This is a genomic window from Streptomyces piniterrae (genome assembly GCF_005048155.1).
In the GTDB taxonomy this organism is placed as follows: domain Bacteria; phylum Actinomycetota; class Actinomycetes; order Streptomycetales; family Streptomycetaceae; genus Streptomyces; species Streptomyces piniterrae.
The window spans coordinates 284792-341663 of sequence record NZ_SUMB01000011.1 but is presented as its reverse complement, the minus strand read 5'-3'; the positions used below and the strand labels follow the sequence as shown (position 1 = coordinate 341663).

General features: G+C 70.6%; 52 protein-coding genes (1 of these 52 only partly in view). 25 read left to right on the top strand and 27 right to left on the bottom strand.

Annotated features, from left to right (window positions below):
* Window positions 1-381: 381 nt before the first annotated feature.
* Genes FCH28_RS29160 through FCH28_RS29150 form a run of 3 tightly spaced genes read right to left on the bottom strand, consistent with a single transcriptional unit; the run spans window position 382 to window position 1993 of the window.
* On the bottom strand, window positions 382-1236 hold the full coding sequence (locus tag FCH28_RS29160; RefSeq protein ID WP_136743140.1) for a helix-turn-helix domain-containing protein: 855 nt from the start codon (window positions 1234-1236) through the stop codon (window positions 382-384).
* A gap of 24 nt (window positions 1237-1260) precedes the next feature.
* The gene (locus FCH28_RS29155) at window positions 1261-1788 is read right to left on the bottom strand and encodes a DUF6879 family protein (protein ID WP_136743139.1); all 528 of its coding nucleotides are present in this window, start codon (window positions 1786-1788) and stop codon (window positions 1261-1263) included.
* Window positions 1766-1993, bottom strand: coding sequence for a hypothetical protein (locus FCH28_RS29150; RefSeq protein ID WP_136743138.1), 228 nt, complete (start codon window positions 1991-1993; stop codon window positions 1766-1768). Before FCH28_RS29150 ends, FCH28_RS29155 begins: the two co-directional genes overlap by 23 nt.
* 168 nt (window positions 1994-2161) lie before the next feature.
* On the opposite strand from FCH28_RS29150, the gene FCH28_RS29145 reads away from it, so the two are divergent.
* Window positions 2162-2788 (top strand): DUF5753 domain-containing protein, encoded by a 627-nt coding sequence (locus FCH28_RS29145; RefSeq protein ID WP_136743137.1) that lies wholly within the window; start codon window positions 2162-2164, stop codon window positions 2786-2788.
* 128 nt (window positions 2789-2916) lie between these two features.
* On the opposite strand, the gene FCH28_RS29140 is transcribed toward FCH28_RS29145, so the two are convergent.
* The 3 genes from FCH28_RS29140 to FCH28_RS29130 form a co-directional block, all read right to left on the bottom strand.
* Window positions 2917-3459, bottom strand: a complete 543-nt coding sequence (locus FCH28_RS29140) for a flavoprotein (RefSeq protein WP_136743136.1) — start codon at window positions 3457-3459, stop codon at window positions 2917-2919.
* Between the two features lie 158 nt (window positions 3460-3617).
* The gene (locus tag FCH28_RS29135; protein WP_246103317.1) at window positions 3618-3845 is read right to left on the bottom strand and encodes a DUF397 domain-containing protein; all 228 of its coding nucleotides are present in this window, start codon (window positions 3843-3845) and stop codon (window positions 3618-3620) included.
* Window positions 3842-4714, bottom strand: coding sequence for a helix-turn-helix domain-containing protein (locus tag FCH28_RS29130; RefSeq protein WP_136743135.1), 873 nt, complete (start codon window positions 4712-4714; stop codon window positions 3842-3844). The genes FCH28_RS29135 and FCH28_RS29130 overlap by 4 nt, the downstream gene beginning before the upstream one ends.
* 280 nt (window positions 4715-4994) lie before the next feature.
* Between FCH28_RS29130 and FCH28_RS29125 the strand changes: the two genes are divergently transcribed.
* The 6 genes from FCH28_RS29125 (at window position 4995) to hutH (ending at window position 9450) form a co-directional block, all read left to right on the top strand.
* Window positions 4995-5312 carry a hypothetical protein gene (locus FCH28_RS29125; protein WP_136743134.1) on the top strand — a complete coding sequence of 106 codons (318 nt, stop codon included), beginning with the start codon at window positions 4995-4997 and terminating at the stop codon, window positions 5310-5312.
* Window positions 5312-5689 (top strand): hypothetical protein, encoded by a 378-nt coding sequence (locus FCH28_RS29120; protein ID WP_136743133.1) that lies wholly within the window; start codon window positions 5312-5314, stop codon window positions 5687-5689. Before FCH28_RS29125 ends, FCH28_RS29120 begins: the two co-directional genes overlap by 1 nt.
* The gene (locus FCH28_RS29115; RefSeq protein WP_136743132.1) at window positions 5686-5943 is read left to right on the top strand and encodes a hypothetical protein; all 258 of its coding nucleotides are present in this window, start codon (window positions 5686-5688) and stop codon (window positions 5941-5943) included. Before FCH28_RS29120 ends, FCH28_RS29115 begins: the two co-directional genes overlap by 4 nt.
* A gap of 38 nt (window positions 5944-5981) precedes the next feature.
* Window positions 5982-6197, top strand: coding sequence for a DUF7848 domain-containing protein (locus FCH28_RS29110; protein WP_136743131.1), 216 nt, complete (start codon window positions 5982-5984; stop codon window positions 6195-6197).
* A gap of 525 nt (window positions 6198-6722) precedes the next feature.
* On the top strand, window positions 6723-7814 hold the full coding sequence (locus tag FCH28_RS29105; protein ID WP_136743184.1) for a GGDEF domain-containing protein: 1092 nt from the start codon (window positions 6723-6725) through the stop codon (window positions 7812-7814).
* Window positions 7815-7905: 91 nt separating this feature from the next.
* A complete protein-coding gene (gene hutH / locus FCH28_RS29100) occupies window positions 7906-9450 on the top strand; it encodes a histidine ammonia-lyase (RefSeq protein ID WP_136743130.1) in 1545 nt (514 codons plus the stop codon).
* Window positions 9451-9552: 102 nt separating this feature from the next.
* On the opposite strand, the gene FCH28_RS29095 is transcribed toward hutH, so the two are convergent.
* Window positions 9553-9927: a hypothetical protein gene (locus FCH28_RS29095; protein WP_136743129.1), complete on the bottom strand. Its 375-nt coding sequence runs from the start codon at window positions 9925-9927 to the stop codon at window positions 9553-9555.
* 122 nt (window positions 9928-10049) lie between these two features.
* Between FCH28_RS29095 and FCH28_RS29090 the strand changes: the two genes are divergently transcribed.
* From FCH28_RS29090 to FCH28_RS29080, 3 genes are all read left to right on the top strand, one after another.
* Window positions 10050-10388 (top strand): hypothetical protein, encoded by a 339-nt coding sequence (locus tag FCH28_RS29090; RefSeq protein WP_136743128.1) that lies wholly within the window; start codon window positions 10050-10052, stop codon window positions 10386-10388.
* A gap of 278 nt (window positions 10389-10666) precedes the next feature.
* The gene (locus FCH28_RS29085; protein WP_136743127.1) at window positions 10667-11974 is read left to right on the top strand and encodes a L,D-transpeptidase; all 1308 of its coding nucleotides are present in this window, start codon (window positions 10667-10669) and stop codon (window positions 11972-11974) included.
* Window positions 11975-12224: 250 nt separating this feature from the next.
* A complete protein-coding gene (locus FCH28_RS29080; protein ID WP_136743183.1) occupies window positions 12225-13490 on the top strand; it encodes a DUF2786 domain-containing protein in 1266 nt (421 codons plus the stop codon).
* 11 nt (window positions 13491-13501) lie between these two features.
* On the opposite strand, the gene FCH28_RS39770 is transcribed toward FCH28_RS29080, so the two are convergent.
* From FCH28_RS39770 to FCH28_RS29065, 3 genes are all read right to left on the bottom strand, one after another.
* Entirely contained in the window at window positions 13502-17068 is a 3567-nt protein-coding gene (locus FCH28_RS39770; RefSeq protein ID WP_136743126.1) for a glycosyltransferase, read from the bottom strand.
* A 136-nt stretch (window positions 17069-17204) separates the two neighbouring features.
* Window positions 17205-17840 carry a response regulator gene (locus FCH28_RS29070; protein WP_136743125.1) on the bottom strand — a complete coding sequence of 212 codons (636 nt, stop codon included), beginning with the start codon at window positions 17838-17840 and terminating at the stop codon, window positions 17205-17207.
* Window positions 17830-19176: a sensor histidine kinase gene (locus FCH28_RS29065; protein WP_136743124.1), complete on the bottom strand. Its 1347-nt coding sequence runs from the start codon at window positions 19174-19176 to the stop codon at window positions 17830-17832. The genes FCH28_RS29070 and FCH28_RS29065 overlap by 11 nt, the downstream gene beginning before the upstream one ends.
* 299 nt (window positions 19177-19475) lie before the next feature.
* Here FCH28_RS29065 and FCH28_RS29060 point away from each other — a divergent pair, with 299 nt between their 5' ends.
* Entirely contained in the window at window positions 19476-20012 is a 537-nt protein-coding gene (locus tag FCH28_RS29060) for a hypothetical protein (protein ID WP_342781677.1), read from the top strand.
* Between the two features lie 34 nt (window positions 20013-20046).
* Here the strand turns inward: FCH28_RS29060 and FCH28_RS29055 are convergent, their stop codons facing one another.
* From FCH28_RS29055 to FCH28_RS29030, 6 genes are all read right to left on the bottom strand, one after another.
* Entirely contained in the window at window positions 20047-21189 is a 1143-nt protein-coding gene (locus FCH28_RS29055; RefSeq protein ID WP_136743122.1) for a PP2C family protein-serine/threonine phosphatase, read from the bottom strand.
* Between the two features lie 82 nt (window positions 21190-21271).
* On the bottom strand, window positions 21272-21988 hold the full coding sequence (locus FCH28_RS29050) for an SDR family oxidoreductase (protein WP_246103315.1): 717 nt from the start codon (window positions 21986-21988) through the stop codon (window positions 21272-21274).
* A gap of 106 nt (window positions 21989-22094) precedes the next feature.
* Entirely contained in the window at window positions 22095-22367 is a 273-nt protein-coding gene (locus FCH28_RS29045; protein ID WP_136743121.1) for a hypothetical protein, read from the bottom strand.
* Window positions 22364-22717 (bottom strand): DUF6247 family protein, encoded by a 354-nt coding sequence (locus FCH28_RS29040; RefSeq protein WP_136743182.1) that lies wholly within the window; start codon window positions 22715-22717, stop codon window positions 22364-22366. Before FCH28_RS29040 ends, FCH28_RS29045 begins: the two co-directional genes overlap by 4 nt.
* A 130-nt stretch (window positions 22718-22847) precedes the next feature.
* Window positions 22848-23528, bottom strand: coding sequence for a peptide-methionine (S)-S-oxide reductase MsrA (msrA, locus tag FCH28_RS29035; RefSeq protein ID WP_136743120.1), 681 nt, complete (start codon window positions 23526-23528; stop codon window positions 22848-22850).
* A 108-nt stretch (window positions 23529-23636) separates the two neighbouring features.
* Complete coding sequence (locus FCH28_RS29030; protein WP_136743119.1) at window positions 23637-24794, bottom strand: hypothetical protein; 1158 nt, start codon at window positions 24792-24794, stop codon at window positions 23637-23639.
* Between the two features lie 165 nt (window positions 24795-24959).
* Here FCH28_RS29030 and FCH28_RS29025 point away from each other — a divergent pair, with 165 nt between their 5' ends.
* Window positions 24960-26123, top strand: a complete 1164-nt coding sequence (locus FCH28_RS29025) for a cystathionine gamma-synthase (protein WP_136743118.1) — start codon at window positions 24960-24962, stop codon at window positions 26121-26123.
* Between the two features lie 175 nt (window positions 26124-26298).
* Here the strand turns inward: FCH28_RS29025 and FCH28_RS29020 are convergent, their stop codons facing one another.
* The gene (locus tag FCH28_RS29020; RefSeq protein ID WP_136743117.1) at window positions 26299-26817 is read right to left on the bottom strand and encodes a MarR family winged helix-turn-helix transcriptional regulator; all 519 of its coding nucleotides are present in this window, start codon (window positions 26815-26817) and stop codon (window positions 26299-26301) included.
* Between the two features lie 190 nt (window positions 26818-27007).
* Here FCH28_RS29020 and ilvA point away from each other — a divergent pair, with 190 nt between their 5' ends.
* The 3 genes from ilvA to FCH28_RS29005 all read left to right on the top strand — a co-directional run bounded on the left by ilvA (window position 27008) and on the right by FCH28_RS29005 (window position 30475).
* Window positions 27008-28261, top strand: a complete 1254-nt coding sequence (gene ilvA, locus FCH28_RS29015; protein ID WP_136743116.1) for a threonine ammonia-lyase — start codon at window positions 27008-27010, stop codon at window positions 28259-28261.
* 286 nt (window positions 28262-28547) lie between these two features.
* Entirely contained in the window at window positions 28548-29600 is a 1053-nt protein-coding gene (locus FCH28_RS29010) for an ATP-binding cassette domain-containing protein (RefSeq protein WP_246103313.1), read from the top strand.
* Complete coding sequence (locus tag FCH28_RS29005; RefSeq protein WP_425472017.1) at window positions 29597-30475, top strand: ABC transporter permease; 879 nt, start codon at window positions 29597-29599, stop codon at window positions 30473-30475. The genes FCH28_RS29010 and FCH28_RS29005 overlap by 4 nt, the downstream gene beginning before the upstream one ends.
* Before the next feature lie 90 nt (window positions 30476-30565).
* Here the strand turns inward: FCH28_RS29005 and greA are convergent, their stop codons facing one another.
* The gene (greA, locus tag FCH28_RS29000; protein WP_136743115.1) at window positions 30566-31063 is read right to left on the bottom strand and encodes a transcription elongation factor GreA; all 498 of its coding nucleotides are present in this window, start codon (window positions 31061-31063) and stop codon (window positions 30566-30568) included.
* 285 nt (window positions 31064-31348) lie between these two features.
* A complete protein-coding gene (locus tag FCH28_RS28995) occupies window positions 31349-31756 on the bottom strand; it encodes a DUF4307 domain-containing protein (protein ID WP_136743114.1) in 408 nt (135 codons plus the stop codon).
* 148 nt (window positions 31757-31904) lie between these two features.
* On the opposite strand from FCH28_RS28995, the gene mca reads away from it, so the two are divergent.
* Window positions 31905-32777 carry a mycothiol conjugate amidase Mca gene (gene mca, locus FCH28_RS28990; RefSeq protein ID WP_136743113.1) on the top strand — a complete coding sequence of 291 codons (873 nt, stop codon included), beginning with the start codon at window positions 31905-31907 and terminating at the stop codon, window positions 32775-32777.
* 4 nt (window positions 32778-32781) lie between these two features.
* Complete coding sequence (locus FCH28_RS28985; protein ID WP_136743112.1) at window positions 32782-33033, top strand: RAMP4 family protein; 252 nt, start codon at window positions 32782-32784, stop codon at window positions 33031-33033.
* A gap of 166 nt (window positions 33034-33199) precedes the next feature.
* Here the strand turns inward: FCH28_RS28985 and FCH28_RS28980 are convergent, their stop codons facing one another.
* Complete coding sequence (locus FCH28_RS28980) at window positions 33200-36466, bottom strand: tetratricopeptide repeat protein (protein WP_136743111.1); 3267 nt, start codon at window positions 36464-36466, stop codon at window positions 33200-33202.
* 229 nt (window positions 36467-36695) lie between these two features.
* On the opposite strand from FCH28_RS28980, the gene FCH28_RS28975 reads away from it, so the two are divergent.
* Both FCH28_RS28975 and FCH28_RS28970 read left to right on the top strand, forming a co-directional pair.
* On the top strand, window positions 36696-38744 hold the full coding sequence (locus FCH28_RS28975; protein WP_136743110.1) for a thioredoxin domain-containing protein: 2049 nt from the start codon (window positions 36696-36698) through the stop codon (window positions 38742-38744).
* Window positions 38745-38856: 112 nt separating this feature from the next.
* On the top strand, window positions 38857-39861 hold the full coding sequence (locus FCH28_RS28970; protein WP_136743109.1) for an MDR family NADP-dependent oxidoreductase: 1005 nt from the start codon (window positions 38857-38859) through the stop codon (window positions 39859-39861).
* Between the two features lie 101 nt (window positions 39862-39962).
* Here FCH28_RS28970 and FCH28_RS28965 read toward each other — a convergent pair whose 3' ends face one another.
* Both FCH28_RS28965 and trhA read right to left on the bottom strand, forming a co-directional pair.
* The gene (locus FCH28_RS28965; RefSeq protein WP_425472016.1) at window positions 39963-40619 is read right to left on the bottom strand and encodes a TetR/AcrR family transcriptional regulator; all 657 of its coding nucleotides are present in this window, start codon (window positions 40617-40619) and stop codon (window positions 39963-39965) included.
* 393 nt (window positions 40620-41012) lie between these two features.
* Window positions 41013-41780: a PAQR family membrane homeostasis protein TrhA gene (gene trhA, locus FCH28_RS28960; RefSeq protein ID WP_187363951.1), complete on the bottom strand. Its 768-nt coding sequence runs from the start codon at window positions 41778-41780 to the stop codon at window positions 41013-41015.
* A 241-nt stretch (window positions 41781-42021) separates the two neighbouring features.
* Here trhA and FCH28_RS28955 point away from each other — a divergent pair, with 241 nt between their 5' ends.
* On the top strand, window positions 42022-43854 hold the full coding sequence (locus FCH28_RS28955; RefSeq protein ID WP_136743107.1) for a phosphoenolpyruvate carboxykinase (GTP): 1833 nt from the start codon (window positions 42022-42024) through the stop codon (window positions 43852-43854).
* A 93-nt stretch (window positions 43855-43947) separates the two neighbouring features.
* On the opposite strand, the gene FCH28_RS28950 is transcribed toward FCH28_RS28955, so the two are convergent.
* Window positions 43948-44391 carry an SCO4983 family protein gene (locus FCH28_RS28950; protein WP_136743106.1) on the bottom strand — a complete coding sequence of 148 codons (444 nt, stop codon included), beginning with the start codon at window positions 44389-44391 and terminating at the stop codon, window positions 43948-43950.
* Window positions 44392-44526: 135 nt separating this feature from the next.
* A complete protein-coding gene (locus tag FCH28_RS28945; RefSeq protein ID WP_136743105.1) occupies window positions 44527-45738 on the bottom strand; it encodes a pyridoxal phosphate-dependent aminotransferase in 1212 nt (403 codons plus the stop codon).
* Between the two features lie 253 nt (window positions 45739-45991).
* On the opposite strand from FCH28_RS28945, the gene FCH28_RS28940 reads away from it, so the two are divergent.
* Window positions 45992-48664, top strand: a complete 2673-nt coding sequence (locus tag FCH28_RS28940; protein ID WP_136743104.1) for a P-loop NTPase fold protein — start codon at window positions 45992-45994, stop codon at window positions 48662-48664.
* On the opposite strand, the gene FCH28_RS28935 is transcribed toward FCH28_RS28940, so the two are convergent.
* Together FCH28_RS28935 and FCH28_RS28930 are read right to left on the bottom strand one after the other, a co-directional pair.
* On the bottom strand, window positions 48665-50293 hold the full coding sequence (locus FCH28_RS28935) for an N-acyl-D-amino-acid deacylase family protein (protein WP_136743103.1): 1629 nt from the start codon (window positions 50291-50293) through the stop codon (window positions 48665-48667).
* Between the two features lie 10 nt (window positions 50294-50303).
* The gene (locus FCH28_RS28930; RefSeq protein WP_136743102.1) at window positions 50304-51593 is read right to left on the bottom strand and encodes an amino acid deaminase; all 1290 of its coding nucleotides are present in this window, start codon (window positions 51591-51593) and stop codon (window positions 50304-50306) included.
* Window positions 51594-51854: 261 nt separating this feature from the next.
* Between FCH28_RS28930 and FCH28_RS28925 the strand changes: the two genes are divergently transcribed.
* The 4 genes from FCH28_RS28925 (at window position 51855) to FCH28_RS28910 (ending at window position 55798) form a co-directional block, all read left to right on the top strand.
* Entirely contained in the window at window positions 51855-52904 is a 1050-nt protein-coding gene (locus FCH28_RS28925; protein WP_136743179.1) for a sugar kinase, read from the top strand.
* The gene (locus tag FCH28_RS28920) at window positions 52901-53662 is read left to right on the top strand and encodes an IclR family transcriptional regulator (protein ID WP_136743101.1); all 762 of its coding nucleotides are present in this window, start codon (window positions 52901-52903) and stop codon (window positions 53660-53662) included. The genes FCH28_RS28925 and FCH28_RS28920 overlap by 4 nt, the downstream gene beginning before the upstream one ends.
* A 51-nt stretch (window positions 53663-53713) precedes the next feature.
* Window positions 53714-54124, top strand: coding sequence for a RidA family protein (locus tag FCH28_RS28915; protein WP_136743100.1), 411 nt, complete (start codon window positions 53714-53716; stop codon window positions 54122-54124).
* Between the two features lie 126 nt (window positions 54125-54250).
* Entirely contained in the window at window positions 54251-55798 is a 1548-nt protein-coding gene (locus FCH28_RS28910; RefSeq protein ID WP_246103311.1) for a GntP family permease, read from the top strand.
* Window positions 55799-55877: 79 nt separating this feature from the next.
* Here the strand turns inward: FCH28_RS28910 and FCH28_RS28905 are convergent, their stop codons facing one another.
* Window positions 55878-56872 carry the 3' portion of a M14 family metallopeptidase gene (locus FCH28_RS28905; RefSeq protein WP_136743099.1) on the bottom strand. Its footprint extends 370 nt past the window's final position, so 995 of the gene's 1365 nt are visible here — the last part of the coding sequence; its start codon lies off the right edge, out of view; the stop codon is at window positions 55878-55880.

Below are 56872 nucleotides of genomic sequence, written 5' to 3'. Positions count from 1 at the left end.
TTCGCTCCGGGCGGCAGAGACACCACATGTGAGCGCAGATCCAGAGTCCCGCCGAGCGGTGCCCACCAACCCTCGGACCTGTCAGGTCCGGCGTCGCCAGCTCGGGGCACTCATGCCAGCTCATCGTGCCCATGGCGCACGCCGCCGCCCAGTCGTTTCGCTTCCGCGCGTTGCTCCGCTGTAGATCGAGCGCAGTGCACTTTTCGCAGCCAGGTGCAGTCGCCCCCTCTAACAGCCAGCCGTCAATCGATAACTCAACGGGGCTTTGGCTGTAGCGAATTGGGCTCGTCATGAAATCTCCGCAGGGTGAACGGCTGGTCATCCCGACGGTATGGAGAGCGAAAGGCCGAACTCAATGAACTTCTACGAACTTGCACGCCTTCACCCGAGCGAGTCGATTGCCGACGTTATGAGCTTTCTGGCCCCCGCTCCGTAGGCAGCGATGCTCGCGAGTTCGGTGAACGTCTTGGCATACTCGGCGATCTCACTTGGTTGCGTCACGGTGAGGCTGGCGGACACCAGCTCGCAGGCGGCCTGTTTTTCGTCGTACACGGAGAAGGACTCGCACGGCCACGCGTTGCCGCGTACGACCCCCATAGGGATCACGCCAAGACTGAGACAGGGCGCGGCAGTCATGCCGATGAGGTGCCCGAGCTGGTTCACCATCGTGCTCGGGCTGCCGATGACCGAGCGCAGGACCCACTCCTCAATCAGGAAGGCGAAACGGCGTCCACCTGCGTGGAGCACGCGCTGACGGCTCATGCGAGCCGCTACGGCTTCCTCGATGTCGTCGGGGGCGTCTCGGAGTGCGACCACCGTGTTCAGAATCGCTTCGGTATAGTCCTGCGTTTGCAGCAATCCGGGGATGACCTGAGATTGGTAGAAGCGGAACCAGTGGGTGTGCTGGAACAGAGGGAGAACGGACTCTTGTACGCGTGCGAGTCCGGCGCTCTCCATGCGACGCCATTCGACGTACATGCCGTTGATGCCGCGTGCCGTCGCGATGAGATCCGCTGCCTTGTCCTCTGAGTGGCAGATGCGGGTCCAGATGCGAATGTCTTCGTCCGAGGGTGGCGTCTTGCCGTTCTCAAGTCGAGAGCTCTTTGACTCGTGCCACCCTGCCGCCGCCGCCAAAGCGCGAGCAGTCAGGCCAGAGTCTTGGCGAATCTCGCGTAGGCGCTTTCCAAGTGCTTCTCTGGCCTGCTGAACGCTGGACGGCGGCGACGGGCGGGGCACAGCGTGATCAGCCTTGTCAGTGGATCAGACCGGCCTGTACTCCTCGTGCGAGGTCGCCCGTTCCCACACAGTTTCGAAGGCCGTGGAGCAGAGACGAACTACTGACGGATCGGTCGTACGCTCCTCGTCCCCCTCGGGGGACAGCTCGCCGTCACCGGTGAAGTGCAGAAACAGGACAAGGCTGTTGTCGAACAGCCAGAAGTCGTTGCCGGGGAGCGCGAGGTCCGATGCCTTGCGACGTGGCAACCAGCGAACCTGTTCGCCGGCCTCCACGTTGCGTGGCGTCAGGTGGTGCTCGAAGCGGAGGTAGTCGCTCATCGGCTCGGAGAAGATCCGGGTGCGGCGGACCACAACGCCGCGGCCTGTGATCTCCTTCATCAGCGACAGCCAGGGACGCGAATCCGGGGCGCACCTCGGCGGAACGCTTAGAGGGTCCTGCGACCAGGAGATGAACTCAGAGTCGGACCGCATGTAGCCATCCCTCATCTCCAAGTGCACGGCAGAGTGCTTGGCCTGGCGGAACAGGCCCTCAAACGTTGGCTCCTCCGTCACCGTTCACCTCCGGGAAGAACTTCACCATGTACTTGGGGATCTCAACGATGGTTTCGTGGTCCGGGAGGTCCATCTTCGACAGTCGCTCTTCGTCAAGCACCTTCAGCCCCTGGACCAGGTACTTGTCAGCTACGTCGTCGTAATAGACGGTGGCGGACTTGCCCTCGGGGGAGTTCGGGTCTTTGCCGAGCATGTGCAGGGCCATCGTGACCTCCTCATTCGCGGAAGACGATCTCGGACAAGAGCTTGCACCCAACTCACCTTGCCATGCACTGAACTTGCATGAACTTGCACCGGTTTAAGGTCCTCGTGATCGACCTCGTCTCTGCCCCTACGGTTGACTGGTGCCTGTCGGCATCTGGGAGGGCGGAACGTGAACACAGCCTATGAGCCAAACGGATGGGATGCGCTTCACCGGCAGGGGATGGGGCCAACGCAGCAAGCGTTTCTCGACCTGGTGCGCAGGACGAAGGACACCAAGCGCTATTGCGCGAACGTCATCTGGGGGAATCTTCAAACCGCTGACTACGTACGGGCGATGCTGCGCTTGGTCGTTGACTTCCTCGGAACACCGGATGACATTGAGGCGGGTGTCCAGGGCCGGATTGCGCGAGCCGGCCTCATCGGCAAGGAGGGGCGTACGTACCACGTGGTCCTCGCCCAAGAGGCCATGCGCACGAACATCGGGGGCCCGGGGGTGATGCGTGCCCAGCTCGCTCGGCTCCTGGAGGCGGTTGATCTTCCTGGCCTGACGCTCGGCATCATCCCCGACCGAGCGGAGAGGCACGTCTACCCTGGCCACTCGTTCGGGATCTTCGACGGTAAGCGTGTGGAGGTTGAGCTGTACGGGGGAAGCCCGACGTACACCGACCAGAAGCAGATCGATGCGTACGAGAAAGCGTTCAGCCTTCTGGAGCGGTCAGCGGTCTACGGTGACGCGGCCAGGGCTCTGATTCGTGGCGAGTTGGCGGCCCTTGAGGTATCGGAGGCGAAGAACTGAGAGGACGTCAGCACCTCTCCTAGATGCCCCCAGAGTGGGTCCGGAGTAGGCCCTTCGGGCTCACCCGGCGCAGCGTCTCACCTGCGAGGAAGGGCCTCGGCGCGATGGGTGATCCCGCACCGGCCCGGCTACGGGAGTGCGTCAACCGCGGCCTGCCACGGGTAGGCGTCGAGGTAGCCGTGCCGCGGCTTGTGCGGCACGAAACCGCCGTCGCCGAGCAGGACCGTGACGCCCGCGGCGCGCAGGGTCTCAACACTGCGCGCCACGGCCGGATGCGCGTGCTGGGCATCGTTCCAGTGCGGCAGGGCCACGATGGGCAGTTGCAACCCGATGCCCTCGGTGATCAGCCCGAGGGCCAGAGTGTCGCTGATGCCCGCGGCCCACTTGTTGAGCGTGTTGGCGGTGAGCGGGGCGACGAGCAGAGCGTCCGGCGCCGGCAGAACGTCGTCCTGACTGGGCAGCTTGTACTGGTGCCGGATCGGGTGGCCGGTGAGTTCGGTCAGGGTCTCGATCACGCCCACGGCGTCCTCGCTGGCCCACCGGTACGCCGACGGGGTGAGGATCAAGCAGACATCCCACCCGGCCCGCTGGGCGGCGCGTACCGGGATCTCCAAGCGGCGGGAGGGAGGGGCGGCACAAGCGATCAGATACAGGGTGCGAGTCGTTGTCACCCGAGCAGTCCACAACGGTTCGCCAACGCCCGCAAGCGGCCCTCGGCACTGCCTGCGCCCAGCACCCGCAAATCCTCCACGAGCCGCTTGGTCCGGGGGCGGCAGCGGCCCCCGCCGGGCGGTGGGGGCCGTTGACTTGGGGCGCTTCTGGGTGCTGCTCAGGTGGTGTATTCCTCGCGCTTGACCGCTGCGATGAACGATGACCAGCCGCTTGCCGAGAAAACCAGCGCGGGGCCGTGGGGGTTCTTGCTGTCGCGGACCGGGACGATGCCGGGGAGGCCGTTGGCGACCTCTACGCAGGCGGTGCCGTTGTCGCTGTAGGACGACTTGAACCAGTCGATACCGGCGAGGTCTCGGTCCATCAGTATGCGGGTGTGGGAGGTCATTCTGTGATCTCTCGGGATAGTTGGTGTAGGAACTGCGGGGTGTCCTCTGGAGGCAGAGCCGACCTTGACAGCGCCTCGAACCTTCGCGAGAACTTGCCGACTTCTCGGGGCTTGTCGGATAGCGACGCAACGCCAAAGGCGGTGTCCACTTGGACCGTTGACGGCATTGTGTCGCCAAGGTTCAGGATCATGAAGTCGTGAACGGGCAGGTATCCGCGCATCGTCTGGGGGAGCACCTGCACAGTCACGTTGTCCAACGTCGCCAGCTTGTTGATCTCGCCGTACTGCTCGCGCATCACGTCGGCATCGCCGACGACGTAACGGAGAGCGGGCTCGTTGAGAATCACCCAAAGCTTCAGCGGGTCCCCATCTCGCGTCAGGGCCTCCTTTCGCTTCATCCTCATCTGCACGTTGTGATCAACGAACTCACTCGTTGTCTCATCAATTGGTTTGGCCTGCTCATGCCGGATCCGCGCGTATGCCTCGGTCTGCAACAGACCGAACACCAGCATTGGATGGTAGGCGCGGATTTCCAGGGCCGCTGCCTCGATGCCGAGGAATCGAGGCATCCCCGAAGACATGTACCCGGTGTGGTCTGTCCACCACTCCTGACTGGACGCACCTCGCTGGGTTGCAACCAGCCTTTCAACGTCTTCGTCGTCGGTTACCCCGTACCGGGTCAGAAGCTTCCGCAAGTCACCAGCGCTGCGCAGATCCTGGAGTCCCGTCTCGACCCGTTGCAGCTTCGTGTCGCTGAACGGTAGTCCCTGTACAGCCTCCAGGAGGCTTAGCCCTGCCTGTTTGCGTAGTTCACGCAGTTCATGACCTAGAGCGATGCGTCGTGCTGTCGGCCTGTGCTGTGCCGCCATGTACCCGCCTTCCCGGCTCAACTGCCCGTGTTTCGCGGCGATGTGCGCAGCATCGCACGGCAACTGTTCGCCGCACCAGTCATTGCGTCGGCGTCGGCATGTGCCATTTTCTGCCCAGCGGGTGGTTCATTGCAGATTCTGTTGCCAGTTCGGCGGGCGGAGCGTCACGGTGGTTGAGCCCTGGAAATCGCTCGGGGCGAGACACGACAAGACCCCCGCGACGTTGCTGGAGCGGCGAACGTCCGGGGGCGTGGCCACCAACCCCTGGGAGGTTGACGACATGCGCAAACATAGCGCGTGGATCTTCGAACTGCTGTTGCGGCTGTTACTGCCCGCGCGAGGGCGTCACCGGACCGCCGGTTCATTGCCTGTTGTGGTGCACGAGGAGGCACCGACGCTCGTGGTTCCCCCCGTGCCCGTCGGACGGCCGGGGCTGCTGCGCGGCGAGGACACCGCCCTCATCCGCCCGTACGTCCTCACCCCCGAGGAACTGCAGGAACGACGCTTGCAGCGTGGGCGGCGGCGGGCGTTGTGGCTGGCCGTGCACGGCATCGATGCCGGACCGCGCTGGATCCACGGAGTGGAGGTGGCTGCCTGATGAGCTACGACCGGACTGACACCCAATCACCCGTCTCGCGGGTTCGGTTGCTGCCGTGGGAGGGCGAAGACGGCAACCCGTGCTTCCTGAGCGCGAGCGAGCTCGGGGGCGCGCTGTCACGGATCGCGGACGAGATCGAGGCGCACCAGTTGCGCGACGCCGCCGACGTGATCAACGGCGCGCAGGCCGTACTGGACGACCGTAAGGCCGGGGAGCACGCACTACGGCATGCGCTGCGGGCAGTGCTGCAGTGTCTCGACGCCGTGCGGCGCATCGCCGACAGCCGGGGCGCGCGTCTGCCCGCACCCGACTATGACGGCTCCGGCACGAACGCCGACGGCGACGGGCCGCAGCTTCCGGCGGAGGTGTTCGGATGATCCGGGGACGATGCGCCGGTGCGTGGTCACGGCTGTGCGACTGGGCGGAGGAGACCTGGGGACGGTACGTCAGTCAACGGGAGCTGTACCGCCAGCTTGATCGCCTGCGTGCGGACTGCAAGGCCCGTACAGCCTGGGTGGATGAGCTGACCGAGGCGGAGCTGGCGGCGATGCGGCGCCGCCTCGCCGAGTCCATCGCCGCCGCTCGCGCAGAGGGCAACGTCCTTCCGAACCGACCGGGAAGCGCACGATGAGGGCGCGGTACCGGTTTGTTGACTGGACGCTGTCGGCCATGCCAGACACAGCCGTGCGGTACTTCGGCAGGTGCCTCACGTGCGGGGAGCGGTCGGCGGACACGGCCGATGCCGACGACGGGCAGACGTGGTGCCTCCGGCACGCGGGCGCCACGCATCACAGCGCCTATGAGCTGAGCGCGTTCCAGTACTTCAACGCCAACATGGCCAACGTGACCAACCCGACGGCCAACGGTGCACCGTCGGCCACGTAGATCAGGGCGGGGCTCTGTGGCGTGGCTCTGGCCACCCGCCCGCACACTTCCCCCGACCGGACCAGCCCTGAGCAGGGACAGTGCCTATCCCGCCTGAGCCGACGGGCTCACTCCCGGCCCCGGTCCGTCCCGCGGGGAGCCTCCCGGGCTCCCCTGAGGGATGCCGCGCCTTGCGCGGTGAGGGAAACAGGTCCCGCCCGGTGCCTCTGTACACCGGGCGGGACCGCCGACCCGCCACGGCCTTGGTGCTCACGCTCAAGGGGTCTACGGGCGCGTACCTGGCCGCCGACCTCGTCGCAGGTCTTCCCGCCGCCCGGAGCGGCCCCGCAGCGCCGCAGGTCAGTAGGCCCCCATCCCCAGGCGCCAGGATGACCCCCTGGCGTGGAATCCGCACGGAAACGGGCGAAACGGGTTAAACATTTCTACGCTGTAGTACAGAGCGTGCTCACGGTGACGGAATGTGAGGATCCGGTGACGGTCGAGGGCGATGTGAGGCTGCGGGCTGTGGTGGAGCTGGCGCAGGCGATGGCGGCCGCGCACACCCTGCGTGAATCGGCCCGGGCCGCGGCGCAGGGGGTGCGGCAGGCGCTGGGGGGTTCCTTCGCTGCCGTCTCGAAGTGGGAGCGTGAGCTGGGCAAGCTGCGGGTGCTGGTCAATGTCGGTGAACTCGGCCGGGATGAGAGGGAGTTCCCGGAGGATGAGATGTATCCGGTGCATCAGTTTCCGGAGATCGTCGGCTTTCTGCATGAGCAGTGGGCCGGCGGAGGTGAGCCCAATGCTTGGGTGGAGACCGCCGATGGTCCGCGGGACGACGGTTTCTCCAATCAGCAGCGGGTGGCCACGCTGCGCCGCCGGGGTCGCGGCTGCTGTGTCGTCGCGCCGATCGTGCTGCACGGCCGGGCCTGGGGTGAGCTGTATGTGGCGCGGCGGATCGGCGAGCCGGCCTTCGGTCGGGCGGACGCCGACTTCGCGACCGTGCTGGCGGCCGTGGCCGCGGCCGGGATCGCGCAGACCGAGCGGCTCGCGGAGGCCCGCCGGCTCGCCTTCACCGACGCGCTGACCGGCCTCGCCAACCGCCGTGCGGTGGATATGAGGCTGGATGAGGCGTTGGAACTGCATCGAAGGGATGGTGCGGTGGTCAGCTTGGTGGTGTGTGATCTGAACGGGCTGAAGCGGGTGAACGACACGCGTGGCCATGCCATCGGGGACCGGTTGCTGGAGCGGTTCGGGTCGGTGCTGTCCTTGTGCGGCGCGATACTGCCGGGCACGCTCGCGGCGCGGCTCGGCGGCGACGAGTTCTGTCTGCTGGCGGTCGGCCCGCCGTCCGACGCGGTGGTCAAGGTGGCGGGCGAACTGTGCGACCGGGCGGGGGAGTTGGACCTCGGTGAGGGGGTGTCGGTGGGGGTCGCGTCGACGGGCGATCCGATCGGTCCGGTGCAGACCGCCCGCCGGCTCTTCCGTCTCGCGGACGCGGCCCAGTACCGGGCCAAGGCGGCGCAGGCGGGTGAACCGGTGGTCGCCGGCCGGGCGGGTGGTCCGGACGAGGATCCGGTCATAAGGCTCGCGGACTCCCAGGAGCCGCCGTCCGGTCCTGAGCGTCGGCGGTTCCGGAGGTGAGGCCGCTCAAGGGCGCGGTGAGGGCGCGGTAAGGGGTGATCCGGAAATCCGGTGGTGACATCCGGCGATTCAGTCTCTAGGGTGCCTGAATATGGATATGCACACTGTGGTGCTGGGGACGTCCGGCACGACCGCACAGGACGTCATCGCGGTGGCCCGTGGCGCGGCCCGGATCGAGCTGTCCCAGGAGGCCCTCGCCGCCGTCGCCCGCTCCCGCGCCTTCATCGACGAGCTCGCCGCCAAACCGGACCCGGTATACGGCGTCTCCACCGGCTTCGGCGCCCTGGCCGTACGCCACATCAGCCCCGAGCTGCGCGCCCAGCTCCAGCGCAACATCGTGCGCTCGCACGCGGCCGGCATGGGCCCGCGGGTCGAGCGCGAGGTCGTCCGCGCCCTGATGTTCCTGCGCCTGAAGACCCTCGCCTCCGGGCACACCGGCGTCCGCCCGCTCGTCGTCGAGACGATGGCCGCCATACTCAACGCCGGCATCACCCCGGTCGTGCACGAATACGGCTCGCTCGGCTGCTCCGGCGACCTCGCCCCGCTCTCGCACTGCGCGCTGACGCTGATGGGCGAGGGCGACGCCGAGGGCCCCGACGGTGTCGTACGGCCGGCCGGCGAGCTGCTCGCCGAGCACGGCATCGAGCCCGTCGAACTGCGCGAGAAGGAGGGCCTGGCGCTCCTCAACGGCACCGACGGCATGCTCGGCATGCTGGTCATGGCCTGCGCGGACCTCGCCCGGCTGTTCACCTCGGCGGACATCACGGCCGCGCTCTCCCTGGAGGCGCTGCTCGGCACGGACAAGGTCCTCGCGGCCGAGCTGCACGCCATCCGCCCGCACCCGGGCCAGGCCGCCTCGGCCGCCAACATGCTGAAGGTGCTGGCCGGTTCGGGCTTCACCGGCCACCACCAGGACGACGCCCCGCGCGTCCAGGACGCCTATTCCATCCGCTGCGCTCCGCAGGTCGCCGGCGCCGGCCGGGACACCCTCGACCACGCCCGGCTGGTCGCCGACCGCGAGCTGGCCGCCGCCGTCGACAACCCCGTCGTCCTGGCGGACGGCCGGGTCGAGTCCAACGGCAACTTCCACGGCGCGCCGGTCGCCTACGTCCTGGACTTCCTCGCCGTCGCCGCGGCCGACCTCGGCTCCATCGCGGAGCGCCGTACGGACCGCCTCCTGGACAAGAACCGCTCGCACGGGCTGCCCGCCTTCCTGGCCGGCGACCCGGGCGTCGACTCCGGCCTGATGATCGCCCAGTACACGCAGGCCGCGCTGGTCAGCGAGCTGAAGCGGCTGGCGGCGCCCGCGTCGGTGGACTCCATCCCGTCCTCCGCCATGCAGGAGGACCATGTCTCGATGGGCTGGTCGGCGGCGCGCAAGCTGCGTACCGCGGTCGACAACCTGACCCGGATCATCGCCGTCGAGCTCTACACGGCGACCCGGGCCATCGAGATGCGCGACGGGCTCACACCGGCGCCCGCCAGCCGCGCGGTGCTGGACGCGGTGCGCGCCGCGGGCATCGAGGGGCCGGGCGAGGACCGCTTCCTGGCGCCGGACCTGGAGGGCGCGTACGCGTTCGTGCGGGCCGGGAAGCTGGTCGCGGCGGCGGAGTCGGTCACCGGCGAGCTGGCCTAGCCGCCTTTTTCCGACCCTGCCCCGTAGGACAGGCCTTAGCGGCTTCGGAGGACAGGGGACAGGGGCAGTCGGCCCGTTCGTCGCGTCAGGCGGACGGGCCGCTCAGCAGGTCTCGTCGCGGGTGCGGCGGACCGAGTACGTCACCAGGCCGGCGCCGAGGGCGAGGCAGGCCGCGCCGCCGATCACATACGGCGTGGTGTTCGGGCTGCCGGTGTCGGCCAGGAGGTGCTGCGGGGAGGCGCCGGAGCTCTGCGCGCCGCCGGCCCGACCGGCCGGAGCGTCGGGGCGGGCATGCCGGCCGTCGAGGGGCCGGTCGGCTTGGACGGACTCGCGGGTCTTGCTCGTCGCGGCGACCCGCAGTGCGGAATCGGCTGTTCCACCGTCTCCCATGAACGCGTTCGCGGACGGTACGAACCACAGGGCGAACAACACCGTTCCCGCGGCGGTGGCGGTCAGCAGTGGTCGTCGTGCGGTCACAGAACGATCCCCCCTGTGGGCGCGGCATATCGCCGTTGACCTCAGATGTTGTTGACCTCAGATGTTAATGACCGCAGCGGGTCGCGGGGAAGTCAGGACGTGTAGGTGCTTAGCTCCGTGACATGAGCAATGGTGAGACATCACGTTTTGTACGGCTTCATGTCGAACTGGTCATGGAGGTCACCGACGTCGGCCAGCTGACCGGCGCCGCCCTCGACCACATCGGCGGCGACCCCTCGCTGCCCGACGAGGAACGGCGGCAGGCCGTGGCCACGGTCAAGGAGGACCCGGCGGAGGCGCTCGCGTACCTCGTCGACCCGTTCGACCTCGTCGCCACCGTGCCGGGCACCGAACTCGCGCAGGCTTCCTGGAGCAGCGAGGAGATGACCGACTACGACCCGGACGTCGAATGGGACGCGGCGGAGTGGGATCTCGCCGACGACACCGCAGAGGAGGTCTGAGCCACCCGCATCCGCACTCGTCCGAGGCGGCGTGCCGCACCCTCGCCCCGCCCCGCAGCCCCCTGTCGGCCACCCCCGTACGGCTCCCGTCGTGCGGGGGTTTGTTATGTGGACAACAGGTGTCCTTCCCCACATTTTGTAGAGGAATGGAAGGGGCGAAACGGAACATGGGGTCATAAGGCGCGGCCTGAAGGGCAGCGTCGGGCGCCGGCCGAGAGGGCCGCGCCCGCAGAGAGAACTCGGGGAAATTCCTATCGGTAGCAATGGAGATTTGTGTGATGACGGACAGCAAGCGCCGCAAGGGCCTCATAGCCAGCGCCGCGCTGCTCGGGGGCGTACTCACCGTTGCCGCATGTGGTGGGGGCAATGCCGCCACCCGCAGCGATGACAGCGCCGGAGACCAGAAGGCCCAGCATCAGCAGGCCCAGCACCAGCAGGCGCAGCAGCAGGTGGACGAGGCGGCGGCGAAGGACTCCTCGGACGCCAGAATCACCATTGCGCCGAAGAACGGCACACCGGACGCGGGCATCCACCGTGACGCCAAGGTCACGGTCAGTGGCGGCAAACTGACCGACGTCACCATGACCGCCGTCATCGCCAAGCAGACCTCCGCGACGAAGCAGACCGTCGAGGGCACGCTGTCCGCCGACGGCACCACCTGGACGCCCGACGAGGCCCTGGCCCGCTCGACCGAGTACCAGGTCACCGCGCATGCGGTGGACTCCCAGGGCCGTAAGGCGGTGGAGAACTCCAGCTTCACCACCGTCTCCGCGACCAACAGCTTCATCGGCAATTTCACGCCCGAGGACGGCTCCGTCGTCGGCGTCGGCATGCCGGTGTCGATCAACTTCGACAAGCCGGTGACCAACAAGCGGTCCGTCGAGTCGGCGATCAAGGTCGCGTCGAGCAGCAACCAGAAGGTCGTCGGCCACTGGTTCAGCGACACCCGCCTGGACTTCCGCCCCCAGACGTACTGGAAGGCGAACTCCCGGGTCACCATGGACCTCAACCTCGACGACGTCTACGCCTCTCCCGGCGTCAAGGGCATCCAGGACAAGACCGTCGCCTTCAACGTCGGCCGCTCGCAGGTCAGCACCGTCGACGCCAAGTCGCACCAGATGACCGTGGTCCGCGACGGCAAGACGATCAGGACCATTCCGATCTCGGCCGGCGGCGCGGACAACCCGACCTACAACGGCCAGATGGTCATCTCGGAGAAGTTCGAGCAGACCCGGATGGACGGCTCCACCGTCGGCTTCACCAAGAAGGACGGCAAGGGCGAGTACGACATCCGCGATGTCCCGCACGCCATGCGGCTGTCCGCCACCGGCACCTTCATCCACGGCAACTACTGGGGCAAGGGCGTCTTCGGCACGGCCAACACCAGCCACGGCTGCATCGGCCTCAAGGACGTCAAGGGCGCCGGTGACCCCACCACCGACGGCGCGTGGTTCTTCGAGAACTCGCAGCTCGGCGATGTCGTCAACGTGGTCAACTCCGACGACCAGACGGTCCGGCCCGACAACGGCCTGAACGGCTGGAACATGCTCTGGTCGCAGTGGGTCGCGGGCAGCGCGCTGCGGTGACGCGGTGACGGACCCGATGACGACATGACGTGAGTGGCAGACGCCCGGTGGCGCCGGAAACACGGCGCCACCGGGCGTCGTCGTATGCGGACGCTACGCAGCCCGCACCTGGCGGCCTCCGAGGCCGGGCCGCGCGGTCCCTCCGTACAGTGACGGGGTGAGCGAACGCGGAGGACAAGGGGCTGAAGGGGCTGGCGGACGAGGCCGGGGCGGGCAGCGGCCGTCGGCCGTCGATGAGCTGGTGGGGAGCGTGCTCGGCCGCGTCCGCTACGCGGCGGACGGGCAGCCGGCCGAGGACGCCATCGAGGCCGGTGCCTCGATGCTGGCCGCGGCCCCGGCCGGCTGGGAGGCGGTGAGCGCGGCGGTGGTGGCGGCCGCGGCGGCTGGCGTCCGCCAGTGCTGGGCGGGCGGCTGGCAGCCCGCCGACCTGGAGCGGATCGTCCGGCGCGAGGCGGCGGACGCGACGCTGGCGACGCTGGTCGTCGACGCCATCGCGGCCGAGGCGGCCCGCCCGTCGAAGGCCGAGGCGGCCCGCGACCCCCGCTGGGAGGGGCAACTGCGGAGGCTCGGCGCCGAGGTGTGGTGGGAGTCCGACCGCGGCTATCTCGACGCGCTGGCCCGGCGCCGCCGCGGCTCCCGCTTCGAGACCGGGTACGACGTCCTGGCGGCGCTGCGGATCATCGCCAGGCTGCCCCGCCTCACCCCGCTGCCGGCCCCGCAGCCCGCGCGGAAGGTGGCCGGCGGTGGTCGGCTCACTGGTGCCTTTTCCACTGCGGGGGCCCGCTCCGGCCCCGGAGGCGAGGCGGCCTCCCGTGCCCTCGGCCGGATCCGTGGTCTGCTCGCCAAGGCGGAGGCGACGGACTTCGCCGAGGAGGCGGAGGCGCTGTCCGCCAAGGCGCAGGAGCTGATGGCCCGGCACAGCATCGACGAGGCGCTCCTCGCCGGTGCCGCCGGCGCCGCAGGCTCCCCGGGGGGTGCGGCCGGCGGCCCGTCGGCGGTCCGTATCGGCATCGAGGGACCGTACGAACAGGCCAAGGCGCTGCTCCTGGACGCCGTCGCGGCGGCCAACCGCTGCCAGGCCGTCTGGGCCGCCGACGTCGGCTTCTCCACCGTCGTCGGCTTCGAACCCGACCTGGAGGCGGTGGAGTTGCTCTACACCTCACTCCTCCTCCAGGCCACCGCCGCGATGAACCGCGCCGGCGACCACCACCACTCCCGGGGCCGCTCCCGCCGCACCCGCGAGTTCCGCCAGACCTTCCTCGTCGCCTACGCGGACCGCGTCCGCGACCGGCTGACCGCGGCCACGGAGGCCGCCACGGCCGCCGCCACCGCCGAGTCCGGCGCCACCGCCCCCGACCTCCTCCCGGTCCTGGCCGCCCGCGACCTGGCCGTGGAGGAGACCACCGGAACCCTCTTCCCGGACACCGCCCCGGTCAGGCTGCGCGGCGTACGCGACGCGGACGGCTGGCACCAGGGCAAGGCGGCGGCGGACCGGGCGCGGCTGCGCGAGGAGTGAACGGGGCGGCCTCAGCCCTCGCCCCTGTCGGCCTCGCCCAGCAGCTTCGCGGCGGCATCGGCCCAGGTCACCTCGGTGGCCAGAGCGTCGCGCACTTCGGCGGCGCGTCGGAAGGCGGTCGGCAGGTCGCGCATGACCGCGTCGATATGACGGGCCCAGGTCTCGGCGTCCTCGTCGTCGTCGCCCGACATGGGGACGATGAGGCGCCCCGCCGTCTCCCCGTCGAGCTTCTCGCGCAGCAACTGCGCCAGCCCGCTCTCCTCGCTGACCAGCGTGGGAACCCCCAAGGTCATGGCCTCGACGCCGACCAGGCCGAAGCCCTCCGCCCTGGAGGGCATGATGACGAGGCTCGCCCGGCACATGTCGGCGGTGAGCCGTTCCTCGTCGGAGGAGTACTCGCGGACCACGATCTCCATCTTGGGATGGCCGGACCACGTCCGCAGTTGCTTGCGCTGTTCGGTCCCGGTGCCGGACGGCGCTCCCCGGACCAGCAGGCCGATCGCCGGTACCTGGGCCTTCTCCCGCCAGGTCGCCACCTGTCCACACGCACGGGCCGCGAGGTCCAGCCCCTTGAGCTCGTAGTCCTCCGTACGCCCGACCAGCAGGACTTTCAGCGGTCCGCCGGCGGGCGGGGTGCGGGGCTTCGCATCGGCCGTGTCGAACCCCGGGTCGATCTGCAACGGCGCCGAAACACCCGCACCGAAAAGCTCGTTGAGAAAGCGATGGTGCAGCCGTGGGCCCACCGTGACCACCCGGTGCGCGCCCGTGCCCAGCCGGCGCTCCTCCTCGGTCCTGCCCTCCGCGCGCAGCGCGGCGTCGTCATCCCGGTCGAGCTTGTGCCATTCGATCTCATCCGGTGCCATATGGATGAAGTGCAGCCGCCTGGCCTGCGGAAAGAAGTCGGAGACCAGCATCTCGGCGGCCGGACCGGTGATCCGGCTGTGCCCGATGACGAGATCGGGGACGGTGCCTTCGGGCAGTTGTGGACGGCGGGTCAGCCGGACGTACTCCGGTACGCCGGCGGCTGAAGGACGGCACAGCAGGGAGACATTGGCGACTTCGGCCTCGTCGATCTCCTCCTGGGAGGCGGCGAGCACCGCGCAGTACACCTGCGCCCCGGCGGCGGCGAGCGCCCGGCACAGGTCCCGGTTGAAGGTGCTCAGACCGCCGTGCGCGGACCACCACTCGGTGGCGACGACGAGGACGGTGACCGGGCGCGGCTCACCAGCCCGCGCAGCCGGGGCCTCGGACGGTGCCCCGGACGCGGACACCGCCGCGCCCGGCTCCGCCGCCTGCTCCACGCTCCCCGGCGCCCCCGCGCTTTCCGTACCCGCTGCCTCTGCCACGATTTCCGTCCCCTCCACGCTCGCCGTCTCCCCCTCCGCCCCCACCGCCGCCCGGGCCCCCTCGATCGCCCCCGCGAGATCGACCTCGCGTTCCTGCTCGAGGGCGACCTCGCCGTCCACGATCCGCGGGGTCAGCAGATACTCGATCTCGCAGTCGACGAACGGCAGCGGGGCGAGTTCCCCGGCCGCCAGGGCCAGTTGGTCCGCCGCCGCCTGCCGGTCCCCCTCCAGGAGGTACGCCATCGCCGCGTTGTACCGGCTGAGCGCCTTGTCCTTGGGGTGCTGCGCCATGTCCACCGCCCGGCCGACCCACTCAAGGGCGATGCCGGGCTCACCGGCGGCCAGGGACACGTAGAGGATGTTGTTCGCCGGCTCCCAGCGCGGGTCCAGATCGAACGCGGCGGACAGATGCGTCCGCGTCCCGGCCAGGTCACCGGCGCGGTAGGCGGAGTACGAGGCGCCGAGATGGTTGCAGGCGATGGCGGAGCGCACCGCTCCGGTGGACAGCCGCAGCCACTCGCTGATCTTCGACCAGGGCTTGAGCGGCAGCCGGGTCCGTTCGGCCGTCAGCTCCCCGCCGAGCGCGGCGATCCGGTCGGCCGCGGCGCGGAAGCCGGGGGTGGTGTCGAGCAGGAAGTCGTCCGAGTCCGCCGAGTAGAGCCACTGGACGGCGGTGGTACCGCGGTAGGCGCAGGTGACCGTGGTGATGTCCAGCGCGGTGGGGATGCCGGTACGGAGGATGGCCTCGTGCACGAACTGTGTGGGGTGCGGTACGGACTCCGCGCCCTTGTCCGCCAGGCTCTCCAGGGCGAACAACGCCTCGTTGAGGCTGGCTTCGCCCATTTTCGGGCAGCAGGTCCGGAGCACACGGGCGGGCTCGGCGGCGAGCTCGGTGAGCAGACAGCCGAGCCGCCGGGTCAGCAGACTGCGGAACTCGCCACGGCCCATCAGCTGGGTGTGCAGCCGCCGTCCCAGCTTGTTGATGGTCCACAGCCGTACGTAGATGTCGTCGAACAGCTCGGTCTCCTGGGACAGCCGGACGACCTCGTCGTCGTCGAGCGTGCCGTCCGCGATCAGCTGCGCACGGGCCTGGTCGAGGACCTCGCGGGTGATCGTCGGCGCTCCGACCACGTTGTGCGCGAACCAGACCTCGTCGACGGTGGCGTGATCGAGCGCGGAGCTGAGGACGTTGAAGGCGTGCAGCCGCTCCGGCGACAGCTTCTTCACCGACCGGATCAGCCTGCGGTCGAGGACCTCCCGCCCCTGTTCCATGCGGGACCTGACGTCCTCCAGCATCTCGGCGCTCAGCGCCATGCCCCCCATGGCGGGGTCCTTCTGCCAGCGGGCGAACATCTCGTGGCAGTAGAGCTGGATCTCGTACGGATTGCCGTCGGTGAGCTTGACGATCTCCGACTGGGTCGCGTTGAAGTCGGGGAAGCACGCGGCGTCCATCCCCAACCTCCGTAACGGCAGCAGCATGCAGCTGCTGACGTCCTCCCCCTCGATGAACCGCTCCGTCCTGATCTCCTTGAACTGCCTGAGCAGCGGCGAGAAGACCTCGGTGATCTGGGTGAGCAGGCCCGATGTGCCGGCGAGCACGAAGACGAAGCCGTCGAGCCGGCTCCCGAGCGCGCGGAGGATGGACAGCACTTCCTTGTGCCCGGCGACCAGTTGGGCCTCGTCGATGAGCAGCGCGATCGGCCGGCCGAGGGCCCGTACGAGATAGCGGAGGTCCGCACGGAGCGCGGCCTGGGACACCGTGCCGTCGGAGCCCGACAGGGCCAGCGCCTCGGGGAACTCCAGCGGGAAGCCGGCCTCCGGGGCGGCGCCGGAGAACACCCGCCGCACCTGAGCCGCGCTGACCGTGGCGGGCGGCACGGTGGACGCTCCGCACGGCACCTCGCCCGGCGCGCCCTCCGCCTCGACGGCGTCCACCAGTTCCTCGTAGACCTTGCGGTAGAAGGCGGCGGGGGAGTCGTCACCTTCGACCAGCTCCACCCGCACCGGCAGCAGCCCGCGGTCCCGCGCCAGGTGCTCCGTACGGTTGAGCAGGCTGGTCTTGCCCGCGGCCCGCCGGCCGTGGACCGCGATATAGACCGACGGCCGGTCCACCCCCGCCTGGTCGAGCTCGTATGCGATGGAGGCGATCTCGGCGTTCCGCCCGGCGAAGAGCGCGGCGTCGCGTACCGGATTGCGGTAGTCGTAGGGGTTCGGCAGCTTGGATATGTCCACGGGCTCCCCTCACCTCACGCACGATTCTAATGCTCGGGCTTGGTGTTCTCGCCGCATTCGCGCGTGGGCCGGGGGAGAAACTGCCGTCGTCCCAGGGGCCCTTGGGCGCCAGGCCGGCAGTCCCGCCCGCCCCCCCTCACGACAGCAGGCCGCGCTCCAGCGCCACCATCACCGCCGCCGTCCGGTCCGACACATCCAGCTTCTTGAACGCGCGCAGCAGATGGGTCTTCACCGTGGCCTCGCCGATGAACAACTCCCTGCCGATCTCCGCGTTCGTCAGCCCCTGGCCGACCAGCCGCAACACCTCGCACTCCCGGCCGGACAGCACCGGCTGGTCGACCACCCGCGCCCGGAACAGCTTGCCGGCCAGCGAAGGCGTCAGCACCGTCTCACCGCGCGTGGCCGCATGGACGGCGCCGACCAGCTCGGCCCGGGAACTGCCCTTGAGGAGATAGCCGGACGCACCCGCCTCCACGGCGCGCAGGATGTCGGCGTCGTTCTCGTACGTGGTGACGATGACCACCTTGCTGCGCGGGGACTCCCGCCGGATGTGCCCGGTCGCGGCGACCCCGTCCATCCCGCCCATCCGCAGATCCAGCAGCACGATGTCCGGGTCGAGCCGGGCGGCCAGCGCCACGGCCTCCTCGCCGGAGCCGGCCTGTCCGACCACGGTGATGCCCGGGTCGGATTCGAGCATCGCGCACAGGCCCTCGCGTACGACGGGGTGATCGTCGGCCAGCAGCACCCCGATCGGCCTTGTCTCAGCGCTCATCGCTCGTCACCGCCCCGGGCTCCCGCCCGTCCCGCTCCAGCGGGACCCGTACGCCGACCCTGGTGCCCTCGCCCCGGCCGCTGACGACCGTCACCACCCCGCCGATCTCCGCCACCCGTGCCTCCAGCCCACGCAATCCGAAGCCCCCGCTCCCACCGTCACTCCCGCCACCGGCCGCCCCGGGCTCCTCATCCCCATCCGTGTCGAAGCCCTTCCCGTCGTCCCGCACGACGAGGCCGACACCGCCCTCGGCGTACCGCAGCTCCACATCCACCGTGCGGGCCTCGGCATGTTTGCGGATGTTCGCCAGGGTCTCCTGCGCGGCCCGCAGCAGGACGACGCTCACCGGCATCGGCAGCGGCTGTTCGGCCCCCTCGACGCGGAACCGCACCGGCAGCCCGGTCTGCGCGACCAGGCCGTCCGTCTGCCGCCGTACGGCCTGGGCCAGCGAACTCTCCTGCAACGCCGCGGGCGACCGGCCGGCGACGAACTCCCGGGCCTCGGCCAGGCTCTCCTTGGCGACCCGCCCGGCCAGGGCGAGATGTTCGCGGGCGAGGTCGGGGGTGTCGTCCACCTCCGACTCGGCGGCCTGGACGAGGCTGATGACGCTGGTCAGGCTCTGCGCGAGAGTGTCATGGATCTCCCGCGCCAGCCGCTCCCGTTCGGCGGAGATGCCGGCCCTGTGGGACAGCCGCGCCACCTGCTCCCGGTTCCTGCGCAACTCCTCGATCAGCTCGGCGTGTTCCCTGTTCAGCCGCACCACCCGCTTGATCCACAGCCCGAGGAGGGCGGAGAGGGCGATCCCGAGCAGCGACGCCAGCAGCACGAACAGCGTGGCCGGGGACCTGTCGCCGGCGGGCCCGAGCCACAGCACGGTCACCGGGAAGAGGTTGGCGAGGACGGCGACCGCGATGGCCGGGGCGGTGTTCAGGCTCATCATGAGCATCGGCACCACGGCGAACAGGGCGAAGGACGCCATCAGGTCGGCCGCCGCGGCCACCATGAACAGCGCCAGCAGACCGGCGGAGAAGACGACGTTCCTGCGCCCGCGGTGATGACGGTGCATCAGCGGCCGTCCGAGACCTGCGTACCAGGGCGCGACCAACGTCAACGTACTGATGGCGACGATGCGGTGGATCTGCGGATGGACGGAGGCGAACACCAATCCCGCGGTGATCAGATAACAGATCGCGAAGTAGCTGTCCCACAGCCCGACCCAGCGCACCCGCGCCTCGGGAGCACGCCCCACCTCGGGCGCCTGCCCCACCTCGCGAGCCTGTCCCGCCTCGGGAGCACGCCCCGCCTCGTCCGTCACCGTGTTCCCGTCCCCCGCCATGCCCCGCTCTTCCCGCGCCCCGCCCTGCCCGCGAAACGGCGTGCCCGCGAGCGACCAGCGCAAGTCCTATCACCCGCCCCGGCCACGGACCCTACGCGGTCCCCGGCACCGTCCGGGCATTCACCGTCCGGGCATTCACCGCCCGGTGTCCACCGGTCGGTGGACACGGAATCCACCGGTCGGTCGTCCCGCGGCAACTCCCCGCCCTCATAACGTCATTGGAGACAGCGCGGCACGGAATTCGAGGCCGCGACCGACGGGCCCGGGGGCACATTCACATGGGTAACTTGAGTCAGTTCGTGACGGCACTTATCGCCAGCGGAACAATCCTGGCCATCATTCTGGCGACCGATCTCGGCCGTCGCCGGCTCACCAATATGCGCATGCTGCGTTCGGTGGCCGCGGTACTCGTCATCATCGCCCTTTTCGTCCATTCCTTTCCCACCGACGGAAACGCGCCGTCCTTCCAGCTCATCGGCGTCGGCACCGGCGTGATCTGCGGCCTGATCGCGGGTGCCCTGCTCCCCGCCCGCAAAGACACCTCCGGCGAGATCTACACCATCGGCGGCATCGGCTACGCCCTCGTCTGGATCGTCCTCTCCAGCGCCCGCGTCCTTTTCGCCTACGGCGCCGAGCACTGGTTCAGCGAGGAACTGGTCCGCTTCAGCATCGACTACCGGCTCAGCGGCCCGGACGTCTACGCGAACGCCTTCGTCTTCATGTCCCTCGCCATGGTCCTGACCCGCACCGCGGTCCTCCTCACGCGCCGCAGCCGGCTGAATTCCGCGGCCGCCGAAAAGACTCCCGAAAACACCGGCGAATTCAGCCACCCATAGCCCGGCGGGGGCCACGGAAATCCGTCGAGGCCACTCAAGCACGCCGGCGCTCCAAGAGCAGCATCGCCGTGTCATCCGTCAGATGGCCCTCGGTATGGCCGACCAGCCTCCGGTGCAGTTGGTCGAGGAACTCCTGCGGAGTGCGGGCGTGCACCGCCTCCATAGCCTCGGGAAGGGCGAAGAAGTCCTTCTCGCGGTTGCGGGCCTCGATGACGCCGTCGGTGTACAGCAGCAGACGGTCCCCCGGCGCGAACGGATAGCTCTCCGCTTTGGCGGGCGGTCCGGTGAGGAACTCCTCCAGGCCGAGGGGCGGCAGCGGCGAGGCGGGCGCCAGGGCGCGGACCCTGCCGTCGTGCAGCACGAGCGGAGGGGGGTGGCCGCTGTTCACCACCTCGACCACCGGTTCGTCCGGCACCTGGGCCACCAGCGCCGTGACGAAACCCTCCGCCAGGTCGAGGTCCTCCGCGCCGTCCCTGACCGCGAAGTCCGGCTCCGCGTGCTCCCGCCGCAGGGCGGCCGCACAGTGGTTCATCACGGCCGCCAGCTCGTCCTCGTAGTGCGCGGCCTCCCGGAACGCGCTCAGGACGGCCGCCGCCGAGCGCACCGCGGCCAGCCCCTTTCCCCGCACATCCCCCACGATCATCCGGACCCCGTACGGCGTCCGCACCGCCTCGTACAGGTCGCCGCCGATCTGCGCGCCCTTCTCCGCCGCGAGGTACATGCTGGCCGCCGACACCGGGCCCAGACGTGCGGGCACCGGCCGCAGAATGACCTCCTGCGCCGCCACGGCGACCCGCCGGACCTGGTCGAGTTCGCTCTGCCTGCGGGTCCGCATGGCGTTACTCGTCGTGACACTGGCCACCGACACCACGAGCAGCGCCAGCAGGTTGCTGTAGATCTGCGTGGCGCCCCAGGCGTCGTGCATCGTGGCGGTGGTGACACTGATGAACAGCGCGCTGCCCGCCGCGGCCAGCGTGCCCTTGGGACCCATCGTCAGCGAGGCCAGCGCCGGCATGGCGGTCAGCAGCGGCCCCGTGTACACAGCGTGCGCGGGCGAGAGCTCGATCCCCAGCCCGACCAGCAGGATCGCGAACGGCACACACTGCGCCAGCCTGAAGACGACCCAGCCATGACCACCCGCCCCCGGTCGAGGAGACGAACGGAAGAGCGACCGCATGCTCCCAGCCTTCCCCCACGGAGCCCAATGTTCCACTCCAGCCACCGGGCACCGGGCATTCGGCCGGGGGGAGGCACAGAGGTCAGCTCTGGGCGGTGGGGCGGACGACGATCTCGTTCACGTCGACCGTGGCGGGCTGTTCGATGGCGAACGCGATGGTGCGGGCGATCGCGTCGGGCGGTATGCCGATGTCGTCCCGCATCCTCGTGATCTCCGCTCGGACCCGGCTGTTGGTGGACGCCTCGGCGAAGTCGGTGGCGGTGGCACCGGGCGAGACGGTGGTCACCCGCAGACAGTCGCCGGCCTCCTGGCGCAGCCCTTCGCAGAGGGCCCGGACCGCGAACTTGGTGCCGGCGTAGACCGCCATGGCGGGGACGACGCGGAAGGCGGCCGTGGAGGCGGTGGTGACGAAGTGCCCGGTGCCCTGTGCGCGGAAGACCGGCAGCGCGGCGGCGATGCCGTGCAACACGCCCTTCACGTTGACGTCGACCATGTGGTCCCACTCCTCGACGCGCAGGTCATCAAGAGGCGAGATGGTGCCGACCCCCGCGTTGCCGACCAGGACGTCGAGCCGGCCGAAGCGCTCGGCGGCCAGCGCGACCAGGGCGTGCAGGTCCTCCCGCCGGGTCACGTCGGTGCGGATCCGCACGGCCGTGCCACCCGCCTTCTCGATCCGGGCCACCAACTCCGCCAGGCGCTCGGTCCTCCGCGCGCCAAGGGTCCCAGAGGTCGCTGACGTACTGAAGTGGTCGGCAGCGACTCGCTCGCTTCCGGTGGTGGCGCGATCCCCGTCGGGCACGACCGACCCCCGTTCGTCCCCGATGGGGCTTTTGGCTTGACCGCCGTCCCTACGGGGCTTGCGTGCCAAGTCACCTCAGGCATGCAAGATGCTTCGGTGGTGCCGGCTACAGCGCGTCGAACGGTGGCACGATGCGGACGATGATGATCAGCGTGGCACGCGGCGCCACGAGGAAGTAGAACCAGCCGCCGGCGGCGTCCATGCGGCGCAGGCCTCCCGGTCGGGGACCGTTGCCGAAATCGCTGACGTCGATGCCCGTCCTAGCAAGGTCTACGAGCTGGCTGGCCAGACGTTCCACTTCCGCCACCACGTGACCGGGGATGCCGCCCGCCACATGTTCGTGGTCGGGGTCGTAATCCCAGTGCCAGTCCGCGCTCACCGGGCCGGGAGGCCGATAGCGGCGTGGGCTTCGTCCAGGATCCGGCCGATCTCGGAGGCGGCCTGTCGTGCCTGAGCCGCGTCGCCCGATTCGGCGGCGTTCTCCCACCGGCGGAGGTCCGCTGCCGCGTCGGGCTGACGCTGGATGTGGACGTAGGCGGCCCACTGGGCGATGAACCGCTGGAGCGGTGCCAGGTCGGAGCCCTGCCGGGACTGGTCGGCCGCTTGGTCCAACTCCCGTGTGAAAGCCGGCAGCGCTGCGGGCGCGATCTGACTGATCGCCTGCCGCAGTGCGGCAACCGTGGCAGGGGGCTGGGGAATGAGTGGCTGCCCAGCGGCGGAGGTGGTCATGGCTACTCCCATGGGCGTGATTCTGATCCCTTGCGTCAGCGTATCCGGCACGAGTGCTCTCCCTCCGCTCGAACGAGTGAGGCAGAGGCAGTGTGGCTGCCCGCGCCTGGACCGGCTTGGAGGGAGCGGTCTACTGATCCGTGACTTCCGGGGCGGGTGCCACCCCCACCGGGCAGCTCACTCCCGTCCCCCCGATTCCGCAGTACCCCGCCGGGTTCTTGTCGAGGTACTGCTGGTGATAGCCCTCGGCCGGATAGAAGGGGCGGGCCGGGTCGGCCGGGAGGATTTCGGTGGTGATGTCGGTGTAGCCGGAGTCGCGGAGGACGGTGCGGTAGGCGTCGCGGGAGGCTTCGGCGGCCTGTTGCTGGGCGGGGGAGTGGGTGTAGACGGCGGAGCGGTACTGGGTGCCGACGTCGTTGCCCTGGCGGAAGCCCTGGGTGGGGTCGTGGGACTCCCAGAAGAGTTTGAGGAGCGCGGTGTACGGGACGACGGCCGGGTCGTAGACGACTCGGACGGCCTCGGTGTGGCCGGTGTGGCCGCTGCAGACCTCTTCGTAGGTGGGGTTCGGGGTGTGGCCGCCCTGGTAGCCGACGAGGGTGGTCCAGACGCCGTCCGCCTGCCAGAACTTCCGCTCGGCGCCCCAGAAGCAGCCCAGCCCGAAGTCGGCGATCTCCAGGCCCTCGGGGTACGGGCCGAGCAGCGGGTTGCCGAGGACGGTGTGCCGGTCGGGGACGGTGAAGTCCCGTTCGGCGCGGCCCTTCAGCGCTTCCTCGGGGGTCGGGAGGTGGGTCTTGAAGCGGGAGAACAGCATGGGATCAAGCTCCAGGGAGGGAGAAGGAGGACCAGCCGAGGACTAGCGGGGGAACGCTTTCGTCGTGGGAGGTATTCCGGGTATGCGGACCTCACCCGTCGGACGGGCTCAGTGCTCGGGTGGTGAGGGGAAGCCCGCCGACGTGCCGCCCAGCTGTTCCCAGCCGGCAATGGCCTGCGCGCGGTACGCGGCGTACTCGGCGGCGGGGCTGCGGCCGTAGGACCACGGGACGGCGCCCACGTGTCCGTCGACCAGGCGGAGCTGTTCCATCGCCTCGGCGTAGCGCTCCGCGCGGACCAGGAACCAGACCAGGAGATGGCGGACGTGCGGCGCCATCGGGTGGTCGGCGGGGGCCTCGCTCAGCGCGAAGTGGGCGCCTTCGATGGCGCGCTCCACCACCGAGCTCTGGTAGAGGCTGCGGACCAGGTTGGCCTCGGGAAGGTGCTCGTAGACCGCGAAGAGGGGGAGGGCCGGGAGGAGCGTGCCGGCCGGGGCGTCGGCGGCGGCGCGCTCGGCGAACGCCTCGGCCTCCTCGCGGGAGCCGTGCCACTTCTCCGACCAGTAAGGGAGCGCGGCCAGGTGCGCGCCCATGTGGTGCGGGGCGCGCTGGGTGACCTTGGACCAGAGGGCTTCGTAGTCGGCCTTGCGGTCGCCCAGGCCGCGGGCGACGGTCAGCTCGGTCAGGTACGGGACGGGGCTGCCGGGGGCCAGCAGCCGCGCCTCCTCGCAGACCGTACGGGCCTCTTCGAGGATCATGCGGAAGTCCTGCGAACCGGGGTCGCGCAGGGCCTGGACGACCAGGAACTGGGCGTGGGTCTGGGCCCCGCCCGGGTCCTTGGGTGCCTCGTTGCGCCAGGTCCGCAGCCAGATGCCGCCGGTGCGGCCGCCGCCGCCCGGCGCCGCGGCCCCGGGCCGCTCCTGGTCCGCCGTCTCCTGGGCCAGCTCGAACGCGGCCGCCCCGGCCAGCGTCTGGACCCGCTGCCAGCGCAGCTCCCAGTTGTCGCCGGTGGACTTCAGCAACTCGGCGGCCGGCCGCCAGTCGTGCGTACGGCGCATCTCGGCCAGCGCGTCGTCGAGCTCCTGGTCGGGTCCCGGCAGGCGTACGTCGAGCTGGTCGAGCGGTACGAAGCCGTAGCCCGCCATCGGGTCCGCCGCCACCACCAGGCCCTGCCGGGTGTGCTGGGCGGCCCGTCGGCGCCGCATCCAGGGCAGGAAGACGAAACCGCCGAGGGTGATCGCGGCGAAGAGAACCAGCAGAGCGTCCATGTGGTGTGTCCCTGTCGGAGGGCCTGGCGGGCGGTCGGGGGTGTGCGGGCGGGTGGTGCCGTGCGGGGAACCAGTGTGCGGTGGTGCGGCGGTTCCTCGTAGGTATCCACTATCCAGAGAACCAGAAAGTTCCAGAATCGCCGGAGGCGGCTACCCTCGGCAGGCATGAGCGATCAGCGCGACGAGCGCCACCACCAGCATTTCGAAACCCTCGCGATCCACGCAGGTCAGGAAGCCGACCCGGCCACGGGCGCGGTGGTTCCGCCCATCTACCAGGTGTCCACGTACAAGCAGGACGGTGTCGGCGGGCTGCGCGGCGGCTACGAGTACAGCCGCAGCGCCAACCCGACGCGTACCGCTCTGGAGGAGAACCTCGCGGCCCTCGACGGCGGCCGCCGTGGCCTGGCCTTCGCCTCCGGTCTCGCCGCCGAGGACTGCCTGCTGCGGACCCTGCTCGCCCCCGGCGACCACGTGATCATCCCCAATGACGCCTACGGCGGCACCTTCCGACTGTTCTCGAAGGTCGTCGAGCGATGGGGTGTGGAGTGGTCGGTCGCCGACACCTCCGACCCGCAGGCGGTACGCGCCGCGCTGCGGCCCCGTACGAAGGCGATCTGGGTGGAGACGCCCAGCAACCCGCTGCTCGGCATCAGCGACATCGCGGCGCTGGCGGGCGTCGCCCGGGACGCCGGCGCCAAGCTCGTCGTCGACAACACCTTCGCCAGCCCCTACCTCCAGCAGCCGCTGGCCCTCGGCGCGGACGTGGTGGTCTACTCCACGACCAAGTACATGGGCGGGCACTCCGACGTCGTCGGCGGCGCCCTGGTCGTCAACGACGACACCCTCGGCGAGGAACTCGCCTACCACCAGAACGCGATGGGTGCGGTCGCCGGCCCCTTCGACGCCTGGCTGGTGATGCGCGGCATCAAGACGCTGGCCGTACGGATGGACCGGCACAGCGCCAACGCGGCCCGGATCGCGGAGCTGCTGACCGCGCACAACAAGGTGACCCGCGTCTACTACCCGGGGCTGGCCGAGCACCCCGGCCACGAGGTCGCCGCCAAGCAGATGCGTTCCTTCGGCGGCATGGTGTCGTTCCAGGTCGCGGGCGGCGAGGAGGCGGCCGTGGAGGTCTGCAACCGGGCGCAGCTGTTCACCCTCGGTGAGTCGCTGGGCGGCGTCGAGTCGCTGATCGAGCACCCGGGGCGGATGACGCACGCCTCGACGGCCGGTTCGGCGCTGGAGGTCCCCGGCGACCTCGTACGGGTGTCGGTCGGCATCGAGTCCGTCGACGACCTGCTGGCCGACCTCGCGCAGGCGCTGGGCTAGACGGTCCGCCGGGCGGTCCGTTGAGAACCCCGTCGGTCACCATGCCTCCAGGGGAGGGGTGGTGACCGGCGGGGGAACGGTCGGCAACTCGTGTGCGGCCGTGCCGGGTCGGTGCTCCTGCTCGCCCGTCAGCAGGGCGGCGGCAGGCGGCAGCCGGCCCGTCGTGCGCCGGGTGTCAGGACGCGGTTCCCGCCGGGCCGAGCGGTCCGGCAGGGCCCAGCGACGCGGTGATCGTGGCGAGCGAGGTGTTGAACCGCGTCAGCAGCGTGCAGAACGCGTCCCGGTCCTCCTCGGACCAGCCCTCCGTCACCAGGGCCATCAGCGCGCGGCGCGAGGCCCGTACCTCTTCCAGGCGGGAGCAGCCGCGTTCGGACAGCTGTAGGACCACGGCCCGGCCGTCCTCGGGGTGCGTGGCACGGCTGACCAGCCCGGAGTCGACCAGCGGGGCGACCTGCCGGGTGACCGTCGAGGAGTCGATGCCCATACCGGCGGCGAGGGCCTTGACGCCCATCGGGCCTTCCTGGTCCAGGCGGTTGAGCAGCAGGTAGGCGGCGCGGTCCATGGAGTTGCGCGCCTGCCCGACGCCGCCGAGCCGGCTCTGTTCTGCGCGGCGGGCGAAGACGGCCACTTGGTGCTGCAGCGCGTCGAGAACAGCGGGATCGGTGTGGGTCGTCATGTCCGAAGAGGTGGGCATGGCCGGGTGCTCGCTTCATGGGATGCGTACGGATTGGAGGACAGAGTACGCGGACCCGGCGCGGACCGTACCGGCGCTGCGCAATCCGATAAAGCGCCGTCCGGAGCCCGCGATCCGCGCCTCCCGGGGGGCGGTGTCCGGCCATCGGGACGGAAAGGCCGGTACGCGGACGAACTGCGAGACTGGCGGCATGGCAGATCACACGCCTCGTACGTCGCACCGGTCCGCCGCTGCCGCGCTCCCCGCGATCACGGTCGATGACGTGCGTGACGCGCACAAGATGCTCTCCGGCGTCGCCCGGGCCACCGCCATGGAGGGCAGCCGCTATCTGTCCGGGCTGGTCGGCGCCCCGGTGCACCTCAAGTGCGAGAACCTCCAGCGCACCGGCTCCTTCAAGATCCGCGGCGCCTACGTGCGGATCGCCGGGCTCACCCCGCAGGAGCGGGCGGCCGGTGTGGTGGCGGCGAGCGCGGGCAACCACGCGCAGGGCGTGGCACTGGCGGCGTCCCTGCTGGGTGTGCACTCGACGGTGTTCATGCCGGTCGGTGCGCCCCTGCCGAAGGTCTCCGCGACCCGCGAGTACGGCGCCGAGGTGCGGCTGCACGGCCAGGTCGTGGACGAGACGCTGGCGGCCGCCGAGGAGTACGCGCGGGAGACCGGCGCGGTCTTCATCCACCCCTTCGACCACCGCGACATCATCGCGGGCCAGGGCACGGTCGGCCTGGAGATCCTCGAACAGTGCCCCGAGGTGCGCAGCATCGTCGTGGGGATCGGCGGCGGCGGGCTGGCGGCGGGCGTCGCGCTGGCGGTGAAGGCGCTGCGCCCGGATGTGCGGGTCATCGGGGTGCAGGCGGCGGGCGCCGCCTGCTATCCGCCGTCGCTGGCGGCCGGGCGTCCGGTGGTGGTCGACGGGCTGTCGACGATGGCGGACGGCATCAAGGTGGGGCGGCCCGGCGATGTGCCGTTCGGGATCGTCGAGGAGCTGGTGGACGAGGTCCGTACGGTCTCCGAGGACGAGCTCTCCAGTGCGCTGCTGCTGTGCCTGGAGCGGGCGAAGCTGGTGGTGGAGCCGGCCGGGGCGAGCCCGGTGGCGGCGCTGCTGTCGCACCCGAAGTCCTTCCCTGGGCCGGTGGTCGCGGTGCTGTCCGGGGGGAACGTCGACCCGCTGCTGATGCAACGCATCCTGCGGCACGGTATGGCCGCCGCGGGCCGCTATCTCTCGCTGCGGCTGCGGCTGACGGACCGGCCGGGGGCGCTGGCGAACCTGCTGGGCGTGCTGTCCGTCGTCGACGCGAACGTCCTCGACGTCGGGCATGTGCGGACGGATCCGCGCCTCGGGCTGACCGAGGTGGAGGTGGAGCTGCACCTGGAGACCAAGGGGCCCGAGCACTGCGCCGAGGTGAGCGCGGCGCTGCGCGAGGCGGGGTACTTCTTCGTGGAGTGAGCCCGGTGGGGCACAGGGGCGGGTGTGCGGCGCCGCGGGAAATCCGTGGCGCCGCACGCATGTTCGGGGCCACGCTGGGTGCGCATGCCGGTCACGCGTGTCCGCTCACGCGTGCGCTCACGGAAACCAGAAATACGTGTCGCGATGTATCGCGTTTGGAGTACTCTCGCGACTGCGGGTTGCGCCATTCGTGGCGCCCCGTTGCGTACATATGCCCATAAAGCGGACAAAGACCGCCAAACGTAAGATTCGACCTGGAAATCACCCAAGCCATGGGAGTACCCACATGCCAGGCGCCATTTACGCCGAGGGTCTGGTGAAGACCTTCGGCGATGTGCGGGCACTGGACGGTGTCGATCTCGACGTTCCCGAAGGAACCGTCCTCGGAATGCTCGGCCCGAACGGGGCCGGCAAGACCACCGCCGTACGGGTCCTGACGACCCTGCTCAGGCCGGACCGCGGCACGGCGACGGTCGCCGGTATCGATGTCCTCGCACACCCCGACCGGGTGCGCCACTCGATCGGCCTCTCCGGCCAATTCGCCGCCGTGGACGAGTACTTGACCGGTCGCGAGAACCTGATGATGGTCGGCCAGCTCTACCAGATGAGCGGCCGGGACGCGAAGAGACGGGCCGGCGAGCTGCTGGAGCGGTTCAACCTCTCCGACGCCGCCGACCGCACCGCCAAGACCTACTCGGGCGGTATGCGCCGCCGCCTCGACCTCGCGGCGGCGCTGGTCGTCAGCCCGCCCGTGATGTTCATGGACGAGCCGACCACCGGCCTGGACCCGCGCAACCGCCAGGCGCTCTGGGACGTCATCCAGGAGCTCGTCGCCGGCGGCACGACCCTGCTGCTGACCACGCAGTATCTGGAAGAGGCGGACCGTCTCGCCCATGACATCTGCGTCGTCGACCACGGCAAGGTCATCGCCCGCGGCACCTCCGACCAGCTCAAGGCGCGCACCGGCGGCGAGCGCGTCGAGGTCGTGGTGCACGCCCCCGAGCACCTCTCCGTCGCCGACGAGGTCCTGCGCGGCTTCGGCAAGGGCGAGAGCACGATCGAGGAGCACACCCGCAAGCTGACGGTCCCGGTGGCCGGCGGCGCCAAGCTGCTCGCCGAGGTCATCCGCGAACTGGACACCCGCGGGGTGGAGATCGACGACATCGGGCTGCGCCGCCCGACCCTGGACGATGTGTTCATCTCGCTGACCGGACATGCCGCCGAGGCCGCGGACGAGAGCGCCGCGGGCGACGAGAGCGGTGCCGGCGGTTCCGGTGGCGCCGGCGGTGCGAAGGGCCGGGGCGCCGCGGGCGGCCGGCAGAAGGAGGCTGTGAAGTGACCACGGTGACCGAAGCGGCCGGTGAGGCCCCTGTCCGGACCCCACAGCCACGCGGCGGCATCGGCCGGTCCGTGCGCGACTCCCTGGTCGTCGCCAAGCGCAATCTGATCCGGATGATCCGCATCCCCGAAGTGGTGATCTTCGGGCTGATCCAGCCGATCATGTTCGTGGTGCTGTTCACCTACGTCTTCGGCGGCTCCATCAACATCCCCGGCGCCCCGGTGGGCGACGCCCAGGCGTACCGCGAGTTCCTGATGGCCGGCATCTTCGCGCAGACCGTCACGTTCGCCACGGCGGGTGCCGGCGCGGGCATCGCGGACGACATGCACAAGGGCCTGATCGACCGGTTCCGGTCGCTGCCGATGTCCCGGGGCGCGGTGCTCACCGGCCGGACCCTGGCCGACCTCGTGCAGACCGCGCTGACGCTGGTCGTGCTGGCCGTCGTGGCGCTGCTGATCGGCTGGCGCACGCACGAGAACATCGTCGAGGTGCTGAGCGGCTTCTGCCTGCTCCTCCTGCTCGGCTACGCCTTCTCCTGGATCGGCGCCCTCATCGGCCTCACGGTGCGTACGCCGGAGGCGGCTACCTCGGGCGGGCTGATCTGGCTGTTCCCGCTGACGTTCATCTCCAACGCCTTTGTGCCGGTCAACGGCATGCCGACGTTCCTCCAGCATGTCGCGGAGTGGAACCCGTTCAGCGCGACGGTGGCCGCGGCCCGGGAGCTGTTCGGCAACACCATCCCGGGGGTTCCCAAGTCGGTGACCGGCGCCTGGCCGATGGAGCATCCGGTGCTGGCGTCGATCATCTGGTCCATCGTGATCATCGCCCTGTTCCGGACACTGGCGGTGCGCAAGTACCGGTCGGCGACGGCGTGAGCGGCGCGTGACGCGGCGGCGCGGGACAACGAGAAGCGGCCCGGAGCACCAGGCTCCGGGCCGCTTGCCGTGTCGATCGGGCGCCTGGACTCAGCCCGTGTACGGCTTGGCGTCGAGGATCTTCACCTTCGCCGTCTTACCGTTCGGCAGCTCGTACTCCGCGTCGTCACCGATCTTCTTGCCGTTCACGCCGGTGCCCAGCGGGGACTGCGGGGAGTAGGTGTCGATCTCCGAGCTCGCGTACTCCCGCGAGGCCAGGAGGAACTTGAGGGTGTCGTCCGGGTCTCCGTCGAACGCGATGGTGACGACCATGCCGGGAGCCACGACACCGTTGGCGGCGGGGGCCTCGCCGACCTTCGCGCTCTGCAGCAGCTGGGTCAGCTGGCGAACGCGAAGCTCCTGCTTGCCCTGCTCTTCCTTGGCCGCGTGGTACCCGGCGTTCTCCTTCAGGTCACCTTCCTCGCGGGCCGCCTGGATCTTCTCGGTGATCTCGGCGCGTGCGGGACCAGACAGGTACTCCAGCTCGGCCTTGAGCTGGTCATACGCCTCCTGGGTCAGCCAGGTGACGTTCTCCGTGGTCTGGGTCACAGGTGCTCCTCGTCGGTACTGGGGATAAATCAAACGCCCTACCAGGAAGGGTTGCGCCTTCACAGGTGGGCGAAACCACGAGCCTAACAATTCCGGCACAAAACGGGGAAGAGGAAATCCGTATGGACCATGCAGGAATGCATCACCGCAGGTCAGCGGCGGTCTCCTGATCCCTCGCCCGGCCCCGTGCGCCGGGCATGCCGCAAGCCTGACGCGTAGTGCGGGGGCACTGACGCGGAGTGCGTGGCCGCCGGGGGCGCGGGCGTCCGCGTCTGGCGCCGTCGGTCAGCCGCCGGACACCGTACAGCCGACCAGCACGGCATTGGTCGCCCGCTTCGTCGTCCGCACCGTGACCTCGGTGTCCACCTGCTCCGTGCGCTGGTCGACGGTGACGTCCTTACGGCCCACCTCGGCGCCGTCCTCGGACTGCGAGCGCAGGGTGCACACGCCGGTGTCGTCCTTGTCCTTGACGACTTCCAGGTGCACCTTCACGGCGCTGTCGGACACCGCGTCCCAGCCGATCACCCGGCCGCTGAGATCCTGCCCCGCGATGTACGAGACGCCCGACCAGCCGACCACGCCGAGCAGCGCGACACCCAGCACCGCACCGATGATCTTGAGCTTGCGATCCGCGCGCTGGTCCGCGGAGCGGCCGTAGCGTCCGTCCGGGAGCCCTTCGCGCTCCGCCGTCATGATCATTCCTCCTGGTACGGGGACCTGGCACACGGGAAACCCGGAGGTCCCCTCCCTCGGTTCCGCCCGGGAAACCGGGAATACAGCGCCCCCTCGCTTCGGTCACTATAGGAGGCATCTTCTCCACCTTTTCACTGAGGATCGAGCCTTGACTGAGCAGCTGCGATTGATGGCGGTCCATGCCCACCCCGACGACGAGTCGAGCAAGGGTGCGGCCACCATGGCCAAGTACGTGTCCGAGGGGGTGGACGTGCTGGTCGCCACCTGCACCGGAGGCGAGCGAGGATCCATCCTCAACCCCAAACTCCAGGGCGACCCGTACATCGAGGAGCACATCCACGAGGTGCGGAAGAAGGAGATGGACGAGGCCCGGGAGATCCTGGGCGTCAAGCAGGAGTGGCTGGGCTTCGTCGACTCCGGGCTGCCCGAGGGCGACCCGCTGCCGCCGCTGCCCGAGGGCTGTTTCGCGCTCCAGGACGTCGACGAGGCGGCCGGGCGGCTGGTCAAGCTGATCCGGGAGTTCAAGCCGCAGGTCATCACGACCTACGACGAGAACGGCGGCTACCCGCACCCCGACCACATCATGACCCACAAGATCACGATGGTGGCGTTCGAGGCGGCCGGCGACCCGGAGAAGTACCCGGAGGCCGGTGAGCCCTGGACGCCCCAGAAGCTCTACTACAACCAGGGCTTCAACAAGCCGCGCACGCTGGCACTGCACCAGGCGCTGCTGGACCGCGGCATGGAGTCGCCGTACGGCGAGTGGCTGGAGCGCTGGAAGCAGTTCGAGCAGCGCGAGCGCACGCTGACCACGTACGTCCCGTGCGACGAGTTCTTCGAGATCCGCGACAAGGCCCTGATCGCACACGCCACCCAGATCGACCCCGACGGCGGTTGGTTCCGGGTGCCGATGGACATCCAGCGGGAGGTCTGGCCGACGGAGGAGTACGAGCTCGCGAAGTCGCGGGTGGACACTTCCCTCCCCGAGGACGACCTCTTCGCGGGCGTCCGCAACAATTGACCCCATGATGAGCGCGACCAGCACCCTCGCCCTGACGCACTTCGTCACCCTTGCCGACAGCTTCGACAAGAACAAGGTGACCCCCGGCGTCCTCGGCTTCATCGTCTTCGCGGTCATCGGCGGCGCCGTGTGGCTGCTGATGAAGTCCATGAACAAGCACATGAAGAAGGTGGATTTCGAGGAGGCGCCCGAGGCGGGCGAGGCGGGCGGCACCGCCGCGGCCGCGCCCAAGGCTCCGAAGCCGAAGACCAGCTGACTACGGGCGCGGGGCAGCCGGTCCCGGTATGTCGCGCGTGAGGACCGGGTGGCAGGTCCATGGCCGGCCGTCTGGCAGCGGTCGGCCGACCGGCCCGGCGGCTCGCTGATCCAAGCGGTCAGCGAGCCGTACGCGTGGTGCGCCCGCACCGTCTTTTCCGGCTTTTCTAGCGGACGCCCATCACCTCGCGCGCGGCGCGACCCGGCACCATGCCCAGGCGCCACGCCTGCCAGCCCGATTCCGGCTCCACGCCCCGCTCCAGCAGCAGCGCGAACGCCTCCGCGCAGTCCTCCAGCTTGGAGTCGCGGGACGGGTGCCGGTCCCGTGACAGCTGGGCCAGCTCCTCCTGGGCGACGGCCGTGCCGACCACGGAGCCGCCGGGTGACGCGAACGGCAGCAGCGTGCAGCGCAGGAAGCGGGCCCAGTCCTCGCCGCGCCGGTCGCCGTAGCCGGCGAATATCCGGGCGGCCTCGTCGGCCAGCTCCAGCGCCTGCGCCGCCCGGCCGTTCCCGGCGTCGATGATCACCAGCTCCAGGCACGACCACGCCTCGCCGTGCGGCACCCCGATCCGCTGGAAGTCCTTGCGGGCGTCCTGGAGCAGCTGCCGGGCGAAGCCGCTGTTGCGCAGCGAGCCGGTCTGCTCCGCCCGCAGATCGCGGGTGACCCGGCCCGCGTGGTGCCGGGCGCACGCCAGGCCGTAGCCGTCCTGCATCCGGCTGAACATGTTCCGCGACCGCTCCAGCTGGCGCAGCGCCGCGTCCTGCTCGCCGCGCTCCTCCAGCGCCTGGCCGAGGTAGTACATCGTCCAGGCCTCGCCGCGGGCGTCCTCGTGCTCGTGGTGCAGCGGCAGCGCCTGGCGGAGCCGGTCCACGGCGGGCTCCGGGTCGCCGTCCACCAGCCGGGCGCGCGCCAGCTGCGTCATCGCCCACGCCTCTCCGCGCTCGTCGTGCGTCCGCCCGTAGAGCTCCATCGCGGAGTGCAGCGCCTCCTCCGCCCGCGGCACCTCACCCAGCCGCAGATGCACCTGGCCGAGCTGGAAGTGGGCCCATGCCTGGCCGTGCACGCTCTCGCTCTCCTCGTGCAGCTCCAGCGCCTCGCGCAGCAGCTCCAGCGCCTCGGCTATCCGCGCCCGGTCCCGCTCCACCGCCGCCAGGGCGTGCAGCGTCCAGGCACGGTCGCCGTGCATGTCGGGCGCGGACTGCATGTCCAGCGCCTCCCGCAGCTTCGCCGCGGCCTCCGTCAGATTGCCCTGCTGCTGGAGCGTGATGCCCAGGTCGCGCAGCGCGCGGGCGGCGCCCGCCGGATTCTGCGCTTCGAAGTAGAGATCGACCACCGAGGAGAGGGTCGTTCGCGCCTTGTCCAGCTCGCCGAGCTGCCGGGCCGCGACGCCCGTACGCCACTGCACCGAGCGGACCAGCAGGCCCTGGCCCGCGGCCCGGGTCAGCTCGGTCAGCTCGCCCAGGCGGTAGAGGTCACCGCGCAGCAGGCAGTAGTCCGCCAGCGCGCCCAGCAGATGCGAGACCGTCGCCTGGTCCACGTCCTGATCGGCGTGGCGCAGGGCCGCGGTGATGAAGCTGGTCTCGTCGTCCAGCCACTGGAGGGCCGCGTCCAGGGACGTGAAGCCGTGCGAGCCGAAGCGGTCGGCGCGGGTGGACGTACGGCCGTCGACCAGGCGGATGACGGAGTCGGCCAGCTCCGCGTAGCCGCGGATCAGCCGCTCCTGGGCGGCGGCGCGCTCGCCGGGCTCCTCCTCGTCCACCAGCCGGGCGTGCGCGAAGCTGTGCACCAGGGCGTGCATCCGGTAGCGCTCGCCGCGGACATGCTCGAGCAGACCGGCCTCGGCCAGCGTCGTGAGCTGCCGCTCGGCCTCCTGGTTCGCCACCCCGAGCAGCGCGGCCGCGGCCGCCGCGCCCAGCGACGCCCGGCCCACCAGCGCCAGCCGGCGCAGCAGCCGACGGGCGGTCTCCGACTGGTCGGAGTAGCGCAGCCACAGGGCCCGCTCGACCGGTGTCACCGGCCCGTAGGCCGCGAGGTCGGTGGCCAGCGAGGCGGGGGAGCGGGACCCGAGCGAGGAGCCCGCCACCCGCAGCGCCAGGGGCAGGCCGGCGCACAGCCCGGAGATCTCGTCGATCGCCTGCGAGTCGTACGGGCCGTCCGGGGCGGCCGACTCCTCCGCCGCGCCGTCCGCCCCGGACGGCGGCCGCAGCAGCTCCTCGGTGCCGGCCGCGTCCAGCGGGCCCACCGGAAGGTGGTGCACCCACGCCTGGAGATCCTCCGGCAGCTCCAGCGGCTCACGGGAGGTGACCAGCACCAGGCTGTCCGAGCGGTCCGGCACCAGGGTCCGCACCTGCTCCGGATCCGACGCGTCGTCCAGCAGGACCGTGACCGGGAGGGCCGTCAGATGCTGGTGATAGAGGTCGGTCAGCCTTTTGACGTGCTGTTCCTGGGACGGCCGCTCCCGGAACAGCAGCTGCTCGCGCGGCGCGCCCAGCCGGTTGAGCAGATGCAGCAGCGCGTCCCGGGTCGGCAGCGGCACCTCGCCGGGGGTGTCGCCGCGCAGATCCACCACACACGCGCCACGGAACTGGTCGCGCAGCTGATGGGTGGCCCGCACCGCCAGTGCCGTACGCCCCGAGCCCGGCTCGCCGTGCAGCACCACCACCGTCGGCTTGGTCTCGGTGCTGGCACGGGCCGCGTGCACCCACTGCGCGATCTGCGTCAGCTCGGCCCGCCGCCCCGCGAACGGCCCGTCAGGCCGCGGGAGTTGGGAGAAGGAGTGCTCCAGTACGGACCGCTGCCGGGCCGCCGCGCTGCGGTCCGTGCCGCGCAACTGCGGGACCCGGGTGGTCTTCGCGGCGGTCTTCTTGGCCGCACCGCCGCCACGGGCCGCCGCCGTCAGCATCCGCTGCTGGTCCAGGAACGGCCGGATGCCGCGCACCTCCAACGCCGTCAGCCACTGGAGCCGCAGCTGCTCCGGGCCGCCGGGCTGGCCCCGCATCCCCGCCTGACGGTGCGCCGCCGGCCAGTGCCCCGCCGTCAGCTTCACGACCGTGGCCGCGGCGCCCGCCACCACCACGGCGGCCCCCACACCCAGTGCCGCGCCCGCGCCGGTGCCGTACGCGAGGTCCGTGCCGAAGGCCGCCACCGCCGCCACGGCCGTCGCCACCGCGGGAGTGCCCAGCTCCCTGCGCGACAGCCGTTCCGTCAGCGGGCGGTGCCCGGCCGCCGCCTCGTCCAGCGCCCGCACATACGCGGCGTACTCCTCGGACGCGGAGCCCGCCAGCTCCTCCAGCGCGCTCCGCGCTCTGGTCAGCAGCGCCTCCCGGTCGAGCCGCCCGCCCGAGCGCCGCACCTCCTCCTCGACGGCCCGTGCCAACAGCCCTTCCGCTTCCGACCGGTGTCCATCGCGCAGTACAGCCAGTGAGCCCGGCATGCCCATCCCCCTCCAGCAGTTCCAGCAGTCTCCAGCGGTGACCCTCAGTCCCCTGCGGTGATCGTCGCCGTACGCACAGTCTTCCGCGTCCAGATGAATTCCGGCAGCCCTGTGGATAACTCCTCCCGACCCCCGGGCCGCCCTTCCCGGGGGACGGCCGGCGGGCCCCGGCCGGATGAAACCCCCTCCGCTCCCGGCTCTCCGCGCCCCCTTGGGAGAGGATGGAGGCATGCCGAACCGCCTGGCTCATGAGACTTCCCCGTATCTGCTCCAGCACGCCGACAACCCCGTCGACTGGTGGCCGTGGTCCGCCGACGCGTTCGAGGAAGCGCGGCGGCGCGGTGTGCCGGTGCTGCTCAGCGTCGGCTACAGCTCGTGCCACTGGTGCCATGTCATGGCCCACGAAAGCTTCGAGGACCCGGCCACCGCAGCCCTGCTCAACGATCACTTCGTGTCCGTCAAGGTCGACCGCGAGGAGCGCCCGGACGTCGACGCCGTCTACATGGAGGCCGTGCAGGCCGCGACCGGCCAGGGCGGCTGGCCCATGACGGTCTTCTTGACCCCCGACGCCGAACCTTTCTACTTCGGCACCTACTTCCCGCCCGAGCCCCGGCACGGCATGCCGTCCTTCGGGCAGGTCCTGGAGGGCGTACGCGGTGCCTGGACGGACCGGCGCGACGAGGTCGGCGAAGTCGCCGGCCGGATCGTCGCCGACCTCTCGGGACGCTCCCTGAGCGAGTCGCTGACCGCGACGGAGCAGCGCCCGCCGCGCCCCGAGGAGCTGCACACCGCGCTGATGGCGCTCACCCGCGAATTCGACGCGGTGCGCGGCGGATTCGGTGGCGCGCCCAAGTTCCCGCCGTCCATGGTGCTGGAATTCCTGCTCCGCCATCATGCGCGCACCGGCTCCGAGGCGGCCCTGGAAATGGTGCAGGCGACCTGCGCGGCGATGGCCCGCGGCGGCATCTACGACCAGCTCGGCGGCGGTTTCGCGCGCTATGCGGTGGATGCCACCTGGACCGTGCCGCACTTCGAGAAGATGCTCTACGACAACGCTCTGCTGTGCCGCGTCTACGCGCACCTCTGGCGCGCCACCGGCTCCGACCTGGCCCGCCGTATCGCCGTGGAGACCGCCGACTTCATGGTCCGCGAGCTGCGCACCGACGAGGGCGGCTTCGCCTCCGCGCTCGACGCGGACAGCGACGACGGCTCCGGGAAGCACGTCGAGGGCGCGTACTACGTATGGACGCCGGAGCAGCTGCGTGCGGTGCTCGGCGAGAAGGACGCGGAGTTCGCCGCCCAGTACTTCGGCGTCACGGAGGAGGGCACCTTCGAGGAGAACGCCTCGGTACTCCAACTCCCGGAGATCGGCGGTCTGGTGGACGCCGAGCGGGTGGTCTCCGTCAAGGAGCGGCTGCTCGCGGCACGTGCCGAGCGGCCCCGCCCCGGCCGGGACGACAAGATCGTCGCCTCCTGGAACGGGCTGGCCATCGCCGCGCTCGCCGAGACCGGCGCCTATTTCGACCGTCCCGACCTGATCCAGGCCGCCACCGACGCCGCGGACCTCCTGGTCCGCGTCCACATGGACTGGCAGGCCCGGCTGCACCGCACCTCCCGCGACGGCGCGCCCGGCGCCAACTCCGGTGTCCTGGAGGACTACGCGAACGTCGCCGAGGGCTTCCTGACGCTGGCGTCGGTCTCCGGGGAGGGCGTCTGGGTGGAGTTCGCCGGGTTCTTCCTGGACACCGTGCTGGTCCAGTTCACCGCCCAGGACGGCGCGCTCTACGACACCGCGTCCGACGCCGAGACGCTGATCCGCCGCCCCCAGGACCCGACCGACAGCGCCACGCCCTCCGGATGGACCGCGGCCGCCGGCGCCCTGCTGTCGTACGGGGCGCTCACCGGCAGCGGCCTCCACCGGGACGCCGGGGAGCGCGCCCTCGGGATCGTCACGGCGCTCGGCGGCCGCGCCCCGCGCTTCATCGGGTGGGGGCTCGCCGCCGCCGAGGCCGCCCTGGACGGGCCGCGCGAGGTCGCCGTCGTCGGCCCACGGGACGATCCGGCCACCCGCGCCCTGCACCGCGCCGCGCTGCTCGGCACCGCCCCGGGGGCGGTCGTCGCGCTCGGCGCCCCGGGGTCGGACGACAGCGAAGAGGTGCCGCTCCTGATGGAACGGCCCCTGGTCGACGGCCGGCCCGCCGCGTACGTCTGCCGGAACTTCACCTGCGAGCGGCCGACGACGGACCCGGAGGAGCTCGCGGAGCGGTTGCGGGGGTGAGGGAGGCGGGGACGGCCTGCGGGGCCCCGGCCCTGGGGCGCGTCCCCGACTCACGCCGTGGAGTCGGCGGCGGATCGACCTTGATGCGCGCGTCACGTCCTAGCCTCAAGGCATGACGAACCGTACGCACCGCGAAGTCCGCCTGTCCGCGCGCCCCCGGGGGCCGGTCACCGACGACCTCTTCGAGATCGCGGAGGTGCCGGTTCCGGAGCCGGCGGAGGGCCAGGTGCTGGTACGCAACACGCTGATGAACGTCTCCGCCGTGATGCGCACCCTGATGGACGAGGGCAGCGTCGCGCCGATCGAGCCCTTCCGGCTCGGCGAGCCGCTGCACGGGGCGGCCATCGGCGAGGTGGTGGCCGCCCCCGGGACCGACCTCAGCCCCGGTGACCTGGTGCAACACCGCCTCGGGTGGCGCGAGTACGCGCTGCTCGACGCCGCGCGGGCGCAGCGTCTCGACCCCGATCTGCTGCCCGATCCGGCCGGTTACCTCTCCCAGGGGCCCACCGCCTGGATGGGCATGGTGCGCGGCGCCGAAGTGCGCCCCGGGGACACCGTGTTCGTCACCGGGGCGGCGGGCGGCGTGGGCTCACTGGCGGGCCAGATCGCCCGCCTGCGGGGCGCCACCCGGGTCATCGGCAGTACGGGATCGCAGGCCAAGGCCGACCGGCTGGTCGCGGAGCTCGGCTATGACGCGGTGGTGATCCGCGGCGCGGGACCCATGGAGGAGCAGCTGCGCAAGGCCGCCCCGGAGGGCATCGACGCGCTCTTCGACACCGTGGGCGGCGAGCAGCTCCGGGCGGCCGTCGCCGTCGCCAACAAGGGCGCCCGCCTCGCCCTCGTCGGAGCGCTGTCCGCCCAGCTCGCCCAGGACGGCCCGGCCGCCACCGAGATCGACGGCTTCTCACTGCTCGCCCGCCGCATCACCCTGCGCGGCCTCTCGCTCTACGACCACCTGGACCTGACCCCGGAGTGGCACACGCGGTTCGGCCAGGGCCTGCGCGACGGCACGCTCACCTTCCCGCACTCCCGCCTCGAAGGCATCGAGCAGGCGCCGCGGGCGCTCCGTGAGCTGATCGAAGGGCGCCATCTGGGCTCCGTGGTGGTGGCGTTGTGAGCCGCCGGCCGGAGAGCCTGTCGTAGTCGCGCGCGGCCGGGCAGGGAGCCGCGCCGGGCGGCAGCGGACGACGCGGACCGGCCGGCCGGCCCCGTCCGCCGTCAGAGCGTGAGGCCGCGTGCCAGCACGTCCAGCGTCTGGTGGATCAGGTCCTCCAGGTCCGCCGTGCTGCCCTCCTCGCCCCAGCACAGCAGTGCCTCCTGAAGGGCCGCCAGGATCGCCGTACTGATGACCCGGATCTCCAGGTCGTCGACCGGGCGGCCGGTGCGCTCGGCGAGGACGGCGCTGATCATCGCGGCATCCCGGGCGGTGTTCTCCGCCGTACGGCCCCTGATGGCGGGCACCTCGCGGACCAGCCGGGCGCGCTGGGCGAGTTCGGTACGGTCCGCCGTGGCGAACCGGCGCAGCGCCTCGACGGTGACCTGCCGGATCGACTCGACCATCGGCTCGTCGGCGGGGCGGGCCCGGATCCCCTCCTCCAGCAGGCCGTCGTACTCGTCCGTCAGGACGATGTCCTCCTTGGTGGGGAAGTAGCGGAAGACCGTGCTGGGCGAGACCTCGGCGGCCTCGGCGATCTGGTCGACGGGAGTCGCGTCGTACCCCTGCTCCTCGAAGAGCCGGTAGGCCGCCCGGCGGATCGCCTGCCGGGTCTTGATCTTCTTCCGCTCGCGCAGCCCGGCCTTGGGGGATCCGGCTCCGGTGGACCCGGTCCTGGGTGTCGGGTGCGGTGCGGTGGCGGAGGAACGTGCGAAGACCATGGCCGACATTGTCGGGCATCGGCGGCCCGCGGCGCCGGGCTTCGCTCCGGCGCCGGTGGGCGGGCATCCGGCGAAACCCTGACTGTCGGTGGCGTGTGTCACGCTGGGGCGTGGAAGTGATTACTGTCGGTGATGTTCGGAGGGGTGGTGTGGAGGGTGGTGTGGCTGCGACCTGGGATGGATGCGTATGCCGCGCTTGCCGTCGCGCTGTGTGTCGGCGGCTTCCTCGTCGGCGGCCGGGCACCGGTTCTCGCCATCGCGCCGAGGGGATGGGCGGTCCTGACATGGCGCGTGGCCGCGGCCGGGTGGCCGCGGCCACGGTGGCGCGCGAGGGGGGCACCGCCCATGCCCCCAAGGTCTGGGGGAAGGTGTGCCGCCCGGGTTCTGCCCGTCTCAGGCGTGCGAATAGGCCACCAGCGAGATGCCGACGTAGTGCACCACGAAGGCCGCCAGTGTGAAGGAGTGGAAGACCTCGTGGAAGCCGAACCACCGCGGTGACGGGTTGGGTCGCTTGATGCCGTAGATCACTCCGCCCGCGCTGTAGAGCAGCCCGCCGACGATGACGAGCACGAGGACGGCGATGCCGCCGGTGCGCAGGAAGTCTGGGAGGAAGAAGACGGCGGCCCAGCCCATCGCGATATAGCAGGGGGTGTAGAGCCAGCGGGGCGCGCCGACCCAGAAGACGCGGAAGACGATGCCGGCCAGGGCGGCCGCCCAGACCGCCCAGAGCAGCGCCTGGCCGCGGGAGTCGGGCATCAGCAGCATCGTGAGCGGCGTATAGGTGCCCGCGATGATCAAAAAGATGTTGGCGTGGTCGAGCCGGCGCAGGATGCCGTCGGCCCGCGGGCCCCAATTGCCGCGGTGGTACAGGGCGCTGACGCCGAACAGCAGGCAGGCGGTCAGCGTGTAGACGGCGCAGGCCAGGCGCCCGCGGGCGCTGTCGGCGAGCGCGGTGAGGATGACTCCGGAGAGGAGGACGGCGGGAAACATCCCGGCGTGCAGCCAGCCCCGCAGTTTCGGCTTGAGCGGCGCTGCCATCGCGGCGACCGCCGCTATCGCGCCCGTGTCGGTCCCCGTCGCCGCGGCGGCCGTGGAACCGGAATCGGCCGCGGCGGATGCGGGGGAGGAGTGGCTCTCGGCGGCGTCGGGCGCGGAAGTCATGGCGGACATGCTATCTACGCGACCGTAGGTTACGGATTCGTCCGGAAGTGGTGACGGTCACCACAGTGCCCTCTGGACAGAAGCTGATCGGGGTCGGATGATCAAATGAGTGCGGTCGGCACCGGATGAGCGGTCACGAAGCATCCGGGTCGCGGCCCCCAAGGGGCGACATCCAAAAACAGGTGGATTTACCCGGCGAACCCGGGCACAGATCCGCTCACACCCTCATCTAGGAGCGATCGTGGCGCGCGAAAACGCGGCTCCCTCACCCATTCCGACCCGTCACCAGGAACTCGTCTCCTGGGTCGATGAGATCGCAGCGCTCACCCAGCCCGACCGGGTCGTCTGGTGTGACGGCTCGGAGGCCGAGTACGAGCGACTGTGCGAGGAGCTCGTCGACAAGGGCACGTTCAAGAAGCTCGACCCGATCAAGCGCCCCAACTCGTACTACGCCGCGTCCGACCCCACGGACGTGGCGCGCGTCGAGGACCGCACCTTCATCTGCTCCGAGAAGGAGGAGGACGCCGGCCCGACGAACCACTGGAAGGCCCCGGCGGAGATGCGGGAGATCTTCGCCGGCTCGAACGGCGAGGGCGGCATCTTCCGCGGCTCGATGAAGGGCCGGACGATGTACGTCGTCCCGTTCTGCATGGGCCCGCTCGGCTCCGACCTCTCCGCCATCGGCGTGGAGATCACCGACTCCGCCTACGTCGCCGTCTCGATGCGCACCATGACCCGTATGGGCCAGCCGGTGCTCGACGAGCTCGGCGAGGACGGCTTCTTCGTCAAGGCGGTGCACACCCTCGGCGCCCCCCTGGCCGAGGGCGAGGCCGACGTCCCCTGGCCGTGCAACTCCACCAAGTACATCTCGCACTTCCCCGAGGCCCGCGAGATCTGGTCCTACGGCTCCGGCTACGGCGGCAACGCCCTGCTCGGCAAGAAGTGCTACGCGCTGCGCATCGCGTCGGTGATGGCCCGTGACGAGGGCTGGCTGGCCGAGCACATGCTGATCCTCAAGCTGACCCCGCCGCAGGGCGAGTCGAAGTACGTGGCTGCCGCCTTCCCGTCGGCCTGCGGCAAGACCAACCTGGCCATGCTGGAGCCCACGATCTCCGGCTGGACGGTCGAGACCATCGGCGACGACATCGCCTGGATGCGCTTCGGCCGGGACGGCCGCCTCTACGCCATCAACCCCGAGGCCGGCTTCTTCGGCGTCGCGCCCGGCACCGGCGAGCACACCAACGCCAACGCCATGAAGACGATGTGGGGCAACTCCGTCTTCACCAATGTCGCGCTCACCGACGACGGCGACGTGTGGTGGGAGGGCATGACCGAGGAACTGCCCGCCCATCTGACGGACTGGAAGGGCAACGACTGGACCCCGGAGTCCGGCACCCCGGCGGCCCACCCCAACGCCCGCTTCACCGTCCCGGCCGGCCAGTGCCCGATCATCGCGCCCGAGTGGGAGGACCCCAAGGGCGTGCCGATCTCGGCGATCCTCTTCGGCGGCCGCCGCGCCAGCGCCGTACCGCTGGTGACCGAGTCGCTGACCTGGCAGCACGGCGTCTTCCTCGGCGCCAACGTCGCCAGCGAGAAGACCGCGGCGGCCGAGGGCAAGGTCGGCGAGCTGCGCCGCGACCCGTTCGCCATGCTGCCGTTCTGCGGCTACAACATGGGCGACTACATGGCGCACTGGGTCAAGGTGGGTGCCGACAAGGACCAGTCCAAGCTGCCGAAGATCTACTACGTCAACTGGTTCCGCAAGGACGACAAGGGCCGCTTCGTGTGGCCGGGCTTCGGCGAGAACGGCCGGGTGCTCAAGTGGATCGTCGAGCGGCTGGAGGGCACGGCGGAGGGCGTCGAGACGCCCATCGGCGTGCTGCCCACGAAGGCGGCGCTGGACACCGAGGGCCTCGACCTGGACGACGCGGACCTCGACTTCCTGCTCACCGTCGACAAGGACGTGTGGCGCGAGGAGGCGGCGCTGATCCCCGAGCACCTCAACACCTTCGGTGACCACACGCCGAAGGAGCTGTGGGACGAGTACCGCGCGCTGGTCGAGCGTCTCGGCTAGTCCGCAGGCGCCCGCAGCCCCTCAGGGCTGACGCTCAACTCCCCTCCGGGGTCCCGTACTTGATGCGGGGCCCCGGAGGCGTTTCCACCGCCGTCACGCCGTGGCGAGATCCGGCAGGGGCGTGTGGTGAGCCTCCAGGCGCTCCGACGTCAGGGCTATCGCCGCGGTGTCGTCCCGGGACGTGGCCACCGCCAGGGCGTTCCCGGCCAGGGTGTGGGCGCGCTGATGCAGCGCCGGGATGCGCGACGGGTCGCCGCCGGTGGGCTCGGCGCGCAGCGGATAGCGGCCGCCGCTCAGCCGCGCGACCTGCTCGGCGATGCGATCGGCGGCGGTCGCCAGCGCGGCGGCGTCCAGCGCGGCGCCCGCCGCGGTGCCGCCGGACCGCAGCGCCAGGGCGTGCAGCTCGTCGGTCACGGTGAGCAGCGCGGTCAGATGTCCGGCGAGCCGGATGTCCAGCTCCTCCTCGCGGGAGCGGTGCGGGATCTCCGGGGCGGCGGCCATGGTGTGGACCGACTTGGTGCGGATCGGTTCGTACATGGGACGGCCTCCTGAAAACGTCTAGGAGACCATCCTAGCTTAGACACTGTCTAAAGTTGTGGGTCGTACAGCCAGAGAGTCGAGAGATACGGAAATCGCCTGGTGGGGCGGCGGGACGCGCTGTCCCGGCGCGGCTCAGTACTGCCCGTAACCGTCCAGGAAGGAGCCGATCCGGGTGATGGCATCCGTCAGATCGTCCTTGTTCGGGAGCGTGACCAGACGGAAGTGGTCCGGCTCGGTCCAGTTGAAGCCGGTGCCGTGCACGATCATGATCTTCTCGGCGCGCAGCAGATCGAGCACCATCTGCCGGTCGTCCTTGATCTTGTAGACCGTGGGGTCGAGCCGCGGGAAGGCGTACAGCGCGCCCTTCGGCTTGACGCAGCTGATGCCGGGGATCTGCGTCAGCAACTCGTACGCCGTGTCGCGCTGCTCCAGCAGCCGGCCGCCGGGGAGCACCAGGTCGTTGATCGACTGACGGCCGCCGAGCGCGGTCGCCACCGCGTGCTGGGCCGGCATGTTGGCGCACAGCCGCATATTGGCGAGGATCGTCAGACCCTCGATGTACGAGGCGGCATGCGCCTTCGGGCCGCAGACCGCGAGCCAGCCGCTGCGGTAGCCGGCGACCCGGTACGACTTCGACAGGCCGTTGAAGGTCAGCGTCAGCAGGTCCGGGGCGAGCGAGGCGAACGGGGTGTGGGTGACGCCGTCGTAGAGGATCTTGTCGTAGATCTCGTCGGCGCAGACGATCAGGTTGTGCCGGCGGGCGATCTCCGCGAGACCGCGCAGCAGCTCGTCGTCGTATACGGCGCCCGTGGGGTTGTTGGGGTTGATGACGACGATGGCCTTGGTGCGGTCGGTGACCTTGCGCTCGATGTCGGCGAGGTCCGGCATCCAGTCCGCCTGCTCGTCGCAGCGGTAGTGCACGGCCGTACCGCCGGAGAGCGAGACCGAGGCGGTCCACAGCGGATAGTCCGGGGCCGGTACGAGCACCTCGTCCCCGTCGTCCAGCAGCGCCTGCATCGACATCTGGATCAGCTCCGAGACGCCGTTGCCCAGGTAGATGTCGTCGACGGAGAGCTCGATGCCCTTGGTCTGGTAGTGCTGCATGACCGCGCGGCGGGCGGAGAGCAGGCCCTTCGCGTCACCGTAGCCATGCGCCGTACCGACCGACCGGAGGATGTCCTCCAGTATTTCGGGCGGGCACTCGAAGCCGAACGCCGCCGGGTTGCCCGTGTTCAGCTTGAGGATGCGATGACCCGCCGCCTCGAGCCGCATGGCCTCCTCGAGCACCGGGCCACGGATTTCGTAGCAGACGTTGGCGAGCTTGGTTGACTGGATCACCTGCATGTCCGCCACCTTACGGCCGCGTAACCGCGGACGCCCGGTGTTTTTCCCCACTTGATCGACTGTTGGCGTGTGCTTCATCACGAGGGGTGACGGCGCACCGGCCGCTGACCCGGTGCTGATTTCGCGGGAAACCGGCGGACGGGGGCGCCACGGCGGTACGCTCCGGGCGGCCGCGCCACCAAGATCGGAAGCGCCGGCGAACGCACCTCAGTGCGCCCACTCAGTACGCCGACGACCTGACACGGGGGCCAGGATGGCGACTTCTCCGACCACCGGGGCCACCCGTACGCCGATGCCCGCGCCGGCGCCCGGCGACACACCCGCCCCCGGGGACCCGCCGGCCCCCGGGGCCGACGCCTTCGCCTTACCCGGATCGCGCGGCCCCGCCCCGTACTCGCCGTTCGCGCTGCTCAACGACGAGCCGGTGGCCGAACCCGGCGCAGACCTGCTCGGGGCCGGCCGGGCCGCCGCCCAGCTCGCCGGACTGCTGGTCGCCTCCCGGCAGTCCACCCCCTTCACCCTCGCCGTCGACGCCGGCTGGGGCATGGGCAAGAGCAGCCTGATGCGGCTGGTCGACGCGGAGCTGGCACAGGCCCCCGAGGTGCACACCGTCTGGTACAACGCCTGGACCTCGACCGGCGCCGACGCGCTGGAAGGGCTGATCAAGTCCGTTCTGATGCGGTTCGACCGGCGGGTGCTGCGCCGCGGCCTCCAGCGGGTCTCCGAGCGGCGCGCACTGCTGCGGTTCACCCGCGCCCTGACGACCGTCGCCGCCGGGCCGCTGGGCGTGTCCGGGCTGGTCGACGAGCTGTGGAAGACCCTGTCCGTCAACTCCCAGGCCCGCAACGAGATGCGCGGCGCCATCGGACAGCTGGTGCAGGAGTGGTCGGAGACCGCCGAATTCCAGCCACAACGACTCCTCGTGGTCTTCATCGACGACCTGGACCGCTGCTCGGAGGAGACCGTGCTGGCGGTCTGCGAGGCGGTGAAGGTCTACCTGGACGTGCCGGGGCTGGCGTTCGTCGTCGGCTGCGACCGGTCGGCGCTGGGTCCGAACGGCCTGCTGCGTGATCTGTCGCCGGCCGGCTCCGCCTTCATGGAGAAGATCTTCCAGACCAGCTACCGGATCCCGGCCCCCGACGGTCAGGGCGTCAAGGACTACATCCGCTGGTGCGCACGGACCGCCGGGGTCGAGCCGCTGCTCGACGAGGCGCTGGTCGACCTGCTGGCCGAGCGCTCGGGCCGCAACCCGCGACGGATCAAGCGCCTGGTCAACGGCTTCGTCCTGGAGGCCACGCTGAACCCGGTCTGGCGCGACTTCGGGCCGGGCGCGGTGCTCCGGACGCTGCTGCTCCAGTACTTCTATCCCGACTTCTACCGGATGATGACCGGCCCTTCCGGCACGCTGGACGGCGATGTGGTGGCCGAGTTCCGGCGGTACCGCGAGGTGCGGCGGACGCTGCTGTCGGCCACCGGCGGCGCATCCGCCGAGGAGCTGGCGACGGTACGGGACTTCCTCGCGCCGTACGACCTGGTGCCGCCGGAACCGCCCGGCGCGGGCGGCGAGGCGGTGCTCGCCGCGCTGGAGCGCCAACTGCCCAATGAATTCCCCGACCTGGTGCTCAACCCGGCCTTCACCTCACTCGTCGACGAGCTGACCGCCCGCCCGGACGCGGTGCAGCTGCTGCTGCGGCTGCGCGAGGGCCCGGTGGGGTCCGGAACCGAGCCGACCCCGATGTCGAGGGAGTGGGCGCCGCTGTGGCGCGGGCTGTCGGTGCCCTTCCCGGACGGCTCCGGGTCGGGGTTCGGCCCGCCGCTGGCGTGGCCGGCGGACGGGGTGCCATTGGCGGGGTACCCGGCACAGGGGGCGCCGTTGGGGTACCCGGCCCAGGGGGCGCCGCCGCAGCAAGCGCAGACGCCGCCGCCCCAGACGTATCCGAACATGCCGTACGCGGATCCGGTCGAACCGGCGCCGCCGTACGGGCAGCAGCCCGCCTACCAGCAACAGGGGGCGTACGGGCAGGCCCCGCAACCCGGATACCCGACCCAGCAAGGCGGATATCCGGCGCAGTCCCCGTACCCGCAGCCCGCGTACTCCCCGCTGCTGGACGTCCTGTGGGTCGACGACCAGCCGGACCGCAAGGCCGTGGTGCGGGAGGTGCTGGAGAGCCTCGGCGCACAGGTGCGGCACGAGTCCACCAGCCGGGCCGCGGGCCGTGCCGTCCGCGACCGCCGCCCCGACCTGCTGATCTCCGACATCAGCCGGGGCCGGGACCGTGTCGCGGGCTTCGACATGGTGGCGCGGCTCAAGAGGGACGGGGTCTACGACGGGCCGGTGATCTTCTACACCATCCGGCAGAGCCCCGAACGGGAGGAGCGCGCGGCCGAGTTGGGCGCCCGGCTCACCAACAACGAGCAGAAGCTGCGCGATCTGGTGGTGGCCGCGCTCCAGGAGCCGGTACGCCCCCCTGCCCAGCAGCCCGGCTCGTCGCCCCCGCCGCTGGCGCCGCCGGTGCGTGACCTGTCCGTTCTCTGGGTGGACGAGCGCCTCGGGGACAGCTTCATGGGGCTGGTCGCGGAGCTGCGCGGGGAAGGCGCGGCCGTCCACCTGGCCAACAACGACCAGGAGGCGCTCGACTGGCTGGCCGAGCACCGGGCGGATCTGGTGCTCTCCGACATCGCCCGGTACGCGGACGGGTACGGGAACCCCGACGGCGGGTTCACCTTCGCCGAGCGGTTGCGCCAGGAGGGCGGCTATCGCGGCCCGCTGGGGTTCTTCGCCTCCTGGGTCACACCCGCTCGTGAGGAACGCGCGCGGGAGCTGGGCGCCCTCGGTGTGGCCACCGACCCGGTGGTGGTGCGGGAGTGGGTCGACGAGATCGCGTGGGGTCTCCGGGAGCGGCCCCGCTGGCCCGGCCGCAGCTGACTAGCGCGTCCAGCCAGTCCGTCGCACCGCCCGCCCCGCCAGTACATCCGTCCGCCGGCCGTCCGCCACCACGAAGCGGCCGTCGATCAGGACATGCGGGATGCCCGTCGGGAGGGTGCGCGGGGCGTCGAACGTCGAACCCGCGGCGACCGTTTCCGGGTCGAAGAGGACCAGGTCGGCGCGGTAGCCCTCGCGGACCAGGCCGCGGTCGGGCAGCCGCAGCCGGGCGGCGGGCCGCGAGGTCAGATGCGCCACGCACTCCTCCAGCGACAGCACTCCCAGCTCGCGGACGTACTTCCCGAGGTACTGGGGGAAGGTGCCGTACGCGCGCGGATGCGGCTTGTCGCCCTGGAGGATGCCGTCGCTGCCGCCGGTGTGCACACGGTGCCGCATGATCTGCCGGACGTTCTCCTCGTGGCCGACATGATGGAGGATCGTCGAGCCCAGCCGGTCGTCGATCAGGAGGCGGCGGGCGGTGGTCCACGGCTCCTCGCCGCGCTCCGCGGCGCCGCGCGCGATCGTCCTGCCGACATGGCCCGCCAGGCCGGGGTCCGAGACACCGGAGATCTCGATGGTGTCCCAGTCGATGGGCACGCCATGGCAGCCGTCGGAGCCGGCCACCTCCAGGTCGTGCCGGATGCGGGTGGCGCTCGCCGCGTCCCGGAGGCGGGCGAGTATCGCGTCCGGGCCGCCCTCCGCCGCCCAGCTCGGCAGCATCGCGACCAGCGTCGTACAGCCGGGCGTGTAGGGATAGGTGTCGAGGGAGATGTCGGCGCCGGAGTCGAGCGCCTTGTCCAGCAGGGCCAGCAGCTCGGGGGCGCGGCCCTTGTTGACGCCGAAGTTCATGGTGGCGTGGGCGAGATGGAGGGCGCAGCCGGCCTCGCGGGTGAGCGCCACCATCTCCTCGTACGCCCGGAGGGCGCCGGCGCCGTAGGAGCGGTGGTGGGGGCAGTAGTAGCCGCCGTAGTGGGCCACCACCCGGCACAGTTCGGTGAGTTCGGCGTCGGTGGCGTACATGCCGGGCGTGTAGGTCAGCCCGGAGGAGAGGCCGACCGCGCCCTGTTCCATGCCCTCGGCGACGAGTCGCCGCATACGGGCCAGCTCCCCGGCGGTGGCCGCGCGGTCCTCGTAGCCGACCGCGAGCATCCGGACCGTGCCCTGCGGGACGAGGTAGGCGGCGTTGACGGCGATGCCCTCGCCGTCGAAGCCGTGATCGAGGCGGTCGAGGTACTCGCCGACGGTGCGCCAGTCGAAGTCGACGGTGGTGTCCCCGGGCGCTCCGCCGTTCCAGCCGGTGATCTGGGCCCGGATCTGGGCGAGCGTGGCGGCGTCGACCGGCGCGTACGACAGGCCGTCCTGGCCGAGGACTTCGAGAGTGACGCCCTGCGCGGCCTTGGCCTCGTGCGCGGGATCGCGCAGCAGGGCGAGGTCGCTGTGGGCGTGCATGTCGATGAAGCCGGGGGAGAGGGCGAGTCCGTCGGCGTCCAGCACTCGGCGCGCGGTGGGCCGCCCGCCCTCCCCCTCGCGCACGACGGCGGCGATCCGGCCGCCGTCGACGGCCACATCGGCCCGGAAGGAAGCGCCGCCGGTGCCGTCGACGACCCGTGCGTCACGGATGACCAGGTCCATGGCGGGCGCCTCAGAAAAACGTCCGGACGAAGTCGACGACCGTCCCGTCCGCCTCGACCAGCGGGATCAGCTGCCACTTGTCGAAGGTCGTACAGGGGTGGGAGAGGCCGAGACCGACCCAGTCGCCGACCTCCAGAGCGGTCGCGCTCTCCGTGGCGAGCCAGATGTGCTGGTCGGACAGGCCGGTGACGCTGACGCCGGCCGCCGGACGCAGGGTGCCGTCCCGGCCCGACCGTACGACGTCGGCCCGCGGCAGATCGAGGTCGTGCGGCGCATCGCGCTTGCCCGCGTTCAGGAACGCCTGCTGGGGGGTGGGCCGGGAGACGACCTGCGCCCACAGCCGGAAGGCGGCCTGGAGGTCGCCCTCTTCCGGGATGCGGTTGAACGGGGTGACACGCCGGTACTGGCCGTCGTCGTGCGACACATAGGCGCCCGAGCGCAGCAGTTTGAGGGCCGGCGCGGACAGTTCGGGGAGCTCGGCGAAGACCTCGGCGACCGTGTCGAACCAGGCGCTGCCGCCGGCGCTGATCACGATCCGGTCCAGGTCGGCGAACCGGCCCGCCTTGTCCAGCTCCACGGTCAGTGCCACCAGCCGGCGCAGCCAGGCGGCGACCCGCTTGGGTGTGGCGTCCGGTACCTCCCCCTCGTAGCCGGCGATGCCGACCAGCCGGAGGGTGTCCACACCGGCGATGGCGTCGGCGAGTTCCCGGCACTCGGCCTCGGTGCGCACACCGGTACGCGCGCCCTCACCGGCGCCGAGCTCGATGACGACGTCCACCGGGCGGGTGGCGCCGGCCTCGCGCAGTGTGGTGTCCATCAGCTCGATGCCGCGCAGCGAGTCGACGTAGCAGATGAGGCGGAAGTCGGGGTCGGTGTCCAGCTCGCGGGCGAGCCAGCGCAGCGCGGCCGCGTCCACGATCTCGTTGGCGAGGAAGATCCGCTGGATGCCGTAGGCCCGGTAGACGCGGGCCTGGTGGGGGACGGCGGCGGTGATGCCCCACGCGCCGCGTGCCAGCTGGCGGGCGAAGAGCTGCGGCGCCATACAGGTCTTGCCGTGCGGCGCGAACGCCAGGCCGTGCCGGTCCGCGTAGGCCTCCATGACGGCCAGGTTGTGCTCGACCGACTCCGCGGAGAGGGCCAGCACGGGGGTGGTGAAGCCGTCGCGGAAGAGGTTGCGGCGCTGGGCGGCCAGCTCGCCGACGGTCAGCCCCTCGGCGTCCGGGGGGAGTGCCTTGAAGCGGTGGTCGACCCGCTCGTCCGCGAGTTCCTTGAGTCCCTTTGCGAGCCGCTCGCCGGCCATGAGGCCTCCTCCCAGGTCGTGTTGCAACATTTGCAACGATCGTTGCGTACAGCGCTTGCTGGTGTCTAACATCCGAGCCATCACCGGGTCAATGACGAGAAACGCGGCGACGGACGGCGGGAAAACGGGCCCGCCGAGCGGCACAGCGAAGGAGCGCATCCGATCGTGACCAGGTCCCCACACGTCCGCGATACCCCCGGCCGGCACGGTGACACCACCGTCCGGGCCGACGGTGCCGACGTCGTCTGCCTCGGCGAGTCCATGATCGCCTTCCTCCCCGCCGGCCCGGGACGGCTCGCCGACGTCCCCGCCTTCGACCGCGCCATCGGCGGCGCCGAGTCCAACGTGGCGTGCGCGCTGGCCGCCGCCGGGCACTCCGCCAAGTGGATCAGCCGGGTCGGCGCCGACGCCTTCGGAGACCACCTCGTGGCGGCCGTCGGCGCGTACGGAGTCGACACCCGCTCCGTACGCCGCGACCCGGCCCGCCCCACCGGCGTCTACTTCCGCACCGCGGGCGACCGCGCCACCGACGCCCACGAGGTCGCCTACTACCGCGCCGGGTCCGCCGCCGCCGCGATGTCCGCCAACACCATGGACCTGGCCGCGATCCGCTCCGGCCGGATACTGCACCTGTCCGGGATCACGGCCGCCCTCTCCGACGACTGCCTGGGACTGCTGCGGGAAGTGACCGCACGCCACCCCGGCCGCCCGCTCCTCTCCTTCGACGTCAACTACCGCCCTGACCTCTGGCGCGACCGCGCCCACGGCCCCGAGATCCTGCTCGACCTCGCGCGCAGCTGCGACCTGGTGTTCGTCGGAGAGGACGAGGCCGAGGCCGCCTGGCGCCTGCACGGGCCCGACGCCCTCCGCGACGCCCTCCCCGAACCCGCCACCCTCGTCGTCAAACACGGGCCGGAGGGCGCCACCGTCTACGACCGCCAGACCGTCCACGACCGCCGGGCCGACGGCATCGGCACGGGAACCGACACCGGCATCGACACCGTCACCTACGCCCCCGCCCTGCGCGTCGACGTCGCCGCCCCCGTAGGCGCCGGCGACGCCTTCGCCGCCGGATTCCTCTCCGGCACCCTCCGCGGCCTGCCCGTCTTCACCCGCATCCGACACGGACACCTCATGGCCGCCGCCTCCCTCACCGTCCCGGAAGACCTCGGCACGCCGCCCTCCCGCGCCCTCGCCGACCGACTCGCCGCGCTCGACCCCGCCGACTGGGGCACACTGCGACTCGGCCCCGGCTGGACGACGAGCGACGGGGTGCACAACACCGCACGGGTGGAGGTCCGTACACCATGAGCCAGACAGTCGATCGCGCGCTGAGCATCCTTCCCCTGCTCGCGGAAGGCCCCGCCAACCTCGAACAGGTCTCGGTCCGGCTCGGCGTCCACAAATCCACCGCCCTGCGGCTGCTGCGCACGCTCCACGAGCACGGCATGGTCTACCGCCAGGCCGACCAGCGCTACCGCCTCGGCGCCCGGCTCTTCGCGCTCGCCCAGCAGGCCGTCGAAAACCTCGACGTCCGCGAGATCGCCCACCCCCACCTCGTAGAACTCAACGAGAACTGCGGACACACCGTCCACCTCGCGGTCCACGAGGAGAACGAGGTCCTCTACATCGACAAGGTCGAGAGCCGCTACCCGGTCCGGATGTACTCCCGGATCGGCAAACCCGTCGCGACAACCGTCGCCGCGGTCGCCAAACTGCTGCTCGCCGACCTGCCCGAGCCCGAGCGCCGCGCCCTCGCCGAGAAGCTCGACTACCCCCGCTACACGCCCCGTTCGACGCCCGACGCCACCGCCTTCCTGGCCGAACTGGCCAAGGTCCGCGAACAGGGCTGGGCCACCGACCTCGGCGGCCACGAGGAATCCATCAACTGCGTCGCCGCCCCGATCCGCGGCGCGGACGGACGGGTGATCGCCGCCATGTCGGTCTCCGCGCCGAACGTCGTCGTCACCGCCGACGAACTCCTCACACTGCTCCCCCTGGTACGCCGTACCGCCGACGCCATCAGCCGGGAGTACTCCGGCAACGGCCCGGCGAAGCACCCCGAATGAAGCACACCGCCCGATCCTGCCGCCCGAACCGCACCGGATGAAGGACACCGCATGACGGAAAAGATCGCGCTCACCCCGGCCACCCACACCACCCCGCCCGCGAAGTTCTCGCACGGCGTCAAGAAGGGCAACATCCTCCAGGTCGCCGGCCAGGTCGGCTTCCTCCCCGCCGTCGAGGGCCAGGCCCCCACCCCCGCCGGCCCCACCCTCCGCGAACAGACCCTCCAGACCCTCGCCAACGTCCAGGCCATCCTCGAAGAGGGCGGCGCCACCTGGGACGACGCGATGATGATCCGCGTCTACCTCACCGACGTCGACCACTTCGCCGAGATGAACGCGATCTACAACGCCTACTTCGAGGCCCAGGGCCTCAAGGAGGCACCGTCCGCCCGCACCACGGTCTACGTCGGGCTGCCCAAGGGCCTGCTCATCGAGATCGACGCCCTCGCCGTCCTGGGCTGATCCGCTTTGCCGTTACCGCTCCCGCCCCCGCACCACCTGCCGCACGGCGCGGCGTCCCGCACCCCCGGGCCGCCGTGCCGCGATCCGCCCTGCCCGGACACACCCTGCCTGCCAACGGAGTCCCCTATGCTCCTCGCTGCCACGGCCCCACTCCTGTCCCAAGCACTCACGCCGCAGGGCGGACCACCGCCCCCGGCGCCCCACACCGGCGGTCTGCTCGCCCTGATACCGGGCACCGCGGGCCTCCTGACGGTCGCCGCCCTCGGCATCGCCCTGCTGCTGATCCTCATCATCAAGGTCCGCCTCCAGCCCTTCGTCGCGCTGCTGGGCGTCTCCATCGCCGTCGGCCTGGCCGCCGGCCTCTCCGTCACCGAACTCTTCGGCACGGTGCAGAAATCCGCCGCCGTCTCCATGATCGAGACCGGTATGGGCGGCATCCTCGGACACGTCGCCATCATCATCGGCCTGGGCACCATGCTCGGCGCGATCCTCGAAGTCTCCGGCGGCGCCGAGGTGTTGAGCGGCCGCCTGCTCGGCCTCTTCGGCGAGAAACGCGCCCCGCTCGCCATGGGCCTCACCGGCCTGATCTTCGGCATCCCCGTCTTCTTCGACGTGGGCATCTTCGTCCTGGCACCGATCGTCTACGCGGCGGCCAAACGCAGTGGAAAGTCGATCCTCCTCTACTGCATGCCGCTGCTCGCCGGCCTCTCCATGACCCACGCCTTCCTGCCGCCGCACCCCGGTCCGGTCGCCGCCGCCGGCCTCTTCAAGGTCGACCTCGGCTGGGTCATCCTGATGGGCCTCGTCTGCGGCCTCCCCGCCGTACTGGCCGCCTGGGGCTACGCCGCCTGGATCGGCAGGCGCCTCTTCGTCGAGGTCCCCCAGGACATGGTCGAGGCCGCCGCGGAAGCCAGGGCCGCCGTGGCGGCCGAACAGACCGATGGGGGCACCCCCTGCTCGAGCGAAGCCGAGAGCTTGGGGGACGGCGTCTCCCCGCACGAGAAGCCGGTCGCCCTCACCACCGTCCTCACCATCATCGGCACCCCGCTGATCCTCATCCTCCTCGCGACCTTCTCCTCCGTCGCCCTCGCACCGAGCACCCTCCGCTCGGTCATCGAGTTCTTCGGCAACCCCTTCGTGGCCCTGACGATCGCGCTGCTGCTCTCCTACTACCTGCTGGGCATCCGCAGGGGCTGGTCCCGCAGGTCACTGGAGACGGTCTCCACCGCGTCCCTCAAGCCGATCGGCAACATCCTGCTGGTCGTCGGCGCGGGCGGCGTCTTCGGCGCCATCCTCAAGGGCAGCGGCGTCGCCGACGCCCTCTCCGACACCTTCCACAATGTCGGCCTCCCGGTCATCGTCCTCGCCTACCTGCTCTCCCTCGTCCTACGCGTGGCCCAGGGCTCGGCGACGGTCGCCATCGTGACGACGGCCGGAATCGTCCTCCCCCTGGTCGAGGGACAGGGAATGCCGCAGGCGCACCTGGCGCTGATCATCATGGCGATCTCGGCGGGGTCGATCTTCGCTTCGCATGTGAACGACGGGGGGTTCTGGATGGTCGCCAAATACTTCGGGATCTCGGAGCGCGACACCCTGAAGTCCTGGACGGTGCTGGAATCTGTCCTCTCGGTCGCGGGTTTCGCGGTGGCGGCGCTGGTGAGCCTGGCGGTCTGAGCGCACACGAGACGGCGCCCCGGATCCCGTCGAGGGATCCGGGGCGCCGCGTTCTCAACTGCCCGCCCAGCTGGACGTCTTACTGCTGGTGCTTACTTCCCTTGCAGTACTGGTCTTCCTTGCCGATCGAGCGGTACATGCAATCGCTGTTCTCCAGCAGTTGCAGCACCGCGTCCCGGTTGCGCGAGGTCTCCTTGGGGATCACCGAATCACGCGGGTAGAAGCCCCCGTCCCCGGCGGACGACGGGTACATCTCAAAGGTGTAGGCGAAGATCTTCTGGTCGCCCCACAGCCAGTCGTCGATCGAGCCGTCCGTGATGTAGAGGTCGCTGGACTGCTCGGGGGTGTAGCCGTTGCTCTTGGCCATGCCCTTGCCGACGGCGGCGAAGGCGTCGTGGTCGTCCTGGGTCATGCCCTCGCCGGTGTCGGCGTCGGTCCAGCCGAAGGGCCAGAGGACGAGTTCGCTGTAGGTGTGGAAGTCGATGGCGGCGGTGATCTGCTGCTTGCCGCCCACGTTGCGGCCGCGGACGAAGTCGGAGACGACCTTCACCTCGGGGGCCGAGGCGGCGGACGCGCCGCGGTAGGTCTCGTCGCCGGGGTCGTCGGAAGAGCCGCCGCAGCAGCCCCACTTGTAGTCCCAGTTGCGGTTGAGGTCGGTGCCGACCTCGCTGGAGCCGTCGTTGGGCTGACGGTTCTTGCGCCACATGGCGAAGTCCCCGGAGGCGATGTCGTACTCGCCGCCGTCCGGGTTCAGGTTCGGCAGGATCCAGATCTCGCGGGAGTCCAGCATCTTGGTGATGCGGTCGTCGCTGCCGTACTTCGAGGTGAACTCGTTGAGGAGGTAGAGGGCCATCTCCACCGTGAGGTGTTCACGGGCGTGCTGGTGGTGGGTGAAGAGGACCTCGGGTTCCTTCTCGTCCTTCTTGACGTTCTTGCTGAGTTTGAGGGCGAGGATGTCGCGGCCCTCGTGGGACTTGCCGATGACCTGCTTGCTGAGGATGTCCGGGTACTTGGCGACGAGGCCGTCGATCTCCTTCGTCTCCTCGGCGTAGGTGTGGTAGCCCGTGTAGCCCT

Coding starts and splice junctions, on each gene's coding strand:
- FCH28_RS29150 (WP_136743138.1), bottom strand. CDS start 1,993: ATGGCCCTGCACATGCTCGGCAAAGACCCGAACTCCCCCGAGGGCAAG.
- FCH28_RS29135 (WP_246103317.1), bottom strand. CDS start 3,845: ATGACCTCCCACACCCGCATACTGATGGACCGAGACCTCGCCGGTATC.
- FCH28_RS29130 (WP_136743135.1), bottom strand. CDS start 4,714: ATGGCGGCACAGCACAGGCCGACAGCACGACGCATCGCTCTAGGTCAT.
- FCH28_RS29125 (WP_136743134.1), top strand. CDS start 4,995: ATGCGCAAACATAGCGCGTGGATCTTCGAACTGCTGTTGCGGCTGTTA.
- FCH28_RS29120 (WP_136743133.1), top strand. CDS start 5,312: ATGAGCTACGACCGGACTGACACCCAATCACCCGTCTCGCGGGTTCGG.
- FCH28_RS29115 (WP_136743132.1), top strand. CDS start 5,686: ATGATCCGGGGACGATGCGCCGGTGCGTGGTCACGGCTGTGCGACTGG.
- FCH28_RS29110 (WP_136743131.1), top strand. CDS start 5,982: ATGCCAGACACAGCCGTGCGGTACTTCGGCAGGTGCCTCACGTGCGGG.
- FCH28_RS29105 (WP_136743184.1), top strand. CDS start 6,723: ATGGCGGCCGCGCACACCCTGCGTGAATCGGCCCGGGCCGCGGCGCAG.
- hutH (WP_136743130.1), top strand. CDS start 7,906: ATGGATATGCACACTGTGGTGCTGGGGACGTCCGGCACGACCGCACAG.
- FCH28_RS29090 (WP_136743128.1), top strand. CDS start 10,050: ATGAGCAATGGTGAGACATCACGTTTTGTACGGCTTCATGTCGAACTG.
- FCH28_RS29085 (WP_136743127.1), top strand. CDS start 10,667: ATGACGGACAGCAAGCGCCGCAAGGGCCTCATAGCCAGCGCCGCGCTG.
- FCH28_RS29070 (WP_136743125.1), bottom strand. CDS start 17,840: ATGAGCGCTGAGACAAGGCCGATCGGGGTGCTGCTGGCCGACGATCAC.
- FCH28_RS29065 (WP_136743124.1), bottom strand. CDS start 19,176: ATGGCGGGGGACGGGAACACGGTGACGGACGAGGCGGGGCGTGCTCCC.
- FCH28_RS29055 (WP_136743122.1), bottom strand. CDS start 21,189: ATGCGGTCGCTCTTCCGTTCGTCTCCTCGACCGGGGGCGGGTGGTCAT.
- FCH28_RS29040 (WP_136743182.1), bottom strand. CDS start 22,717: ATGACCACCTCCGCCGCTGGGCAGCCACTCATTCCCCAGCCCCCTGCC.
- msrA (WP_136743120.1), bottom strand. CDS start 23,528: ATGCTGTTCTCCCGCTTCAAGACCCACCTCCCGACCCCCGAGGAAGCG.
- FCH28_RS29030 (WP_136743119.1), bottom strand. CDS start 24,794: ATGGACGCTCTGCTGGTTCTCTTCGCCGCGATCACCCTCGGCGGTTTC.
- FCH28_RS29025 (WP_136743118.1), top strand. CDS start 24,960: ATGAGCGATCAGCGCGACGAGCGCCACCACCAGCATTTCGAAACCCTC.
- FCH28_RS29020 (WP_136743117.1), bottom strand. CDS start 26,817: ATGCCCACCTCTTCGGACATGACGACCCACACCGATCCCGCTGTTCTC.
- ilvA (WP_136743116.1), top strand. CDS start 27,008: ATGGCAGATCACACGCCTCGTACGTCGCACCGGTCCGCCGCTGCCGCG.
- FCH28_RS29010 (WP_246103313.1), top strand. CDS start 28,548: ATGCCAGGCGCCATTTACGCCGAGGGTCTGGTGAAGACCTTCGGCGAT.
- FCH28_RS28995 (WP_136743114.1), bottom strand. CDS start 31,756: ATGACGGCGGAGCGCGAAGGGCTCCCGGACGGACGCTACGGCCGCTCC.
- FCH28_RS28985 (WP_136743112.1), top strand. CDS start 32,782: ATGATGAGCGCGACCAGCACCCTCGCCCTGACGCACTTCGTCACCCTT.
- FCH28_RS28980 (WP_136743111.1), bottom strand. CDS start 36,466: ATGCCGGGCTCACTGGCTGTACTGCGCGATGGACACCGGTCGGAAGCG.
- FCH28_RS28975 (WP_136743110.1), top strand. CDS start 36,696: ATGCCGAACCGCCTGGCTCATGAGACTTCCCCGTATCTGCTCCAGCAC.
- FCH28_RS28970 (WP_136743109.1), top strand. CDS start 38,857: ATGACGAACCGTACGCACCGCGAAGTCCGCCTGTCCGCGCGCCCCCGG.
- FCH28_RS28965 (WP_425472016.1), bottom strand. CDS start 40,619: ATGGTCTTCGCACGTTCCTCCGCCACCGCACCGCACCCGACACCCAGG.
- trhA (WP_187363951.1), bottom strand. CDS start 41,780: ATGACTTCCGCGCCCGACGCCGCCGAGAGCCACTCCTCCCCCGCATCC.
- FCH28_RS28950 (WP_136743106.1), bottom strand. CDS start 44,391: ATGTACGAACCGATCCGCACCAAGTCGGTCCACACCATGGCCGCCGCC.
- FCH28_RS28945 (WP_136743105.1), bottom strand. CDS start 45,738: ATGCAGGTGATCCAGTCAACCAAGCTCGCCAACGTCTGCTACGAAATC.
- FCH28_RS28940 (WP_136743104.1), top strand. CDS start 45,992: ATGGCGACTTCTCCGACCACCGGGGCCACCCGTACGCCGATGCCCGCG.
- FCH28_RS28935 (WP_136743103.1), bottom strand. CDS start 50,293: ATGGACCTGGTCATCCGTGACGCACGGGTCGTCGACGGCACCGGCGGC.
- FCH28_RS28930 (WP_136743102.1), bottom strand. CDS start 51,593: ATGGCCGGCGAGCGGCTCGCAAAGGGACTCAAGGAACTCGCGGACGAG.
- FCH28_RS28925 (WP_136743179.1), top strand. CDS start 51,855: ATGATCGCCTTCCTCCCCGCCGGCCCGGGACGGCTCGCCGACGTCCCC.
- FCH28_RS28920 (WP_136743101.1), top strand. CDS start 52,901: ATGAGCCAGACAGTCGATCGCGCGCTGAGCATCCTTCCCCTGCTCGCG.
- FCH28_RS28915 (WP_136743100.1), top strand. CDS start 53,714: ATGACGGAAAAGATCGCGCTCACCCCGGCCACCCACACCACCCCGCCC.
- FCH28_RS28910 (WP_246103311.1), top strand. CDS start 54,251: ATGCTCCTCGCTGCCACGGCCCCACTCCTGTCCCAAGCACTCACGCCG.